The organism is Saccharibacillus sacchari DSM 19268, from assembly GCF_000585395.1.
GTDB classification, from domain to species: Bacteria; Bacillota; Bacilli; order Paenibacillales; family Paenibacillaceae; genus Saccharibacillus; species Saccharibacillus sacchari.
On the sequence record NZ_KK073875.1, the window covers coordinates 836,654 to 893,725 of the forward strand.

56 protein-coding genes and 1 riboswitch (2 of these 57 only partly in view) are annotated in these 57,072 nt (G+C 52.5%); of the genes, 17 read left to right on the plus strand and 39 right to left on the minus strand.

All coding sequences use genetic code 11. The features are described from left to right. The 5 genes from SACSAC_RS03710 to SACSAC_RS03730 all read right to left on the minus strand — a co-directional run. Positions 1-1,353: the 5' portion of a YhgE/Pip domain-containing protein gene (locus tag SACSAC_RS03710; protein ID WP_037283626.1), read on the minus strand. It extends 1,095 nt beyond the left edge of the window; 1,353 of the gene's 2,448 nt are visible here — the first part of the coding sequence; its start codon is at positions 1,351-1,353; its stop codon lies off the left edge, out of view. A gap of 133 nt (positions 1,354-1,486) precedes the next feature. After that, positions 1,487-2,068, minus strand: a complete 582-nt coding sequence (locus SACSAC_RS03715) for a TetR/AcrR family transcriptional regulator (protein WP_037283627.1) — start codon at positions 2,066-2,068, stop codon at positions 1,487-1,489. A 221-nt stretch (positions 2,069-2,289) separates the two neighbouring features. Beyond that, on the minus strand, positions 2,290-2,973 hold the full coding sequence (locus SACSAC_RS03720; RefSeq protein WP_037283629.1) for a metal-dependent hydrolase: 684 nt from the start codon (positions 2,971-2,973) through the stop codon (positions 2,290-2,292). 164 nt (positions 2,974-3,137) lie between these two features. Continuing rightward, entirely contained in the window at positions 3,138-4,139 is a 1,002-nt protein-coding gene (locus SACSAC_RS27465; RefSeq protein WP_037283630.1) for a cell wall hydrolase, read from the minus strand. A gap of 257 nt (positions 4,140-4,396) precedes the next feature. After that, positions 4,397-6,016, minus strand: a complete 1,620-nt coding sequence (locus tag SACSAC_RS03730) for a copper amine oxidase N-terminal domain-containing protein (RefSeq protein WP_051506836.1) — start codon at positions 6,014-6,016, stop codon at positions 4,397-4,399. Between the two features lie 192 nt (positions 6,017-6,208). Here SACSAC_RS03730 and SACSAC_RS03735 point away from each other — a divergent pair, with 192 nt between their 5' ends. Beyond that, entirely contained in the window at positions 6,209-6,787 is a 579-nt protein-coding gene (locus tag SACSAC_RS03735; RefSeq protein WP_037283632.1) for an RNA polymerase sigma factor, read from the plus strand. Next, a complete protein-coding gene (locus tag SACSAC_RS26750) occupies positions 6,784-7,812 on the plus strand; it encodes an anti-sigma factor (RefSeq protein WP_051506837.1) in 1,029 nt (342 codons plus the stop codon). The genes SACSAC_RS03735 and SACSAC_RS26750 overlap by 4 nt, the downstream gene beginning before the upstream one ends. Before the next feature lie 243 nt (positions 7,813-8,055). On the opposite strand, the gene thpR is transcribed toward SACSAC_RS26750, so the two are convergent. Both thpR and SACSAC_RS03750 read right to left on the minus strand, forming a co-directional pair. Further along, the gene (thpR, locus tag SACSAC_RS03745; protein WP_051506838.1) at positions 8,056-8,685 is read right to left on the minus strand and encodes an RNA 2',3'-cyclic phosphodiesterase; all 630 of its coding nucleotides are present in this window, start codon (positions 8,683-8,685) and stop codon (positions 8,056-8,058) included. A 2-nt stretch (positions 8,686-8,687) separates the two neighbouring features. Next, the gene (locus tag SACSAC_RS03750) at positions 8,688-9,554 is read right to left on the minus strand and encodes a YihY/virulence factor BrkB family protein (protein ID WP_051506839.1); all 867 of its coding nucleotides are present in this window, start codon (positions 9,552-9,554) and stop codon (positions 8,688-8,690) included. Between the two features lie 214 nt (positions 9,555-9,768). On the opposite strand from SACSAC_RS03750, the gene SACSAC_RS03755 reads away from it, so the two are divergent. Then, the gene (locus tag SACSAC_RS03755; RefSeq protein WP_037283635.1) at positions 9,769-10,719 is read left to right on the plus strand and encodes a D-2-hydroxyacid dehydrogenase; all 951 of its coding nucleotides are present in this window, start codon (positions 9,769-9,771) and stop codon (positions 10,717-10,719) included. 94 nt (positions 10,720-10,813) lie between these two features. Here the strand turns inward: SACSAC_RS03755 and SACSAC_RS03760 are convergent, their stop codons facing one another. Continuing rightward, positions 10,814-11,752 (minus strand): DMT family transporter, encoded by a 939-nt coding sequence (locus SACSAC_RS03760; RefSeq protein WP_037283642.1) that lies wholly within the window; start codon positions 11,750-11,752, stop codon positions 10,814-10,816. A 171-nt stretch (positions 11,753-11,923) separates the two neighbouring features. On the opposite strand from SACSAC_RS03760, the gene SACSAC_RS03765 reads away from it, so the two are divergent. After that, on the plus strand, positions 11,924-13,495 hold the full coding sequence (locus SACSAC_RS03765) for an aminotransferase-like domain-containing protein (RefSeq protein ID WP_037283644.1): 1,572 nt from the start codon (positions 11,924-11,926) through the stop codon (positions 13,493-13,495). Between the two features lie 484 nt (positions 13,496-13,979). Here the strand turns inward: SACSAC_RS03765 and SACSAC_RS03770 are convergent, their stop codons facing one another. The 6 genes from SACSAC_RS03770 to SACSAC_RS03795 form a co-directional block, all read right to left on the minus strand. Continuing rightward, positions 13,980-15,809, minus strand: a complete 1,830-nt coding sequence (locus tag SACSAC_RS03770) for an ABC transporter ATP-binding protein (protein WP_051506840.1) — start codon at positions 15,807-15,809, stop codon at positions 13,980-13,982. Between the two features lie 253 nt (positions 15,810-16,062). Then, positions 16,063-17,013, minus strand: coding sequence for an MsnO8 family LLM class oxidoreductase (locus SACSAC_RS03775; RefSeq protein ID WP_342666442.1), 951 nt, complete (start codon positions 17,011-17,013; stop codon positions 16,063-16,065). Positions 17,014-17,128: 115 nt separating this feature from the next. Further along, entirely contained in the window at positions 17,129-18,535 is a 1,407-nt protein-coding gene (locus SACSAC_RS03780; RefSeq protein WP_037283653.1) for a deoxyguanosinetriphosphate triphosphohydrolase family protein, read from the minus strand. A gap of 114 nt (positions 18,536-18,649) precedes the next feature. After that, on the minus strand, positions 18,650-19,201 hold the full coding sequence (locus tag SACSAC_RS03785) for a hypothetical protein (protein WP_245608573.1): 552 nt from the start codon (positions 19,199-19,201) through the stop codon (positions 18,650-18,652). A 430-nt stretch (positions 19,202-19,631) separates the two neighbouring features. After that, positions 19,632-20,627 carry a peptidoglycan recognition protein family protein gene (locus SACSAC_RS03790; RefSeq protein WP_037283656.1) on the minus strand — a complete coding sequence of 332 codons (996 nt, stop codon included), beginning with the start codon at positions 20,625-20,627 and terminating at the stop codon, positions 19,632-19,634. A 74-nt stretch (positions 20,628-20,701) separates the two neighbouring features. After that, positions 20,702-21,208 (minus strand): phage holin family protein, encoded by a 507-nt coding sequence (locus tag SACSAC_RS03795; RefSeq protein ID WP_245608721.1) that lies wholly within the window; start codon positions 21,206-21,208, stop codon positions 20,702-20,704. Between the two features lie 106 nt (positions 21,209-21,314). On the opposite strand from SACSAC_RS03795, the gene SACSAC_RS27870 reads away from it, so the two are divergent. After that, entirely contained in the window at positions 21,315-21,488 is a 174-nt protein-coding gene (locus SACSAC_RS27870; RefSeq protein ID WP_156950938.1) for a hypothetical protein, read from the plus strand. Between the two features lie 246 nt (positions 21,489-21,734). On the opposite strand, the gene SACSAC_RS27875 is transcribed toward SACSAC_RS27870, so the two are convergent. After that, positions 21,735-22,043 (minus strand): hypothetical protein, encoded by a 309-nt coding sequence (locus SACSAC_RS27875; protein WP_156950939.1) that lies wholly within the window; start codon positions 22,041-22,043, stop codon positions 21,735-21,737. A gap of 574 nt (positions 22,044-22,617) precedes the next feature. Between SACSAC_RS27875 and SACSAC_RS03805 the strand changes: the two genes are divergently transcribed. After that, positions 22,618-22,860, plus strand: a complete 243-nt coding sequence (locus SACSAC_RS03805; RefSeq protein ID WP_037283662.1) for a type B 50S ribosomal protein L31 — start codon at positions 22,618-22,620, stop codon at positions 22,858-22,860. Between the two features lie 169 nt (positions 22,861-23,029). Here the strand turns inward: SACSAC_RS03805 and SACSAC_RS03810 are convergent, their stop codons facing one another. The 3 genes from SACSAC_RS03810 to SACSAC_RS03820 all read right to left on the minus strand — a co-directional run bounded on the left by SACSAC_RS03810 (position 23,030) and on the right by SACSAC_RS03820 (position 25,081). Beyond that, positions 23,030-23,929, minus strand: coding sequence for a hypothetical protein (locus SACSAC_RS03810; RefSeq protein ID WP_037283665.1), 900 nt, complete (start codon positions 23,927-23,929; stop codon positions 23,030-23,032). Further along, the gene (locus SACSAC_RS03815; protein ID WP_051506841.1) at positions 23,926-24,462 is read right to left on the minus strand and encodes an RNA polymerase sigma factor; all 537 of its coding nucleotides are present in this window, start codon (positions 24,460-24,462) and stop codon (positions 23,926-23,928) included. The genes SACSAC_RS03810 and SACSAC_RS03815 overlap by 4 nt, the downstream gene beginning before the upstream one ends. Positions 24,463-24,574: 112 nt before the next feature. Next, positions 24,575-25,081 (minus strand): ArpU family phage packaging/lysis transcriptional regulator, encoded by a 507-nt coding sequence (locus SACSAC_RS03820; RefSeq protein WP_211251328.1) that lies wholly within the window; start codon positions 25,079-25,081, stop codon positions 24,575-24,577. Positions 25,082-25,420: 339 nt separating this feature from the next. On the opposite strand from SACSAC_RS03820, the gene SACSAC_RS03825 reads away from it, so the two are divergent. The 6 genes from SACSAC_RS03825 (at position 25,421) to SACSAC_RS03850 (ending at position 32,726) form a co-directional block, all read left to right on the plus strand. Then, positions 25,421-25,828, plus strand: coding sequence for a helix-turn-helix domain-containing protein (locus SACSAC_RS03825; protein ID WP_037283668.1), 408 nt, complete (start codon positions 25,421-25,423; stop codon positions 25,826-25,828). A gap of 60 nt (positions 25,829-25,888) precedes the next feature. Then, positions 25,889-26,302, plus strand: a complete 414-nt coding sequence (locus SACSAC_RS03830) for an ImmA/IrrE family metallo-endopeptidase (RefSeq protein ID WP_037291951.1) — start codon at positions 25,889-25,891, stop codon at positions 26,300-26,302. 163 nt (positions 26,303-26,465) lie between these two features. After that, positions 26,466-28,688 (plus strand): Ig-like domain-containing protein, encoded by a 2,223-nt coding sequence (locus SACSAC_RS03835; RefSeq protein WP_037283674.1) that lies wholly within the window; start codon positions 26,466-26,468, stop codon positions 28,686-28,688. A gap of 569 nt (positions 28,689-29,257) precedes the next feature. Next, positions 29,258-30,952: a methyl-accepting chemotaxis protein gene (locus tag SACSAC_RS03840; protein ID WP_037283677.1), complete on the plus strand. Its 1,695-nt coding sequence runs from the start codon at positions 29,258-29,260 to the stop codon at positions 30,950-30,952. A 585-nt stretch (positions 30,953-31,537) separates the two neighbouring features. After that, positions 31,538-32,005 carry a hypothetical protein gene (locus SACSAC_RS03845; protein WP_037283680.1) on the plus strand — a complete coding sequence of 156 codons (468 nt, stop codon included), beginning with the start codon at positions 31,538-31,540 and terminating at the stop codon, positions 32,003-32,005. 13 nt (positions 32,006-32,018) lie between these two features. Next, positions 32,019-32,726, plus strand: coding sequence for an AIM24 family protein (locus SACSAC_RS03850; protein ID WP_037283683.1), 708 nt, complete (start codon positions 32,019-32,021; stop codon positions 32,724-32,726). Between the two features lie 49 nt (positions 32,727-32,775). Here SACSAC_RS03850 and SACSAC_RS03855 read toward each other — a convergent pair whose 3' ends face one another. From SACSAC_RS03855 to SACSAC_RS03935, 17 genes are all read right to left on the minus strand, one after another. Further along, positions 32,776-33,054, minus strand: a complete 279-nt coding sequence (locus SACSAC_RS03855) for a hypothetical protein (protein ID WP_037283686.1) — start codon at positions 33,052-33,054, stop codon at positions 32,776-32,778. Positions 33,055-33,111: 57 nt separating this feature from the next. After that, the gene (locus SACSAC_RS03860) at positions 33,112-34,239 is read right to left on the minus strand and encodes a toxic anion resistance protein (protein ID WP_037283689.1); all 1,128 of its coding nucleotides are present in this window, start codon (positions 34,237-34,239) and stop codon (positions 33,112-33,114) included. Positions 34,240-34,340: 101 nt separating this feature from the next. Beyond that, on the minus strand, positions 34,341-35,111 hold the full coding sequence (locus SACSAC_RS03865) for a hypothetical protein (RefSeq protein ID WP_051506842.1): 771 nt from the start codon (positions 35,109-35,111) through the stop codon (positions 34,341-34,343). A gap of 75 nt (positions 35,112-35,186) precedes the next feature. Beyond that, the gene (locus SACSAC_RS03870) at positions 35,187-36,245 is read right to left on the minus strand and encodes an ATP-grasp domain-containing protein (RefSeq protein WP_037283692.1); all 1,059 of its coding nucleotides are present in this window, start codon (positions 36,243-36,245) and stop codon (positions 35,187-35,189) included. 47 nt (positions 36,246-36,292) lie between these two features. Then, positions 36,293-37,126 (minus strand): HAD family hydrolase, encoded by an 834-nt coding sequence (locus tag SACSAC_RS03875; RefSeq protein WP_037283695.1) that lies wholly within the window; start codon positions 37,124-37,126, stop codon positions 36,293-36,295. Continuing rightward, a complete protein-coding gene (locus SACSAC_RS03880; protein WP_037283698.1) occupies positions 37,123-38,265 on the minus strand; it encodes a cysteine protease StiP family protein in 1,143 nt (380 codons plus the stop codon). The genes SACSAC_RS03875 and SACSAC_RS03880 overlap by 4 nt, the downstream gene beginning before the upstream one ends. A 1-nt stretch (position 38,266) precedes the next feature. Next, complete coding sequence (locus tag SACSAC_RS03885) at positions 38,267-39,670, minus strand: phosphoribosyltransferase family protein (RefSeq protein WP_245608574.1); 1,404 nt, start codon at positions 39,668-39,670, stop codon at positions 38,267-38,269. An 85-nt stretch (positions 39,671-39,755) separates the two neighbouring features. Beyond that, positions 39,756-40,940 carry an HpcH/HpaI aldolase/citrate lyase family protein gene (locus SACSAC_RS03890; protein ID WP_037283702.1) on the minus strand — a complete coding sequence of 395 codons (1,185 nt, stop codon included), beginning with the start codon at positions 40,938-40,940 and terminating at the stop codon, positions 39,756-39,758. Between the two features lie 258 nt (positions 40,941-41,198). Then, positions 41,199-42,020, minus strand: coding sequence for a TerC family protein (locus tag SACSAC_RS03895; protein WP_211251354.1), 822 nt, complete (start codon positions 42,018-42,020; stop codon positions 41,199-41,201). A gap of 138 nt (positions 42,021-42,158) precedes the next feature. After that, positions 42,159-43,661 carry a TerD family protein gene (locus SACSAC_RS03900; protein WP_037283708.1) on the minus strand — a complete coding sequence of 501 codons (1,503 nt, stop codon included), beginning with the start codon at positions 43,659-43,661 and terminating at the stop codon, positions 42,159-42,161. Between the two features lie 41 nt (positions 43,662-43,702). Then, the gene (locus tag SACSAC_RS03905; protein WP_037283710.1) at positions 43,703-44,284 is read right to left on the minus strand and encodes a TerD family protein; all 582 of its coding nucleotides are present in this window, start codon (positions 44,282-44,284) and stop codon (positions 43,703-43,705) included. A gap of 177 nt (positions 44,285-44,461) precedes the next feature. Continuing rightward, positions 44,462-45,043, minus strand: a complete 582-nt coding sequence (locus SACSAC_RS03910; RefSeq protein ID WP_037283712.1) for a TerD family protein — start codon at positions 45,041-45,043, stop codon at positions 44,462-44,464. Between the two features lie 51 nt (positions 45,044-45,094). Beyond that, the gene (locus SACSAC_RS03915; RefSeq protein WP_037283714.1) at positions 45,095-45,694 is read right to left on the minus strand and encodes a TerD family protein; all 600 of its coding nucleotides are present in this window, start codon (positions 45,692-45,694) and stop codon (positions 45,095-45,097) included. Between the two features lie 322 nt (positions 45,695-46,016). Further along, on the minus strand, positions 46,017-46,463 hold the full coding sequence (locus tag SACSAC_RS03920) for a tellurite resistance TerB family protein (RefSeq protein WP_037283716.1): 447 nt from the start codon (positions 46,461-46,463) through the stop codon (positions 46,017-46,019). Positions 46,464-46,550: 87 nt separating this feature from the next. Beyond that, positions 46,551-47,309: a VWA domain-containing protein gene (locus SACSAC_RS03925; protein ID WP_037283717.1), complete on the minus strand. Its 759-nt coding sequence runs from the start codon at positions 47,307-47,309 to the stop codon at positions 46,551-46,553. Between the two features lie 64 nt (positions 47,310-47,373). After that, positions 47,374-48,657 (minus strand): MFS transporter, encoded by a 1,284-nt coding sequence (locus tag SACSAC_RS03930; RefSeq protein ID WP_037283719.1) that lies wholly within the window; start codon positions 48,655-48,657, stop codon positions 47,374-47,376. Positions 48,658-48,722: 65 nt separating this feature from the next. Next, positions 48,723-49,469 carry a metal-dependent hydrolase gene (locus tag SACSAC_RS03935; protein WP_051506844.1) on the minus strand — a complete coding sequence of 249 codons (747 nt, stop codon included), beginning with the start codon at positions 49,467-49,469 and terminating at the stop codon, positions 48,723-48,725. 442 nt (positions 49,470-49,911) lie between these two features. Continuing rightward, positions 49,912-49,955: riboswitch (PreQ1 riboswitch) on the plus strand. Between the two features lie 154 nt (positions 49,956-50,109). On the opposite strand from SACSAC_RS03935, the gene queC reads away from it, so the two are divergent. The 5 genes from queC (at position 50,110) to SACSAC_RS03960 (ending at position 53,158) form a co-directional block, all read left to right on the plus strand. Beyond that, the gene (gene queC, locus SACSAC_RS03940; RefSeq protein ID WP_037283721.1) at positions 50,110-50,772 is read left to right on the plus strand and encodes a 7-cyano-7-deazaguanine synthase QueC; all 663 of its coding nucleotides are present in this window, start codon (positions 50,110-50,112) and stop codon (positions 50,770-50,772) included. After that, positions 50,769-51,272: a 6-carboxytetrahydropterin synthase QueD gene (gene queD / locus SACSAC_RS03945; protein WP_037283723.1), complete on the plus strand. Its 504-nt coding sequence runs from the start codon at positions 50,769-50,771 to the stop codon at positions 51,270-51,272. The genes queC and queD overlap by 4 nt, the downstream gene beginning before the upstream one ends. Beyond that, entirely contained in the window at positions 51,269-52,021 is a 753-nt protein-coding gene (gene queE, locus SACSAC_RS03950; protein ID WP_051506845.1) for a 7-carboxy-7-deazaguanine synthase QueE, read from the plus strand. The genes queD and queE overlap by 4 nt, the downstream gene beginning before the upstream one ends. Before the next feature lie 43 nt (positions 52,022-52,064). Then, positions 52,065-52,562 (plus strand): preQ(1) synthase, encoded by a 498-nt coding sequence (gene queF / locus SACSAC_RS03955; RefSeq protein WP_037283726.1) that lies wholly within the window; start codon positions 52,065-52,067, stop codon positions 52,560-52,562. A gap of 200 nt (positions 52,563-52,762) precedes the next feature. Beyond that, complete coding sequence (locus tag SACSAC_RS03960) at positions 52,763-53,158, plus strand: rhodanese-like domain-containing protein (RefSeq protein WP_037283728.1); 396 nt, start codon at positions 52,763-52,765, stop codon at positions 53,156-53,158. Between the two features lie 209 nt (positions 53,159-53,367). On the opposite strand, the gene SACSAC_RS03965 is transcribed toward SACSAC_RS03960, so the two are convergent. The 4 genes from SACSAC_RS03965 to SACSAC_RS03980 all read right to left on the minus strand — a co-directional run. After that, positions 53,368-54,039 (minus strand): RloB family protein, encoded by a 672-nt coding sequence (locus tag SACSAC_RS03965; RefSeq protein ID WP_037283730.1) that lies wholly within the window; start codon positions 54,037-54,039, stop codon positions 53,368-53,370. Further along, on the minus strand, positions 54,029-55,318 hold the full coding sequence (locus SACSAC_RS03970) for an AAA family ATPase (RefSeq protein ID WP_037283732.1): 1,290 nt from the start codon (positions 55,316-55,318) through the stop codon (positions 54,029-54,031). The genes SACSAC_RS03965 and SACSAC_RS03970 overlap by 11 nt, the downstream gene beginning before the upstream one ends. A gap of 170 nt (positions 55,319-55,488) precedes the next feature. Then, positions 55,489-56,952: a glycoside hydrolase family 1 protein gene (locus tag SACSAC_RS03975; RefSeq protein ID WP_037283734.1), complete on the minus strand. Its 1,464-nt coding sequence runs from the start codon at positions 56,950-56,952 to the stop codon at positions 55,489-55,491. Positions 56,953-57,062: 110 nt separating this feature from the next. Beyond that, on the minus strand, positions 57,063-57,072 hold the 3' end of the coding sequence (locus SACSAC_RS03980; RefSeq protein ID WP_037283736.1) for a beta-glucoside-specific PTS transporter subunit IIABC. Its footprint extends 1,916 nt past the window's final position; the window shows 10 of its 1,926 coding nt (coding positions 1,917-1,926); its start codon lies beyond the right edge, outside the window; its stop codon occupies positions 57,063-57,065.

Genomic DNA, 57,072 nt, shown 5'->3' on the forward strand with positions numbered 1-57,072 from the left:
TTGCTGTCCGGCGACCAGGCTGGCTGCACCGCTCTGAAGCTGCGTGCCTCCAGCGGCGAGCTGTTCCGCTCCGCTCAGCATTTGCTGCTGCGCGCTGTCAAGCTGCTGTGCTCCTGCACTTAGCTTCGCTTGGCCCGCGCTCAATTCGCTGCTGCCCGCAGCCACAGCCTTCGCCGCAGCCAACAACTTCTGCGCATCCGGGCTTTGTGCCAATTGCGGCGATGCTTGAAGCAGCTGCTCCAGTCCGTCCGCCACTCCTTGCGCGCCTGCATTCAATTGCGCGCTCGCTGCGCCGGAAGCGACAAGACCTTCTTTTAACTGCGTACTGCCGGCGGCACTTTGCTTCAAAGCATCCCGAAGGTTGCCTGCTCCTTCAGTCGCCTGACCAATTCCGGCTTGAAGCTGCGTCGCCCCTTGTGCTAGTTGCGTCGAACCACTCTCAATCGTACCATGTGCATCCGACAACTGGCCTAGACCGTCTGCCAACTGGCTAGCGCCTGCTTGCAGCGAGTCTGAACCGGTTTTCAATTGGGCAGCACCTTTTTCAAGCTTAACTTGTCCGTTTTGTAAAGTAGTCGCCCCGGCCGCAAGCTTATCCAGGTTTTCTTGAATCGTTACGGCCCCGCTCTGAAGCTTGAGGGTTCCTTCTTCCAAACGGCCTGCGCCGTCTTTCAATCGAACAGCCCCGTCGCCCGCTTGCGCCAGGCCGTCTTTCAATTGCGCAGCACCGTCTCTGAGTGCGCCGGCTCCATCGCCAAGCTCTCCGGCTCCGTCCTTCAGCTTGCCGGCGCCTTCGCCCGCATCGCCGAATCCTTCGGAGATCGTATCCAGCTTGACGAACAGCTTCTCGGTATATGTCTTCGTGACTTTTTCCGATACTTTTGTTTTAATTTCCTTCATCGCCGTCTCGCCGATCTGGCCTGCGAGGAAATTGTAGCCTTTATTCGGCGAAAATTCGATCTGGGCGGTCTGCGGTTGTTCGTCGAGTACAGTCGTCGCTTTTTGCGAGAAGTCCTCAGGGATCGTGATTCGCATGTAATACGTCTCGTCTTCCATGCCTTGGGCAGCCGTATCCGCATTAACGAACTGCCAATCGAACGACCCGTCCTTCTTTAGCTCATCGACCAAATCCTGCCCGGCTTGCAAAGTCGTCCCGTCATATTGCGCACCTTGATCAAGATTGACCACGGCAACCGGGATTTCGTCCATTTTGCCGTAAGGGTCCCAAAAAGCTTTAAGGAACAATCCGCTGTACAACACCGGAATAAACAAGACGACGATAATCGGAATCAGGATCTTCGGATTTTTCAAGTGCGTCTTCAAATCGTTGAAAAATACGGCTAAAGATTTCACTTCGTTTCTCTCCTCGGTTTCAAACTTTTCTATTTTTTAAACAGAACCGAATGACCATATTAATCATTTGGTCATTTTAGAGCAAAAAAACGGCCCGCTTCTTCAGCAGGCCCGTCGTTCCCGAGATAAACCCTCAAGGTGCGGCGGTAAATCCTTGCGTCAAAAAAGTAAACATATGACGCTTCAACTCTTCTTTCGACATCGGCGGGTGGTGCATCTCCCATTCGCCGGTTAACGCAACGAACAGCTTCAGCATGCCAAAAGCGATCACCTCGGCATTGCCTTCGCGGATCGAACCTTTTTCCATCGATTCGCGGATCACGCGTTCGAGGAATTCCAGAACGACGCTCTCCACCTTGAACAGCGCGGCCTTCGCCTGCGGCGTTCCGATATCCCGCAGTTCCTGCGACAGCTTCAGGAACAGCTCATGCTCCTCGCGGAATTCCAGAATCGCATCCAGCGCTTGATACACATTTTCGAAAAAAGGTCGTTCGGCGTGGATCTCGGCTTCGGCCCGGCGACGCAGCTCACGAATCGCATCCAGCAAAATTTCGTCGAACAACTCTTCTTTGTTTTCGAAAAAGGTATAGATGGTTCCTTTGCCCACATTGGCGATCTTCGCAACCTGGTCCATCGTGGTCGCTTTGTAGCCAAACAGCGAGAACGACTGGGCAGCCGCATGCAGTACCTGCTCGCGGCGGTCGACGACAGCCATATTCCCCCTCCTCTTTCTTTTTTAATAATATGACTAAAAAAACGAAACGGTCATTCGGTCAAATCTAATTTATCATAGCCTTTTCTGAATGGCAAGCTATTTCTCTTATTCGCTTCTTTACGATTTGAAAAAAGCCCTCTCCGTCAAGACGGAAAGGACCTGTCAGAAGAATGCTGTCTCACGCTTCTTAACTTCGAAGCTCCAGTGATTGCAACCTTCCGTTATACGTCGACGCTTTCGCGATTTTTAAGAGGAACACCTTCAATGCCGTCTTCCTTCAAGCCTGCGCAGAAAGCCTCGACATCCTGCTCGATCGCCGGGAACGTATTGTAGTGCAACGGAAGAACCTTCGGCGCTCCGATCCACTTGGCTGCAATGCGAGCATCTTCAGGACCCATCGTAAAGAAATCTCCGATCGGAAGTGCCGCAATATCGATGTCGTTCAATTCGCCGATGATCTTCATGTCGCCGAACAACGCGGTATCGCCTGCATGGTACAGCGTTTTGCCGCCCAGCGTCAGCAGAATTCCTGCCGGTTCGCCGCCATAAATGACACGGTCGCCCACGGTCAGCGAAGAGCTGTGGAAGGCCAGCGTATACTTGACTTTAAAACCATCGAATTGATGCGAACCGCCGATGTTCATCCCTACGGCTTTTACGCCTTGTTCCAGACAATAATTGGCCAGTTCAACAGGGGCAACAATCGGGCAATCGTTAGCTTTGGCAATGCCGATCGAATCGCCGAAATGATCGCCGTGCGCGTGGGTCAACAATACGGCATCCACTTTGATATCGGCAGGCTTGACTCCCGAATTCGGATTGCCGGTCAGGAACGGATCGATGATGACGGATTTACCCCCGCCCTCCACCAATAATGCAGAGTGCCCGAGAAACGTGATTTTCATAAACGACATGCTCCTTTCGCGTTCGAATGGACGTGTTTGAATAACGTGCGGTCACGTGTTCAAAAAACGGTTTTGCGTATACGACTTTCGCTTTATTATAACGCGCAAAGGTATGTATACCAAATTCGCAAACGATTTGCTTAAAGACTTGTCTTATCCATGAATTACTTGAAAAAGGTGTGGTGCCCGATCTTTTTGACCGGCGTGCGCGTGTTGGGAATGGTCATGTCTGTCGCTAACGAAATGGACACGAAATAATACGTATCGTCCGGCACTTCCTTGCGACCGTTCAAAGCTTCGGCAACAGCCTTAACGGAATCCTCGGATGGCGTGACACGATCAAAACGTCCATTTTGAACAGGCGAAAACTGATATCTCTGGTAGATCACTTTTCTTACGGTATCGGGAAAATTGGCAGACCGAAGACGGTTCAAGACAACGTTGGCGACAGCCACTTTGCCTGCGTACGGTTCACCTTCCGCTTCTGCCATGACGATTCGTTCAAGCAAAAGCAGGTCTTCATTAGACAGATCGTAGGTCCAGGTTGCCTGGGAAGCCTGATCTTGACTGAGCAGAGCAGTCCTAGTGAAAAACAGTTGGGTTGGGGGAGTGAGAGATGTTGCCGATTCTTTGACCGCAGCGGTTTGGGCCTTTGCCGCGCTTTCCTTTTTCGAATCGACTTGTGCCGCGGATGCGGGCTTCTGAGCGGAAACCGGCGTGGACGTAGCCTTTTCCTGTGAGCTCTTTTTTTCGTTAGAGACGTTCGAAGGAGTCTCTTTTTGAGTAGCTTTCGAAGTAGCGGTTGTCGAGTTTTCGGACTTTTGTTTAGAAACGGACTTTTGTTCAGAAGCCGTTTTTTGTCCGGAAACAGACTTTTGTTTGGCAACGGACTTCGCATCACTTTGCTGCTTGTCCGCCGAAGAACCTGCTTTCCGGCCTTCATGTTGCGTCCAAGCGGCGGTCCTTGCCTTAAATTCGGGATGCAACACGTTATCGATTACCACGTCAGTCAGTTCGCAAGCCCCCATGCCTGCGCTTGTTGCCTCTGCAGCTTCTGCATAAGACGGACGGACGCCGTTCACTGCCCATACAGTCCCTGCACAAACGAATATTAAGATCACGCCTACCAGTAGCACGACCCAACGATTATTTTTAAGTTGTTCCATAATGTCCTCCTTGCCTCCTTGCTCTCGGCATACTCCCTTCCTATGTAACCGTTCGAATCGCATTTGAATCCGAATTTTGCCGAAAGTACGTTCGCCTTTTTTGGTGTTTTTACGGTTAGAAAGGGAAAATCAAAAAAACGCACAAAGCCTATTATAGCTCACATGTGCGTTTTTTTCATCTTTTTTTCATTTCTCAATGTTTTCCAGTACGTTCAAAGTAGCGCGTAGCGTCACTTTTTCCGCTTTAAAAAAATTTTTTATGGAGTTTTTGTAAGCGTAATCTCACCGTTTGAAGCACTCCATCCGACCGTCCATCCAAGAGCTTGCGTTACCGCTCGAACAGGGATTTGCGTCCGTCCGTTTTCGGCAATCGCAACCGCGCCCAAACTTTGTTTAGCTCCGTTCACCCAAAAAGCATCTTGACCGATTTGGAACGTTACGGCAGCTCCGCCTTGCTTAAGCTGCACAGTCTTGGAAGATTTGGTGTATTTCACTTCAGCGCCTACGCTCTCTGCCAAATAACGCAGCGGAATGTAGGTCGTATTGTTGCGAATCAGAGGAGATACGTCCATCGTCATCGCCATGCCGTCTACGGTTACTGTACGGCTGCCGACTTTAAGTTTGATGACTTCTGGAGTCATATCCATATCCGGCATAGTCGGCGTTCCCGGATCGGTCGGTGTCGTTGGAGGCGTCGTCGTTGCGGGTTCGAACTTGGCCGGGAATTGCTTGACGATCGCTTCGCCGAGCGCGCCGGAGAACATGAACATATGATGGTAAGCTTCGCGCGCGGTCGGATAGACATTGGTGTAATTGCCTGCCGCATAGCCGTCAAAAGCGCTGATCAATTGGTCGATGTGTTCGCGCAAACCGGCTTCAAGCGTGGCCTGCGGCAGATTCGGATTGGCTCCCGCAAAGAAGGTTGCTTGTTTGACGATATAATCGGCCAGATTGGCTTTGGCGAGCTGTTGATTGGCTGTGTTTTTGGCTCCTGTCGCGGTTACGTAATCGACAAGGAATCCGATATGCGAAGCCCAGATCGGCTTAAACGCCGCTCCTGCTTCATTTCCATATACGGAAGAAACTGCTGCTGTCAGTTCATCCGTATTTTTCGAAAGAAGAGCCGCTGCATTTTGGAAATCCGGCGCGCCGTCAATCCCTTTTTGCATCGTCCATACCGCCAAAATGGCGTGTTCGCCAAGAATCTGATCCAGTCCGGAACGAAGATTGGAAGACGGGCTGGTCAGATTCCCAGGGAATTGGGCCGGAAATTGTTTGACGATGGCTCCGGCGATCGCATCGCCTGTCATGTACATATGTTTATAGGCCATGTCTGCTTGCGAATAGGCTTGGGTATAATTTTTGGCTACGTAACTATCAAAAGCTGAGAGCAAATGATCAATATGCATTTTTAAACCGGCCTCGATAGTCGCTTGATTCAAGTTCGGGTTGGCGTCGGCAAAAAACTTCGCTTGCTGCACGCGGTAGGCATCCAGATTGTCCAAAGCTTTTTGCTTGCCTGCCGTATCCCCCGATTTGACTGCCGTGACATAGTCGACGAAGAATCCGATATGCGAAGCCCAGATCGGTTTAAAAGCGGCTCCTGCCTCTGCACCGTATACGGACGCGATCGCGGCGGTCAAATCGTCGGTGTTCGCACCGAGCGCGGCAGCGGACTGAGCAAAATCGCCTTTTCCGTCATAACCCTTCTGCATCGCGATAACGGCGAGCAGTGCATGTTCGCCGAGAACGCTTCCTAATGCGCTGCGCAAATCTTCCGCTTTCCCCTGCGTGGTCGGTGCAGCGGATGCAAGCGTCGGAACAAGCAGCAGGATCACCAACAAAACCGAAATCGACTTCGCCAATCTTTTTCCCATTCTCTGACAACTCCTTTTTGTGGACTAGGCAGGCTGCTATACAAGCTTGCCATTTCCTATTATAACCATTTATATCCTTTTAAACCATTAAAAAGTTGGGGACCGGAAATTTTATTTGAAAATAGAGTCATCCATAGTAAAAGATTTTGCGAACGTTATAATAGAAGGGAGAATACTGAGAGGAGCTCCTGGATGAACGAAAAAACGGAAGACCTCCAACTGATCCAGCGAATCGCTGATCGGGACGCGGGGGCGCTCGAACACTTATACGACACCTACGAACGACCCGTTTACGCATTTGCCTATCGGTTGTTGAACGACTCGATGGCGGCAGAGGAAGCGGTACAAGAGCTATTCATGCGCATCTGGAACAACGCAGGACGTTACGACTCCTCATATGGCAAGCTTTCGACTTGGATGTTTGCGCTCACGCGCAACATTTCAATCGACATGCTTAGAAGGCGCAGCGCAAGAGCAGCAGCCATTCCGGTCGAGGACGAACATTTGAATGCCGTACTCGACGAAACATCGGACACCGAGCTGACTGTAGAGCGAACGCTCGAAGGCGAACGCGTCTTGGCCGCGCTGCAAGAACTTGGCGACGAACAACAACAGGTCATCGACCTGATCTACTACAAGGGATTGACGCAGCAGGAAGTATCCGACCGCTACGCAATCCCGCTCGGAACGGTCAAGAGCCGGGTCAGACTGGCCTTGAAACAGTTGCATAAGCGACTGGCGGGAATGGAAAGGGGGGAATCGCAAGCATGAGCGAACGCAAAGAATCAATGATGGAACTCGCCGAAGCCTATGTGCTTGGCGAACTGGACGCAACGGAACAGGCAGAATACGAAGCTTTTCTACATGACGATGCCGAAGAAAGACAGCGCGTAACCGAATTGCGCGACACGACCGGCATGTTGGCGCTCGCCGTAAGACCAGCGGCTCCCCCAACAGGAATGAAAGCGCGGATTTTGGCGAATGTGTTGGGCAGTTCAGGCGCGGTTGACACGCAACAAGGACATGAGCCGGAAGCTTTGCTCGAGCAAGCCAGACAGGGAATTGAAGCCGAAGCAATCCGCCGGGCAGCCGAAGAACGCAGCAATATCATTCAAGCAACCGATACCGTACAAGGATCTGCCGGGGCAAACGCAAGTCAGGGAGCCCATGTCGTTAGCTTGTCTGATCATGCTCAAGATCAGACGACCGCTAGCGACTCGAAGAAACAACTTTCTTCCGCGACACGGACGGATAGCGAGCCGCGAAATGCACAAACAAGAATCAGCCGCAGCCTATGGGCCGGCGCAGCTGCCCTTATGGCCGCAGCAGCCGTTATTTTAGCCATCTATTCCGGACAGCTTCGCAGCGAGATGAACGAGATGCGCTCTAATCTGACGGCTATGGAGCAACGCACATCGGATATGGAGCAGCAGTTGGCGGCCGCGAACGAGCCTGCCGTGGGTGCCCAAGTAGACCGCACGGTCGCGCTCGTCGGAAGCGAAGACGATCCGAACGCCTCCGGGATGGCCGCAATGGTCCAAGACGACACCGGTACCCGTCTGGTGGTTCAAGCCAGCGATTTGCCTGCATTAAGCGGCAATGAAGCTTATCAGGTCTGGTTGATCAAAGACGGACAGCCGATCAATGCAGGTACTTTCTTGTCAGGCGACGGCAAAGGAGCCTTGACCTACACGATGGAGCCGGGCGATTACGACATGGTCGCGATTACGCTGGAACCGGATGCGGAAGGCGATCAACCCCGCGGACGCATGGTTCTGACCGGAGCTTTGACTTAAGTTTTCTTCCATCGAGATAGATGTCGAAATAAAAGAACCCCTGAGGTTTCCGCGATTCTCCGCGGAAACCTCAGGGGTTCTTTGCATGCTTGTGCCGTGTTCCGTATTACCCACACTGCCGAGGGCCTACAGGCTGCCTGGGCCGATGCTTTTCCGACATTGCAAAAAGCCGGCTATCGTCTGAATGACAAACCGGCTATTGAACGCTATTCAGGATTCTTGCTGCAACATGAGATATGCGAATTATGCGTGCCGATCATTCGATCCTAACGGAAACTCCGCAATACGCTCGTACATCGGACGCTGATGCATATGCGTCCGGTACAACACCGCCCGGTCCACCGTCCCGACGGACAAGGCCGGAGCCGTCGCAAGCTTCGACGGCTCAAAAGCTTTCTCGCCTGCCGCGTATTTGCGGGCCAGCGTCAAATGCGCGCGGAAGCTTCGCTTCTCCCGCGCAAAACCCAACGGCGCAAGCGCCGCTTCCGTCGCCTCGGCCAGGCGACCCAACCCTTCCGAGCCTTCATTCGGCTCGGCGAACAACACGCGCGGCGCTTCGGCCAAGCCGAAAGTTCCCGCGCCTCCTACCCCCAGCGCGAACGGCGTCTCGCGCGCAAAAGCTTTCTTCAATGCGGCCTCGATCGCCGCAATCTTCCCCTGCTCCACATCGCCGAGGAACTTCAGCGTAAAATGCGCATCCCGCACATCCGTCCAGCGGCGAAACGTATCCGCGCCGAAAGCAAGCTCTGCCCATGACGCCAAAATATTCGCGATTTCTTCGCCGACCGGCACCGCGACGAAAATTCGCGGCCGGTCTTTTTCGATCGAAAGTTCGTTTTCGCGGCCCTGAACGTTATCCCCCTGTTCGTTCATGCTTATCCGCTCCTTTTCGTCGCGTGCCGTACCGGTACGCGCTCGCTTTTGCCCGCTTTCAGCGTAGCATTGACCTCTCCGCCGACCATAATGATGATCGAGCTGAGGTACAACCAGGTCAGCAGAATGATGATCCCCCCGAGACTGCCGTACGTTTTCGTGAAATTGCCGAAGTTGTTGACGTAAAACGAAAACGCTAGCGAAGTGACCACCCAACCCAACGTCGCGAATACCGCCCCGGGAATCGCTTCGCGCAGTTTGATCTGCCGGTTCGGCGCGATCCAATACAAAGCGGTGAATACCGCGATCAGCACCACAAGCGGGATGCTGTACTGCAGAAGCCCCCAGACGCGTTCGAATCCCGGCGGGTTGTTCAGCAGTTGATTCAACTGTGCGCCGATCCATCGTCCGAATACGAGCAGCAGGACGCTGACGAGCAGCACGACGCCCAGTACGAGCGTGGACAACAGCGACACGAGACGGATCTGCCAGAACTTCCGGTTCTCTTCGACGTCGTAGGCTTTATTCAATCCTTTGATCACGGCGTTGATGCCTCTGGAAGCCGTCCACAGCGTCGCGATCATGCCGATCGACAGCAGCGCGCCGCTGCCTTGGGTCACTTCGCTCAAAATCCCTTCCACCGTGTCCATGGCCGCTCCCGGAACCATCTCCCGCGCCAATCGCATCATTTCCTCGATCGACAGATCGACATAGCCGACCAGCGTCACGATGAAAATCAGAAACGGGAAAAAAGACAAAAGCAAATAATAAGCAAGCTGGGCACCGATCCCGCTCACCTCGTCGTCGCGAATGCGCACGAACAGCCGGTAACCGAAATCGAAAGCGTACATGGCGTATTTTCCGATCATAAATCGCTCCTTATAAGCGCTTTTCACGCGTTATTGGGCCGGATTCGCAGCGAAACCCGTTCTGTTTCGGGCAGATATCGCTTCCTTGCCTACTCGTAGTATACCCGTTTTTCCCTCCCCTCTCGCGTCAAGATGGCGGCAGGAAGATTTATGAAGCAAACTTTGCTAAGATAAACAGGTAGATTTTTTCGAAGCCGAAGGAGGAATACCCGAAATGCCGACGATTTTGACATTGTATGAATTTTCCGATGAACACGCGAAGCAGATCCGGGACATTGCGCCGGACTACGAGCTGAAGACCGTTCCGATCAAAGAGGTTACCCCCGAACAAATCCGCGAGGCGGACATTTTGGTCGGCTGGAACCGTAAAATGGAGCAAGACGCCGTAGAAAGCGACAAGCTCAAGTGGGTGCAATCCTGGTCTGCGGGCGTCGATTATTTCCCCATGGATCGTTTTGCCGAGAAAAACGTGCTGCTCACCAACTCCGGCGGCGTGCATGCGATTCCGATCTCCGAGCACATCTTCGCGGTACTGCTCTCCATGACCCGCAGCGTTCACCTCAACATCCGCAGCCAAGTCCGCGGTAAATGGGATAAAAGCGGCACATACGGCGAAGCTGCCGGACGCACGATGGTCATTGTCGGCACGGGTCATATCGGACGCGCCACCGCCAAGCTTGCCAAAGCGTTCGGCATGCACACGATCGGCGTTCGCCATTCCGGCCGTCCCGAAGAGTATATCGACGAGATGTACAAAACCGACGGAATCGAAGAAGCGTTCGGCAAAGGTGACGTGATCGTGAACATTTTGCCGCTGACCGACGATACCCGCCACTTTTTCAACGCAGACAGCTTCGGTTATATGAAAAAAGGATCGTTGTTTATCAACGTAGGCCGCGGGCCGAGCGTCGATACGGATGCGCTCGTGGCGGCACTGGATTCAGGCACATTGTCCGGCGCCGCGCTTGACGTGTTCGAGCAGGAACCGCTGCCGGAAGACCATCCGCTGTGGAAACGCGAAGATGTCATCATCACGCCGCATGTCGCGGGAAACACGGACCATTACGATGTCCGCGCCACGGAGATCTTTATCGACAATTTGAAAGCCTTCGTCAAAGGCGAGACGCTGCCGCGCAACCTTGTGGATTACTCGCGTAAATACTGAGGGATAGCAACCCTTATTATAGAAGGAAAAAGCACGGACATCCGCATGCAAGCGTCGGATGCCGTGCTTTTTTTGCGGTGCGGGACTGCCTCGCCTATGCCGAATCTCGGGATTCGCTGCGTACTGCTACCGAAGCTTTGCGTGCGCGCAGCAGCGAACGGATCGATTCCGCGTTCGTCAGCAGCACCCCGATCAAGACGACCAACGAGCCTAACGCCGCATTCCAATGCAGCGGTTCGCCGTACAGGCGGGCACCGAGCGCCAGCGCGATAAAAGGCGAAATGTACAGCCACGTCGTCGGGAACACCGGATGCGTGCGGGATACCAGCCAATAGAACAGCGTATGTCCGGCCATCGAACCGATCAACGTTAGGTAAAGCAGTGAAATCATTGCCTGCGAGAAGTTGCCGATACCGGGAGCTGCTCCCTCGGTCATCACCGACAAAAGCAGCAGCATCCAGCCTCCATGCATCATCTGCGCGGCGTTAAGCGAGATCGGCGAAGCTTCGGGCATCTTCTTGCTGGCATGCTTGGCAAGCAAAGCGCCGCCTGCATAACCGATTTCTCCCGCCACGATGACCAGACCGGCGATCAGCCACATTTGCCCGTGCTGTCCTTCCGTACCCGGCAGCAACAGCAAAGCAACGCCGGCCGTGCCGATCAGCGTTCCCGTCAACGCGAGCCGGGGAATGCGAATCCGAGACACTCCGGCTTGCAGCAGCAAGATAAAAGCAGGGCCTGTCGCCGACAACACGGAGGCCAGGCCGGAAGAGATATACTGTTCTGCCCAATATAATGCCGCAAACGTAACGAAGGTAAGGCCGAAGCCGGTAAATAGCGTTTCTTTGCGCAGCAGCAGCGAAAAACTAATCTTGCGCCGAGCCGCCATCCACAGCATCATCAGCAAGCCTGCCGCGAAAAATCGGATTCCTGCGCCCAAAAACGGTGGTAAGCCGGCTTCGACGCCAAGCTTGATCGCCAAAAAAGTCGTCCCGAAAATCAGGCACATCGTGACATAGCCGAGAATAATCATCTGTTCTTCCTCCTTCGTTTGCTTTATTGTAAAGGGGAGTCTATAGAACAGATTGACGAACGCAGAACAGATCAAATTCGCAGCGTCGCAAAATCGGCTATGATGAGTATACTTTTTTAAAAGGAAACCCAAACTTCGATCCGGCAGATCCGGAAGCAGGGAGAAACGCTCATGGAACATAACTCTTCCGTTCATTCAAATAGACGCGATCGCGCGGCGGGCAGCACTTCCGCTCGCGCGAATTCAAGATCGGGACGCTCTGCGGAAGTTCCCGACGGCTTTATGCTGCCGCTCGCCAATTCGTCCGAACTTGCGGTCGAGCTGCGTATTCGCATTGCGCGCGGCGACTGGATCGAAGGCGAGAAGCTGCCTTCCGTCCGCCGCATGTCGGAAGAAACCGGGCTGCACCGCTTGACCGTGTATAAAGCATATAACCGTCTCAAGGACGAAGGATTGATCGAATCGCGCGAAAAGTCGGGGTATTATCTGACCGTGCCCCGTCGCCCTGCGGAAACGGGGTTCGGCAGCGTGCAGCGTTTTCGTTCGCCCGAGCAGTCAGATCCCGAGTCTTCCGGCACGGAAAGCTTAGAAGTTCCGCAGCCGGCGCTGCTCGGCGAACTGCACAGCGTAGAATGCCGGTATCAGTTCTCGCAAGCGTTGATCGATCCGCTGCTTCTGCCCAACTCGTACTTGTCCGAGGAAGCCAAGCACGTATTCGATCTGTATCCGCGAGTGCTCGGGACGTATGCGCCTTTGCAGGGCGACGAAGAACTGCTGAACGTGCTGCGCCGCTATATGTCGGAGACCTGCGGATTCGTGCCGGAAGGACAGGAACTGCTCGTGACGAGCGGCGGACAGGAAGCGATCCATTTGACCTGCGAAGCGCTGGTTCGGCCCGGCGACGCCGTGCTGATCGAGCAGCCGAGTTACAGCATCGCCATCGAGATGTTCAAGCACCGCAATGCTCGCCTCGTTCCGGTCGATATTCATCCGGACGGCTATCGGATGGACGAGATCGAAGCGCTGATGCGCCGCCATCGTCCCGTTCTGTTCTACTTGAATCCGACGTTCCATAATCCGACCGGATGGTGCGTGCCCGCCGAACAGCGCAAACGGCTTGCCGATCTGGCCGAAACGTACAATTGCATTCTGGTCGAGGACGATGCGTTCCGCGACGTGTATTTTGATGCACCGCCGCCTCCCCCTGTGTATAGCTACGATACGGCGGGCAATACCATTTATATCCGCAGCTTCAGCAAATATGTATTTCCGGGCCTGCGCATCGGCTGTCTCGCTGCACGCGCCGATCTGATGCGTCGTCTGCTCACAGCCAAAGCACGCAGTACAGGCGGAACGCCGCTGCTGAATCAAAAGGTATTCGCGCATCAGTTCCAATCGGAACGCTCGCGCCGCCATCTGCATAAATTGCGCACGGCTTTGCAACTGCGCAAGGAAGCGATGGAAAAAGCTTTGGAAGGCTCGGGCTGGACCTGGCATTCGCCGCAGGGCGGGTTGAATTTGTGGATCAAGTTGCCTGAGGGGATCAGTCCGCAGCGATTGCTGGCCGACGCACTGGGAAGCGGATCGGGCGAGGAAACGATATCGTTCGTGCCGGGGTCGTTTTTCGATCCGGAGGGCCGGCCCGACCCGCATATTCGGCTGAGCTTCTCGATGTTGAACGAGCGTCGGATCGCGGAAGGTGTGGCGCTACTGCGAGCGCACGCGGAAAAGCAGGGTTTTTAGTTGGAGGAAGCTCTGGGCGGCTGCGGGAGAAATTCGTTCAAGGCGCTGTCTCACTCGGAAAAGTTGAATTGGATTTAATAATGGATTTTCCGAGTTCAAAGGCGTCTTGACCTGAATTTCTCCCTCCGCCTCTCGCTTCGTCTACAACTAAAATCCTGCTTCGGTTTGCTCGTACATGTTTGGGATATAGAAATGAAGAGAGCGTCCGGGCCTGAGGCCGGACGCTCAACGTGTTGAGAACGTTTAATGTAACTGGAAGCGAGAAGACGGAGAGAGAAATTCAGTGAAGGAACGATAGTGATCGCCTTTGAAATCGAGAAAATTCCACTACAAATTCAATCCTTTTCTCGATTTCAACACGCGACCGGAACGAATTTCTCTCGGAGTCTTCTCGCTTCCCCCCGCCCAACATAACTTTCGAGGGCAACCTGAGCGGCTGGAGCTGAGGCGGACTCTTTTGTTACATCCACGATTAGGCTTCATTTTACGAAGCAGGGACAGCCTCCTGTTGCTCGGCTTCGGTTTCTCGGAGTTGGGCTTGGTAGAGGGCGAAGTAGCGGCCTCGGAGGGTCATGAGTTCGTCGTGGGTTCCGGTCTCGGCGGCGCGGCCTTTTTCCATGACGACGATGCGGTCTGCGCCCTGAATGGTGGAGAGGCGGTGGGCGATGACGAAGGTAGTGCGGCCTTTTTTCAACTGTTCGAGCGCTTGTTGGACTTTGCGTTCCGATTCGTTGTCGAGGGCGGAGGTCGCTTCATCCAGTAGAAGAACCGGCGCGTTTCGAAGCAGGGCACGGGCGATGGCGATGCGTTGGCGTTGGCCGCCTGATAGGCGAGCGCCGCGTTCGCCGATCTTGGTATTGAAGCCTTCCGGGAATTCGCGGATAAAGTCATGGGCTTCGGCCATTTTGGCTGCCCATTCGATCTCCTGCTCGCTGGCTTCCGGCTTTCCGTCGGCGATATTTTCGCGGATCGTGCCGGAGAATAGATGCGCCTCTTGCGGCACCCAGGCGAAGTGGCTGCGCTGCTGTCCGAGATCCATTTCCCGGGCATCTTGGCCGTTTAGCAGCATGCGTCCGGCCTGGGGTGGGTACATACCGAGCAGAATCTTGAACAGGGTCGTTTTGCCGCCGCCGCTCTCTCCGACCAACGCGACGGTCTCGCCTGCTTTTGCCGCGATAGTCACATCCTTCAGTCCTTTGCCTTCGCCGGTTTCTTCGTTTTCCGCGCTATTCTCGTTATCCGTGTCATAGGAGAAACTCAAGTTTTCCAGACGAAGCTCCTGCAAAGAATCGGCCGGCTGGTTGTCTTCTCGAAGGTTTTTGCTTTCCGCAGGGGCGTCGATGACTTTAAAGATGCGGTCGGCTGCGCCCAAGCCCTGCTGCATGCCCGCCCACATGCTCGGCAGCACGGTAAACGGCATCACCAAGTAGTTCATAAGCTGAATAAACGCCAACATCGAACCTACCGTAATATTGCCGATATGAACCAGATAAGCGCCCGCCACGATCGCGCCGACGAACATCAGGTTGCCTGCAAAAGCACTCGCCGACGCGCTGCCGCCTTGAATCCGCGCGCTTTTCATTTCCCATCCGAAAATTTCGCGGCTGCGTTGAAGAAAAGTAGCGAACGTGCGGCGTTCCATGCCATAAGCTTTAACGACGGACGGAGCGCCGAAAACATCCTGCAAATACACGGTAGCTTCCCCGATGGCTTCCTGCTGGCCTGCCGCGCTGCGGCGTATCGCTTTGCCCGTAATGCCGCCGATCAGGATCATGACGGGTCCCATCGCGAAGCAAAGCAGCGCCATCGGCCAGCTGATCGTTAGCAGATAGATGAATGCGCCGAGCGCAAGCAAAGGATTGCTGATCAAGCCGAACAGCGTCGTGCCCATCGCTTCGCCGACCGCCTGATTGTCGCTGGTCATCCGTGATAAAAATTCGCCGGAGTGATGCTTGTCCGTGTACTTGGCCGGAAGACGAAGGATATGATTCAGCGTATCTTCCCGAAGGTCTTTTCGAATCGAGGCCGAAGCTTTGGTCCGCAAAACCTGATCCGCATAATGCACGACCACTTCGCCGACCAAGATCCCGCCGCCGATCATGAGCAGCGTCGGCCAGGATTGTTCGGAACCGTAGACGGCCGCATTCGTGACCAGTGCCAAAAACCAAGCAATGCTTAAGCTAAGACCTATTTTGACCAGCGTAATGACACTAAGCCCTGCATAAAGGCTTTTGTAATGCCGTATGTATGTCGCTAACCGTTTAAACGTCCCCTTCGATACACCGTCCGCCACTTTGTGAGTCCCTTTTTTCATTGCGCTCCCCCGCTCTCCTGTTTTGTTGCTGCTATATCCAGTATAAGGAAAGAAGAAGGATCAGGAATTGGACGCCGGACCGGAATTCTTCTACGTCTCCAGACTGAGCGGGCAAGCACCGGAAGACGTACTCAGGATAAGACATGCTAAATCCGACTTCCCTTTATCCGCGAAAAAAAGCGAAAGACTAAGAGCTATGCTCTGTCTTCCGCTTATCTTTTATATGCCATCCATTCGGGTCCATATTTGATTCTTATTCATTCAAGCCTGCCGCCTTCGCAATCAAGCGGTACGATTCCAGTCGGTCTTCATAATTCGTAACGGGACAGACGACCATGATTTCATCCGCTTCATAATCGTCACGAATCTCCAGCAGCCGCTCGCGCACGCGCTGCACATCGCCCACGATCATCGTCATCCGATCATCCTTGCCTTTCAGATCGGGCCGACCGACAGACGATTCCGGGAACTGGGCGCGAAAACGCTCGGCCAATGTCAACGCCGCGCTGTCGCTCTCTGCGCAAATAGCATGGACGGCCACGATCACATGAGGTTTCTCGCGCACAGCCGAAGGCTGGAACGCCTCCCGATACGTTCGCACGATCTCCGGCCCGTCGCTGCTACTCATAAACTGGCCGAACGCATAATAAGAGCCGCATGCCGCCGCCATACTTGCACTCTTCGTGTTTGTGCCCAGCATCCATAACTCCGGGGGTTGCTTGGGCGTTGGACGCGCTCGCACCGACTCGCCGTCGTACCGATAGCTGCCGTCCATCAACTCGCAAAGCTGGTGCACTTTATCCGGCATCTCCCCTACATGCGCCAGGAAATTGCCGCTGAGCGCCATCGTCGTATGCGCATCGCCGCCGGGCGCCCGACCGATGCCGAGATCGATCCGCCCCGGATACAAGGCAGCCAGCAAATTGAAGCACTCGGCCACTTTGAGCGGGCTGTAATGCGGCAGCAGCACGGCACCGGCTCCGATCCGAATCCGGCTCGTGCGCGCTCCGATATGCGCCAACATTACTTCGGGTGCGGTACAAGCGAGCGAATCCATCCCATGATGCTCGGACAACCAATACCGGCCGTATCCCCACTCTTCCGCGCTGCTCGCCAGCCTTGCCGATTGGCTCAACGCTTCTTCGTCCGAGACTTGATCGAACCTTGGCGACATATCCAGGATTCCCAATGCCAATTTCGTCATGATGACTTACCCCTTCCCTGGCGCCCGGGTTTCCCCGATTCGCCGCGGTGCTTCCATCATTTTAATGCCTGTTTCTTTTGACGTAAAATTCTTGTTTTTGTTGCGCGAAGCAAGCTTAATCAATATCGTAAATGGAACCGACTTTCAGTCCGTATAGTTCATTGTAGATTTTTTCCGCGAACATATCCGTCATGCCCGCGATATAGTCGATCACCATGCGCTCCCACGTCCATACCGGCGTTTCTTGCTTCTGATCCCGTTCGAAACGGTGAATCCAGTCGCTCGGGATGATCGAAGTCGCCGTTTTCGGATCGACGAACGCGTCCCACAGCCTGCGGATGATCCACTCGCTGCGCTTTTGCAGACGCTGCACGCGCAAATCGCGGATCATGGTTACCCAGGCAAAACTTTTGAGCACGCTCACCGTCCGCAGCATATCGTCGTTTTCCGCGCCGTCTTTCACGAACGTGATTTTTTTCCAATTCCCGTCGTCGATCACGCCCAGATTGCTGACGAAATGATTCACCCAATAAGCTTTAACCTCGCGCCGCGTCCGTGAAAAGTCCCGATCGCACACCGGCCATTTGGAATTCCACGCTTGCAGGTAATCGTCGAGCACCGCGCTGACCTTCATGCTGATTGCTTCGCGGTCGACGCCCTGCCATACCCGGTCTTCGAGCGTTTGGATCTTTTCCAGAATCAAGCGGTGCGTGCCTTCGTCGTGCATAAAATGTTCATGGACTTCGATCTTGCCTGCCTTAATCCCGTCTTCCAGATCGTGCGCCGAATACGCGATATCGTCGCACAGATCCATCAGTTGCGCTTCCAGCGTCGTTTTGCGTTCCGGGATCTGCCATTCTTTGCGAATGCCCGAAATGTAGTTCCATTCGTTGCGATACATGCCTTTTTTATTTTCAAGTCCGGAGAACGGGTATTTGTTGATGCCGAGCAGCACCGCGTCCGATAGGTTCAGCCCGTCAAGATTTTCCCGCTTCTCCAAAAACATCATTAACCTAAAATTGTGCGCGTTGCCCTCGAAATGTTCGTAGCGGTAGCGCATTTCGTTGTGTTTTTCCCGTTTTTTGTCCGCATTTTCCTTTTTTCCACGGAGTTCTTTGCGCGTGCGTTCTTCGATCAGCTTCTCCAAAATGTCGGCCAGCACTTCTTCGCCTTTGTGTCCGAACGGAGGATGGCCGAAGTCGTGAGCGATTGATGCGCATTCCACGACTTCCGGATCGAGTACCAGTCCCGGGCTGTCCGCTCTCGAAAGCGTAATCTCCGGGTATTGGAACACGAGGTTTTTCGCCGCTTGACGCGCGATCTGCGCCACTTCGAGCGAATGCGTAAGCCGCGTGCGATAGTAATCTCCGGTGCCCGCGCCGAATACTTGCGACTTGCCCTGCAAGCGTCGGAACGTCGGGGAATGGATCAGCCTCGAATAGTCGCGCTCGAACGAAGAACGCGAAGCTTCGTGCTTGTCTTCGGCATGCTGCCGGTGTTCTCTTTTTTCCGTCAAACTCATATCGGTCCAGCCGCCCTCTCTGTCTGTTGAATCAGGTTGAATCAGTTGGAGTCGATTATACCTGTTTTCGCTATTCTGTAAAAGAGGGTAGGGGGAAAAGCAGGATGCGGGAGACTACTCCTTTTTCAGCAAATAGGTTCGTACGGAAGGCAGTAAGGTGACGATCAGGATGAGGAGGCCTAGAGCGGTATAGCCGAGATGTACAATATGTACGGCGTTCATCATGTAGGTCTGCACGGCGATCCAGATGATTTGTCCGAAACCGACGTATAGGGATAAGGCCCAGGCGGGATGCAGGTCGTTTCGGTAGGGGTTGAAGATTTCGGCGATTTTCCAGTTGGGGCGGCGCCAGATGGCGTAGGCGACGAGCAGCGGGAGTAGGCCGAAGATGACTAGCAGTAAGATGCCGGGGATCAGGAAGCTTGGGAAAAAGGTGCGTTCCAGCATGGAGACAGGCATGCCCATGGCTTCTCCGGTTGGATCGAAGATGAGCATAGCTCCGCCGCCTAAGGCACCGAAGCCGAGGATCGCGTGTAAGAGGATGAGGAAGATGGCTGCGGCGGGTATGGGCTTTTGCTTGGACGGTGATTGAGGAATTGGACTAGGATTGGCTGTATGTATGGCGGGTTGGGTTTTGCGGGGGCGTGGTTGAATTGAATTGGTCATTATGGAAGCCACCTCTCTTGTTTGTTTTCCTTCGCGTAATGCGATCTCGGTGAGAGTATGTAGGGTTAGCGTACGCCGTTTGCTGTTGAGAATCGCCTATTGGCAAAGGGATTTTCATTTCTACGTTTAGTTTAAAATATTCGACGCCCCCGCTGCACGGACAAGCGTCACACTGTAGTAGCTTGACCCATTTGGATGTAAGGTTACGTTAGTAGGTACTCAGCATCTAAATAGGTGTACACTTTGACTTTAGTATAGTGAAAAAATGCACGTAGCGTATCCGTCTCGCGATGGAACATAGGCTGCTGCCGAAGTCGGATAAAGACACGGCCTGAGTATCGAACTTTAGACAAAACAAAAAACCTCAATATCCCTTCCCGTCTGGATTGGAAGGGATATCGAGGTTTGAAGTCGTGCTTTTGAATGATCATTACTGTTCAGGCAATCCGGCTGCACGTCGAAGGCTATTAGCGCGATTGTGGGCAATATCCGCTGCTTCGGTATCGCCTTTGCTTTTCGCTTGATACCAAGCCGGAGACAGCCAGCGAAAGACCAGTTCCTGCACATTCGACTTATGCAGCTTGACTGCGCTTGCGAGCTTCCGGCCTGCGTCGTCGATTCCGGCTGCGGATCGCAGATTGACCGCCAGACGATGGAAATGGTCCGCTTCCGGCTGCTTGTCGGCTGCTCGCGCAGATGCCCAAGCGGGGCGGACATATTCGGCGATCAGCGCTAGAGCGATCTCAGTGGGAAGCGGAACAAAATCGGCAGGTGTGTTGGGCACGGGGACGGAAGGCTTGGCGGGCTTCGGTGAAGTTGACGTGCCGTTCCCTGACGTCGGAGAGCCGTTTGTTTTTTCATCGTTGAGAACCTTTAATTCGGCTGTCACGTCTCCGATCAGGTCTTTGAGCGTGCGACCCCCTGATTTGAGCGCGTTATCGCAGTCGATTTTTCGCGCCGGGTCGAGTTGTTTGTGACTGGGAATGAAGAGACGCGGGTCTTTGTTCCACCTTTGGCAGCAGAAGGCTAAGTACCAGACGAAGCGCTTGTACGCCTCTTCGAAGTCAATACTACCTCCGTAACACAGCTCCACGCCGAGCGCGGCATCATTGGCATCGTAGCCGAATCGCTCGTTATCCGTCGTGACATTGTACAGCACGTGCCAAGCTTTTTCGGCCGGGTCGGAAGCTGTGCCTGCCGGGATGATTTCGAGGATTTGCTTGTCGTCGATGAAAGTGTGCGCCGAAGCGGAACGATCCGTGAGCGCGTTGAAGTATCGGTAGTGGTTATCTGCGCTTGCTCCGGGATTACCGGTATCGTGTGCGACAAAAAAAGCCGGCACTCCGGTTGTGAGCCGGAGGCCTGGCCTGGTGTTAGAGCGCTTGGCGATGTAGCGGTGCTGGATGGGGTATTTGGGTGCGTTCAATAAAAAGACTCCTTTCTTTTTCGTTGTGTTATTGCATCGAAAAGTAGTCGCAGCACTGCTTGGTGCTATGCAGTTCAGTCACTTTCCGGTGTCTCTGGCGATTCATCTGATTCGGGATGCTCGCTTTCTTTTTCTAATTTGATTGGCTCAGGTTGTGCGTCCAGGGTCGATTGCGAATTTTCTGTCGGTTTCGACTTCGATTCAAAAATCTGGACGGCATTGCGCAAGAAGTCCGGCATTGGAACTCCGATTTTGCCCATATTTTCGATGACTGACAGAAGTTCATTCGCCAGGTAGAAAAAAACGACGGCGTCTCGGAAGATGTGTAACTCTCCCAATACGCCGTCGATCAGGTGCGCGATGGCGACGACAGCGAAGATCGCCACCTTGCGCAAGATCCCAACAAAGCCTATCCAACTCCTCAACTCTCCCCGCACCCATGCCGCCGCCCATCCCGTTGCCCAATCGATGCTGACCAGTACGAGAAGCAGCACAATTAACATGTTCATCCCTCCTGTCAAAAAGCCAACCGCCGCTCCGAGGAGCAAAGCAGCGTATCTCAACAATCGCTGGGCAAGGATCGACAGATCATTTGCTCATTTATAGCTTTTATGATAAAATTTTTAAAATTCATGATTGACTTTCCTCCTCTCCAAATAAAATTTTTAAATAAGGAGCCGTGATTCTATGTTCCCTAATAATCTTAATGGCAATGACGAAGAAATTGCCAGACAAAGAGCTGAAAACTCTCATAGAGAAGTCTCCACCTCATCAATAAAAGGAACAATCATTACAGTGCTAATCATCGCAGTCGTTTTATTTTTGATTTTTTATGGAATTGCTTATTTTAGAACTAATTAAAGGAACTTTCTTACTATTTAGCTCTTCACCACAACGTCCTCTTGAAGGATAGAGAAGTGCATGTTGCTTTAATTCCAAACTTGAAACTGCAGGGAAATCCCTGCGAGTTCTGAAAAATTTCTTCACCTTCAGATCCAGTTCTTTTTGTATAGGACGTCTTGAAGTGAAGAATCTACGATTTGTAAAAATAGCGACCGGGTCTCATAGAAAAGATGAGTGCCGGTCGCTTTGTTACTTTTAGGAAAGTTAAAGGAACATATAACCTGGAAGAGTGTTCGACTCAGTAAAGCGAACGAGACTCCGTTTTACCGTAAATGCTCCAATTCCTGTACTTGCACCATTAGACCCAACAATAGCTCCTTCAGTAGCATAATAAACAATCGGCAGTCGGGATTGCGGGCTTCCCCAGCTAATAAATCGTTCCCCACAACCACATTTAAACCATCCACCACCATCAAGTTGATTAATTTTTGCACCACTTTCATCTTTTACAGAAGCAAAGCCTTGGGATCTCATCTGATGCTGTGCGTAAATCGGACATGGGTTTTCTGCCATTTCAATTCCTCCTAAATTAGACTTATGTTTTCGGGAGTCTTGCCAGATCCTGTTCGCGCCGCCTGTTGCATGACAAAAACGGCTGCATCGCCCGCAAGGGCCGCACCCGTCTTGTCAGCGGATATGAGCTTCTCTGAGCTTTCGGCGCCCGGCCTCTCGCTCAACTTCCCGATGATATAATCTTACCGCCTTTTTCGCCAAACGAAGACGGTGAAGCGTCCGACTTTTGTCCGATAAACGGAGGAAAAAAGACGAGCCTTGGGCGGAAAAAGAGCGAATCCCTTCTACAAACCTTATAACCGCGGGATTTCTGCTGTTTTTTAGCCGCTTAAACTTCTCTAATCCGCGATATCCAGACTGGCTTCTCAACCTACTGACTTGACCATCCTTACTTTAAATGGGGTCAAGCTGCTTCGTCTTTCTTCTATATAAGATGTACGATTTGTCGCCCTGTTACCTCCCTCCCAAACAAATTCAACAGCTTCTCCATATTTCAATATTGTCAAGATGCTTGCCCTATGCTACTATATAGTGTATGTGATTATTGATTATTTTAAGAAGGAGTTGAAAATAGATGAAACAAGGAATTCACCCTAACTACCAACCGGTAGTATTCATGGACACGAGCACAGGACACCAGTTCTTGAGCGCTTCGACTCGTAAATCCAATGAAACTGTAGCTTGGGAAGACGGCAACACTTACCCGCTGATCAAAGTGGAAATCACTTCCGATTCGCACCCGTTCTTCACTGGCAAACAGAAGATTCTTGACGCCGGCGGCCAAGTCGAGCGTTTCAAAAAGAAATACAACCTGTAAGATCAAGCTCGCGCAAGCGAACTTCTACGACCAGGCAGCGGAATCTTCCGACGCCTGTTTTTTTTGCCCTTTTTCGCAAGGTTTCTCTGTGCAGAACGCAAAAGCCGCGACACCCGAAACGGGAATCGCGGCTTTTCTTTATTCAGATAGAATCCGATCTGCTTGAATTTTATTCGTTGCCTGCCATCTCCGGCCAAGCGATCTTATAAAATTCCAGATAGCTTGCTTTTTGCGGCGTATCCTTTAGCACTTTCCATCCGTTTTCTCCTTTTTGCATGCGGATCGAACCTTTCATGGGAAGCGGATCATGATCGCCGGAGAACACGATATCCAGCGTATAATCGAACACGGCCTGCTCCTTCTCCAAGTCCACGCTTCTCGTCTTCATTTCAATATTTTCGACTGCCAGCTCCGATTCCGTGCTTATGGCTACATGATACGGCATATTGCCTGCTTGGTTGTTAAAATAAATCGTCAAGAATTCGCTCTCCGCGTACGGAGACAACTCTGCATGACGTCTTCCGATCCAAGCGAGCATGCCTTCTCCGTCTTCGTCTCCCGATTGAAATTCGCTTTTGAACACATCCAGTTGAGCTTGCGTTACCGTTAAATCTTCCCGCTTGAACGTCTCCGCCGCTTTCCGGGCTTCCTCCTCGGCCGCCGCCTCTGCGGACATCTGCGTGTTTTGCTCCTCCGTCTGCCCGCCGCCTACCGCGCCCCCGGCATTGCTTCCGCCCGATCCCGGACCGTTCTGTGCCTGCCCGGCAACCTGCGTCGGCGCGGCGTTCGGCATTCCTCCGTCCAGCCACCCCGCAGAATTCGCTCCCCACACGCCTCCGAAAATCACCCCGGCTGCTACTATCGCTCCAAGAGCCGTTTTCCCTTTATTCCGTGTCGGTGCATATGTCTTTGCCATCGTCGATTCCTCCTTGATCTTGCGCATTTGCGCGAGCGTGGGCTCTTTGCTCATGCGCCCCGGCTCGCGGCTTAGCGTATCGTACCAATTCGGCCGCCCGTCCCGATCTTGTCCCTTTTCCCGACCGTCATCCGGTTCATTGAATCGGTTCATGCCTGCTCCTCCTCATTCATCATGCGCTCCATCCGGCTTCGCGCCCGCGACAATCTGGATTTGTACGTGCCTTCCGGGATGCCCAGCATTTCCGCGCCTTCGCGTGCCGTCATGCCGTAATGCGCTTCGAGCAGCAGCGTCTCGCGCAATTTATCCGGAAGCCGGAACACGAACTCCCATATACGCCGCTCGCCCGCCTCGGCCAGATAGGCTTTTTCCGCCGATGCTTCCGTGCCGCCCTGCTCTACTTTTGAAAAAGGCAGTACCCGGCGCACGAACGCGGAACGTTTGTGGTTGATGTACGTGTGCCGCGCGATCGTCATCAGCCACGTTTTGACGGAAGACTCTCCTCGAAAAGATTTCCATCCGCGGAGCGCCCGCACAAAGGTATCCTGGGTCAAATCATCGGCCGTAGAGCGGCTCCCCGTCATGAAGAAGAGATATTTCCACACCTCGCTCCAATGAGCGCGTATGACGGTATCCGGATCGGCAGCCTGCATATTCGCGTCCGGACGCTCTCTCATCTTATCCATCTGCTCACCTCTTCTACCCTTTTAGACAAAACAGAGCGAAGATCGTTCCCTTTTTCCCGAAAAAATTCTCAATTTTTAAAACGCGACGGTATTTTCTTAGGCATTCAGTCGATCAAGTCCGTCTCTTTTCCCCTTTGCCGCGACCACTCTCCGACGTCTTTGCCAATAATTCATCCAGCTCGATCAATCCCATTGCCGACAGCGTCAGAGCCATTTTGTAAAAAGCACTCGTGCGTACTTTAACATAGGTATCTTTGCTGATCGGCGGGTCGAACACGTGATTGTACACCTTATAGTCGAATACGTCGTCCTGCTTCATATAACGTTCGCGCAGCAGCAACCGCTCCCGGTCATTCAACCGCTCCACGATCCGCTCGATCCGTTCGCAGTAAGCGACGCGGGCAGCCGGCATATCGACGTTATAAATGGCGGTTCGAGCCGTGGAGTCGCTGGTTGTCCCCGTGTAACCCGAAGGGGTCTCGTTATAAGAAGAGGTGACGCGGGCTTCTCGCTCCTCGAACGTGATCGTTTTGTAAATTCGGTATTTTTCCATGGCGGCCTCGACGGCAGCCTGCGTTGTTCGGCGATCGAGCTTGGGCAAATTCAATGTGGCATCCATGTTCATCTCTCCCCTTATTGTCTTTTGGCAATATTTAAAGCAAAAAACTCTGTTTATTTAAGGTTATGTTCGCATCTTGTTCGTATTCATATTTTAACCTTACCACATCTTTTCCAAACTCGTAAAGAACCATTTTGACGTTTTCTTCCACATCGTTGCCGGACATGAATTTTTTCGCATTTTCCGCCTTTTGGCAATATTTTTGGTTCACGCATTTACCCGGCACCGGATATTGGGTATATTAAACAGAGAGGGAACGCCGGGCGAAAAGACGGTAAAGGATATGTTGCCGAGTTTCGAAACATGCCCTAAATTGACGAAGCGAGGAAGGATGCGCACATGGAAAAGCGATTCGGTAGTTATTTGAGACAGGTTCGCGAACGCAAAGGCTGGAGCATTAACCGTCTGGCCGGAGCTGCGGGTGTCAGCACGTCGCAGATCTCCCGTATCGAGCATGGCCTCCGGGGCGTGCCCAAACCGCAGACGATCACCAAGATCGCGCAAGCGCTCGGCGTTCCGTACGAAGAAATGATGAACGAAGCCGGTTATTTGCCCGATGCCAATGAAGGGTCAACGCCGGAATGGGCCAGTTCGCGCGACAAGCGGGATTTCAAAAAGATGCTTGAAGAAGACGGCGAGCTGATGTTCGACGGCATCCCGTTGGACCGGGAAGACAAGCAGCGCATCAAGGACGTGCTGACCGGCCTTTTCTGGGAAGCCAAGCAAATGAACAAACGCAAAAGCTGATCGTCTGATTACTTCCAATTCCGAATATTCCGCCAAAGGAGGGCACGGACGGTGGATTCAATGAACGAACTCGTCAACCGACTTATCCGCATGACGCGCACGACCGATCCGTTCGCCATGGCTGAATCGCTCGGTATACATATCCGCTACATGGACCTCGGCAAATCGACCAAAGGGCTTTATTACCGGAAGCTCCGCAGGCGTTTTATCGTGATCAACGAACAGCTTCCCGAGGAGTGGCGGAACTTTGTTTGCGCGCACGAGCTCGGGCATGACCGCCTGCATAAAGGAGTGAATCGATTTTTTATCGAGGAGCATTCTTTTTTCAGCGCGGGCAAGCTTGAACGTCAAGCCAATCGCTTCGCCATGCTGCTGCTTACGAGCAAGACCGAACCGATTCCCGGCGAATCGTTCGAACGTTTTCTGCTGCGCAGCGGAATTCCGGCGGAATGCGTTTATTTTTTTGTCCAATGATCGAACATACGTTCCGGAAGCAATTAGGACATATTGCCCATTTCCATTTTTTTATATTCAAAACGTAACGTTCCGGGGTTTTTCTCCGATAATAAAGAAGACGGAACGGCTGAACCCGCCCTCCACTTTGATTTAAAAAACTTATTTATTGAAGGAGAAGATCATGATCCGACAAAAAAGAGTGATGAGAACCCTGGCTCTGCTGCTTATGATTGCCGCGATTGCGTTCCCAGCGAATGCTTTTGCCGCCACGGGAGACGTCACCTCGATTTCGTTCGACGACGCGACGAAAAAAGAATTGGTGATCGGCCAATCGGCTAAACAGTTGAAGGTTTATGCAACCATCGAAGGCTCGACTTCCAAAAAGGATATTACGGCAACCGCAGCATGGACCTCTTCCGACGAAGACGTAGCGCAAGTCGTGAAAGGTCTGGTTACGCCGAAAGATACAGGCACGGCAATGATTACGGCCACTTACGAAGGCGCGGTCGCAACGGTAGAAATCGCAGCTTCGTATCCGTATACCAAGCTCGCCCTTGAACCGGTCAAAAGCGGTACATATCAACTGGGCGATTCCGAAAACGATTTGAAAATCAAAGCCTCGCTGACAGGCGGCGAAGCCAAAGACAAAGTAACGGATGTCACTTCGCTCGCGACATGGACCAGCTCCAACTCTTCCGTATTGACGGTCGAAGCGGGACAAATCACGCTGGTCGGCAAAGGCACGGCAACGATCACGGCCAAGTACCAAGGTCAAACAGGCACGTTTAAAGCCACGGTCGCCCTGCCTTATTCTTCTCTTGAAATCCGCGACGACAAAGGAAAAGCAACGGATCTTGAATTGATCGTCGGCGATGAAATCAAGTTGAAATCCATTGCTCCGGCTGCCGGCGGCAGCGGAGAGCATGATGTTACGGCCGATGCTACATGGGCAACTTCCAATGAATCCGTCGTGGCCGTCGAAAAAGGCGCTCTTACCGTAAAAGCTGCGGGCAAAGCTACGATTACGGTTCAATATTTGGGCGTAACAGGCACGCTGGACGTTTATGTGCGCTCGCCTTACGAAGCCCTGCTGTTGGTTCCTTCCGAAGCGACAACGATCTTCCTGGGCGAAACGCTTGATCTGAAAGCGGAAGTTCGCGACCGCGCCAACTCTTCGCTCGACGTATCCGCTTCTTCCAAGTGGACGTCCAGCAGCTTGTTGGCCGCTACCGTCGACGGCGGCAAAGTTACGGCTAAAGCTGTAGGCAGCACCACGATCAAAGCAGACTACGGCGGGATTTCCAAAGAAATCAAAGTGACGGTTTATCCGACGCTGAAGTCGCTTGAAGCGACAAAGACCGAAACCGAACTGTACAAGGGCGAGTCGGAGACTCTTCCAAAGGTCAATGCGCTAAAGCTCGACAATTCGAAGCTGGATCTGAGCAACGACGTGAAATGGACCTCGGGCGATGAAGAGATTGCCTACATTGAAAATGGCAAAGTGATCGCGAAGTCGGCAGGTACCGTTACGCTGACCGCTTCTCTGCCTGACGTCACTTCCGTAAACACGCCCTCGGGCGACGTTTCCGTACGAGGCAAAAAAGTTGAATTCAAAATTACTGTCAATGAAAAAATCTTGGTTCTGATCGGACCGGACGAAGCACTGAACCTAATCATCGGCGATTCCTCCGAGCTGCCGACCGTGAATGCAGTTTGGGAAGACGGCCAAGAGAAAGACGTTTCTTCGCTGATTACCTGGACCGTCAGCGGCACGAATGCCGTGATCAAGACAACCGATCAAGGTCAAGAAATCAAAGGCCTGCTCAAAGGTTCGGCAACGTTGAAAGGCACTTACCTGAACAAGTCGCTCACCGTTCCGGTGAAGATCGAACAAAAGATTACCAAGATCGTGGTTGAACCGACTTCGATCGAACTCAATATCAAATCCAGCAAATCGATCAAGGTTACCGGCTTCTTCGCTGACGGCTCCAAAATCTCGTTGGGCAGCAAAGTAGGCTGGGAATCTTCCAACCCTCAAGTTGCTTCAATCGCAACAACTTCCGTAAAAGGAGTATCCGAAGGCAAAGCAACCTTGAGCGGTTCGTATCAAGGCATCCCTGTCTCGGTTGACGTGACGGTCGTACCTAAACTCAAAAAAGTCACAGTCGACGAAAAAACACTGAAACTTGCTCCAGGTGCGGGTAAGACCGTTATCGTTACCGCCGAGTATGATACTGGCGCCACCGCCAATGTAGCGGCGCAAACGACGTGGACAAGCTCCAAGCCGTCCGTAGCCACGATCTCGGCTACGGGTCAAATCTCGGCCGTGGCCGAAGGCAAAACAACGATCAAAGGCAAGTTCGGCAACAAGACCGTGACGATCTCGGTAACGGTGAAGAAATAACAACTTTCACGGCTTCCTGTCAGGGAGCAGATTCATAAAAGAAATGCCGTTCCTTCTTCGGAAGGAGCGGCATTTTTGCATAGAGATTCCCTACTTCCAAACATTCGAAAAAAGAAACGTTTAGATTGCAATTTTTCGATTTTTAGCCGCAATTCCCTCCCAGACAGTCTAGTCGAACTCGCTATAATGGGAAGTAAGATAAACAGCAATTTAATAACATCGCCTCAATTTCAACTTCGATATCAGCCTCAGTGCTCCAACATTCGAATCGGATTCGCCTTTCACCTCTCAATCTTTTTCACCTTCTTCCTGTATCATTGCAAACTCTCCAGTCCCGTCAATATACAAATAAAATATGGTTTTTATGGTTTCGGATACTGATTTAAATCATAAGATTGAGCCTTTTTGAGATTTTTGTCACAGCAACTGTTTGTTCAATCTTGCAGGATATGAACGTGCGACAACTCGACTCCAATCCCCTCGCCCTCTCCGATTTATCCCTTTTCAATGACGGCAGCGGTAAGCACGACGTTGTTCAACGTACTATTTAGAGGGGGATTACATCGATTATGAAACTCGCTGGAAAAATCACGACGGCTATCGTATCCTTATTTCTCGTGATCGGATTAGCTGTTGGCTTGCTGGCTTACCAAGCTGCTTACGGACAAGTGGACGAAGCCGTCGGGATCGAGCTCGTCGGTTGTGCAAATATTACGACTGGGCTGGTCGCTCCTGCCGATGTCGAAGCACTGGCCGCAGGCGATACCTCCAAACTGGAAGAAATCCAAAACAAAATCGACTGGATTCATGAACACAAACCGATCTTCAAAGAAGCCTTTATTCTCTCTGTGGACGGAAAAATCCTCGCTGCCGACTCCAATCTCAGAGAACGAGGCTACAAGGCAGGAGACAACTTCCATTTCACCGATGAAGATCGGGAAATGGCAACGACCATGTCGCACGGCGTCTACTCAAAAGTCTACGCTTATGATGGAGTCGGACTCAAAACCGGCTACGGCCCTATTTATTCCGGTGAAGGCGAAAATCAAAAGGTAATCGCTTTAATGGCAATCAACTTCGATTCCTCGATTATTCAGGAACGCACGCTCTCCGTCTTTGAACTCCCGCTGCTGATCGGAGCGATCTTGCTCGCCATCGCCTTGATTGCGGTTTATTTCATCGTCCGTCGAATGATTTCTCCTGTTGTTCATTTGTCCGAACAGACGCGTTTGCTGGCACAGGGCAATCTCAGCATAAAAGCGATCCCGGTGCGAGGGCGTGACGAGGCAGCGATGCTCGCTTCCGACTTTAACGCGATGGCCGGAAGCTTCCGCAACATTTTGACGGAGGTTCGGGACAGTTCGCATCAAGTCGCCTCCGCTTCGGAGCAGCTTACGGCAAGTGCCGGACAGACAGGTTCCGCCGGGGAACGGATTCACGATGTTGCGATGGGTCTGGAAGAAGAAGCCTCGCTGCAACGCAGCTCATTGGCCGAAAGCTCGGACCTATTGAATCAAATCACGATCTTTGCTGAACAGGTACTGGGACGCGTGGAAGATCTGGCACATAGCGCCTCGGAATCGGAACGCCACTCGCGTACGGCCGGAGGCGATCTGGATCAAGCTGCTCACCAATTGAACCTGACAGGGGCCGCATTAAGCGAATTAAAGATTGCGATCGAAGACATGCGCTCACATTCGCAGGAGATTCGCCAAATTCTGGGCGTGATTACGGAAATCTCGGAAGAGACGCAGCTGCTTGCCTTGAATGCAGCCATTGAAGCCGCTCGCGCAGGCGAGCACGGACGTGGCTTCGCCGTCGTCTCGGACAATATTCGCAAGCTGTCGGACCGCTCCGGATCGGCGGTTCGACAAATCCATGGCATCATCGAATCCACGCTGAGTCAAATTGAATCCGCTGCGGGTGCGATGGTCTCCGTATCCTCTGCTGCCGACCGCGGCACTCAGAAGTTCGCCTCGGCTTCGGTATCGTTCAGCGCCATTCAAAGTGCCTGGTCGATCTCCAAAGAAAATGCCGGTGCCGCAAGGATCGACGTCAAGCGTCTCGCGGAAGACGCCAACTCCGTCTCGGAGCGAATCCGGCTTAGCGCCTCGATTGCCGACGATACGCATGAACGTGCGCGATTGTTGGCGGCTTCTTCGGGCGATCAACATGCTTCCATGCAGGAAATTCAGGCTTCGTCCACGATGCTCTCGCATCTATCCGAAGACCTGTTCACGCTGGTAGGTCGATTCAAGATCTGATCGGGCTTCGAGCGGCATCCTACATAACCCCCTTAAATTTTTCATAAAAAAACGCTGCTTCTCCTCGCATCCGATTGTGCACCGGATACGGGAAGAGCAGCGTTTTTACGATCATAACGCAGCGGATATTAGGATTTGGAAGATGTTTCATGCTCAGTCTCGCTATTTGCAGCCTCGGCGTTCACCGGGCGAAAGGTCACGCTATCCAGAAGAAGGCCGTTTCCTACCGGCTCTCCGTTTAAAGTAACTGTGATCTTTTTGAAAGTTGAGTTTGTTGTATACATATCGGTTCGCTCCAGTTCGATGATTATAATAGGTATATTTATAGAGATCCGGGATGGCTGGGACGCAAGCGGGATTTTATCCGAAATTGGTGTTTAATCGGAAACTTCGGTACACTTAATGACGTACAAACTTAGGGCGAATCTCCTCACGAAATGGGTACGCCGACTTAAATCGCCGCCCGCTCGTTTTTTATTTATACCCGATTGACCTACTTATCAAACATCTTCTGCATAAAGCGGTCGCTTGTCATCACGCAGACCGCACACGAACCGACTTCTTAAATTGAGGTGATTGTTCTTAATGAAGCATAAATTTGCCCCTGTTTGGCGTAAATGCGTTCCTGTCGCTTTGCTAGTCGGAATGCTGCTTCTCCCTGCCGGACGTCAAGCGCATGCTTGGGAGCCGTTCGACAACTTCGTCAACGGGCTGGAAATGTTCGGACAGCTTCCGGGCGAAGTCAATCAACTCCGGCAAAGTTACCAGGAAACCGTAAATCAGCTTGAAGACGCTAAATCCGATATCCAGAGCTATCGGGAAGACATGGAAGGTTATCGGGATCAGGTTACCCAGTTGAATGAACAAAATCAACGGCTCGACCAGCAAAACCAACAGCTTCAGCAGACCGTCGCGGCCTTGAATGCGGCACAGGAAGAACGCGACCGCAGCGCACGAACCATGAAAATCATCATTTTCGTTCTGATCGGCCTGTTCGTCGGTTATTTCCTGTTTATTCGCGTGCTTCGTCTCGGCCTGCGCGGCAGACGATGAACGGAGGACTTGCATGAATATCATCCATGAACAATCCGGCGACTCCTTCGGTGCGCAAGCCTACACGTTCGAGCTTGAACACGACGACGGCGTCCATATCCTGCATCCCCAGCAGGTCATGTCTTACCGCGGAGATCCCCGGGGGCGGAGCGACCGTCTGCTGGAAATCAGCCGCATGATGCGTAAACGCAAGCTGATCCGCGCTGATTTCAAAGGACGCTGCACCTTCACCGCCGTACTGCCTGCCGGCTTCGGCCTGCAAATGCTCGATCTATCCGGAGGCAGCGATATGCTGTACGATTTCCGCCAATTATTTTTTTATACGGACGGCATTGAGATGAAGAGTCGCATATTAAAGCTGAAAAATATGCTCATCACCCAGGACGCGATTAAAATGAAGTTTTCCGGTAACGGACAGATTGGCATCATGACCCAAGGCACCGTATTCCAAGCCGAATTGCACGAGAAAGAACCCCTGTTCGTCAACGCCGGAAGCATCTTGGCCTATCCCGAGAACGCCAAGCTGGACCTCGCCGTCTACGGCAACCACCTCGCCAGCCAGCATATGAACTATCATTGGAAAATGACCGGGCGCGGTCATGTGCTGCTTCAGGCGGGCGGCACGCGCAGCCAAGAGCTTCGCGAGCATATGGAAGACGACGGTCTGGTCAAGCGCATTCTGCGCGAAGCGATTCCTTTCGGTAATATTTTTATTAAATAGAACAAAAAGAGCCACTCCGCCGCATACGCGGTCAAGGTGGCTCTTTTTCTTAAGCTTCTTCTTCCGGCTCCATCGAATCCCAAGCCGCATCAACCATGACGTCAAAGGCTTCGTCATCGTTTTCGATATGTTCCTCGAACGCCAGAATTTCTTCCTCCGGCCCCGGTTGTTGCAAGAAATGCAGGCTGTACTCCCACGCATCCCCTTTCTTGCTGTAGATCGTCAGCTCGTAAGGCTCTTTGTGGCCCACGACTTCCGCTTCGACCTTCCCCATGTAGCTCTGGTCTTCCCTGCGCTCCATACGTGCATTAAGGATCTTGATGTTCATCCCACGCAGTCCTCCCTCTCTCGTCTTCATGCCTGCCAAACAGGCCTTATAATCTTTTTAATCCAGCAAATTAGAAATGGACTGCAACCGCTGTGCTTCACCCTGTTGTCCGGCTGTGACGCGCTCAGGCTCTGCTGAACCCCCGCTTTGCATCAGACCCAGACGGTCGTTCATCTTTTTGTTGATCTCCGTCATGCGACCGGTTTGCTCCGTTGCCGACTTGATGATCGTACGGTTGGATTGTTCGTACAGATCCATAGCCGTGAACAGATCGCCCATCGCACGTTCCACCGCTTCAAGCTGCATGGCCGGTTTTCCGAGCAGTTCGTTTGTTTTTTGCGTTGTTTCCTTCAGCATGCGCGAGTTTTCCTCGAACATGTTCTGAAGGGTCTGATTTGCCGTGTTGACTGCTTCGATCGTCTCCATCTGATCTTGAAGAGCCATCGCGATCATCGCCGACACCGTAATCAAATGCTGCGTCTTATCGATTGTCGCATCGACGGAGTCGATCAGCTTGTCGTTATTGTCGTTAATGATATCGGTGCCGGCAATCGCTTGCTGATACAACATGATCATTTCCGTGAATGACTGGATACGCGTTACGACTTTGCGCAGGCCGCGCTCCAATGTCGTTTTGCGACCGGCGTTCTCCGGCTTGGCGATTTCTTCTTCGAATAACGTCTTCAGACGGTTGCCCATCGCGATCCGCATTTGCAGATTGTATACTTCCTCGATGGAAGTCCGCTTCAGGTTCCGCATATACGCCATGTTTTCTTCAAGCGTGTCTTTGCCGTTGCGCAGCGATACGACGATGGCATCGACGTTTGTTTTGACCGATTGATACTTGTAAATGTAGTTCTTGAGCGGCGTCTTGCGCATGATCTTATCGAAAAAGCCCAACTGCTTGCTCTTGCTCAGCGAATCGATCTCGGTGCGCAGGCGCAAAATGTTGCCGCCGACTTCGGAACGCTTGCCGGACACCATATCGTTGACCGGACGCTGAAGCATTTCGAGCGACTGGCCTGCCTTTTCCATCGTGCGTTGACCCATTCGGCCGATCTGATCCATCAGCTCGTCGAGCTGGAGATTATCCGTATTCGCGACTTTTTGAATAACCTGCTTCGCTTCTTGCTCAACTTTGGCTACATCGTCTTTTTTCAAATCTACCGCAAGATTCATCGACATAAAAGTTCCTCCTTTTGTTCCGGTATGCGTAGACAAATACTGTCGCTTATCGCGGGCCTGTCTCATCTTCTTGCCCGGAGGGGTCGAAGATGAAACGAACCTTAATCAGAAGTCCGGTAGCGCTGCTGGATTAAGTCGATCCGGCTTTGCAACTCGATCAAGTCGCGATGCTCGATCGTCTCTACATACAACGATAGCCGGGAATTGATGTCTTTGATTCCGTCCAGCAACAGTCGGCGGTTTTTGCGCTTGGCTTCGCCGCTTAGCTTCAGAAAGGGATTGATCGCGCCGTTCAGGTCTTTGAAGACTAGACGCTGAATATTATGATTGACTTTGCTGTCGTTCAACTCCTTGAGTTGAGGAATCAGACGGGAGATTCGGGCCAAGAGCGACATCGTCTTTTCGACAATTTCATCATCGAGCGCGTTTTTTTGTCCTTCCGAAATAATAAGCTCTTCGATCACCGAGATGTACTCGTGAACCGGGTCCCACATCTCGTCAGGTTCCGCGGCGGGCTTGGGAGGTGCCGGAGGATTCGCGGCAGCAGCCGCTGCCTTCCGACTCTCTTCTTCACGCTGAGCAGCCTGTTCCTCGCGCAGACGGCGCTCTACCGCCTCATCGACTGCCGGAATGCCCGTGCGTCTTCCGCTCGGCGGAAGCACTTCAGGCTGCGGCTGAGATTGCGGAGACACGTCGATCGGGGTTGGCTTGGGCTTTCGACGTTTGAACGCGCCGATGCTCAGCAATACCGCGCCGCCGGGAATCAATGCCGAAATCCAAACAGGCAAAAAATCGTTCCCGACAATCGTAAGCGCATAACCCGCGATAAAGGCCGTAATAGCCAGACCGTAACGTTTGATATAATCAATCATGCCTTAACACCTCCAGCTTGATGGCCGAGCCTAAGCCGTCCATGTCCGCTTTGGTCGCTTGTCTATCCAGACAAGTTACTTGAGGCCGGGCGTTCCCGCCTCGCCGCGAACAGGGTCCAGCCTTACGGCTTGCTCTACGTAACTCGCTTTGATTCCGAACTGAGGCTGCGGCATCGGGAATGTCTCGCCAAATGCCGATTTGACGGCAAGGTAAGGGAAATTCACGCCGGACAGGCAGGTGATGTACAAGCCTCCGGACATGCGCGGGTTGATTTCCAGCAGTTTGGGAATACCTTTATTGTACTTCACCTGCACGTTAAAAGCATAGGGAATGCGGCAATTTTCCGCAATCCGGCGCGAGATCGCCAGGAGTTCTTCCGAATACTCCAGATGGTACACGCGACCTTCCGATTTGCGCCGGGGAACGGCCGTCAACAGGTTCCCCGCCGCGTCCGCCAGGCAATCGATGCTGTATTCCTCGCCTTCGAGCAGCTCCATAACCATCAGATCTTGAAAGCTTTCGACAGAGGAAAGCGTTCGGTACGCCTCTTCATAGGTCGTCTCCAGCGTCACGTAACCGTACAGTTCCTCCAGCGGATCGCCGGCTTTATCCTTCACGATCCGGAAGCCCATGCCTCCTTCAGCTTCCGTCGGTTTGAAGCAGACGTGTTCCCCCGCTTCCGTCAATTCCCGGTAAGCCTGCGCAAACTGCTCCGCTGTCCGCACGACCCGATAGTCCGGAATTTCCACGACGCCTTTTCCTTCCAGCGAGCGATAGAACTTTTCCTTATTCATCATATTTTGCAGCAATTCCAGATCGCCGCAGACCATGACTTTCGTGCCGATTTCCTCAAACCGTTCGATATGTTGCGCAATCAATTCCATATGCAAACGCGGAATGAACAAGTCTATGCCGTGCCGTTTGCAAAAATCGAGGCAGAACGCGATATATTCTTCGCCTTCGACTTCCGGCTCGACTTCTTTGACGTCGCTTGCTCCCAATGAGACATGGTCAATGTTGGGATGCGTCCCGTAAAACTCGAAAAGCTCTCCATCTTCGTTCTCGCGAATCAAATTCACATAATGATAAGCGACGGAAAACCAGCGATTCATCCATATTTTTCTCATTGTCATCTTCCTTTTTCGGTGTATTACGCTCCAAAAGGCCGCCGGGTTTCGCTTCAGCGCAGTTTTGACGCTTCTGAAGCCTGTTCCTCGACAGGCAAAGCAAACCAGTCAGCAATCTTTGCGATCAGATCCTCGGCAGCGCCCATTCCGTCGCGATCCGTGAATGTGTACACGCCTGCCTCCATATACGCCGCATAAATTTCTCCGTGTCTCGGCACGATCGCATAATCCGCAGCCTTAAGCAGACTTTCGTCCAGCAGCGAATCGCCGGAAGCCGCAATACGGGAAGCGCCTGCCAGAGCTTTCACATGCAGCAGTCCGTCCCCTTTGCTCACGCCGTCCGGAACCAGATACATCTTGCGCCCTTGCACGGACAGATTCCAGCGCATGCCCGCCAGCTCTTTTCGAAAATCCTCGACGACGTCCAGAGGCATGTTCTCCCGTTCCAAAATGATGGAATAGAACAGATTATCCGAGTGACGATAGGATTTCACCCAATCCGGCGAGGAAATGCGATCGAAGGCTTCTATGACCTTTTCCGCATTTTCGCTGCGAGTTAACGCCTCTCCCACATGACGCTGCCAATCCGGATCAGATGCGCCGTCGATCAGCACATTGCCTCCATTGCTGGTCACGGCGTACTTGGGCTTAAACGTTTCCCTTATGTAAAAAATACGCTCATACTGCTCGATCGTCCTCGTCGTCACGGGCACGAACAGCGCCGTTTTGGACAACTCGATCAGCAATCTTGCCGTCTCCGGCGACATGAACGAAATATGCTCGCCTTGATACAACTCGACCGGAATGACTTCCGTCGAACCGAAAGCTTCGCCCATCGCCTTTTTCGAATAAATCAGCGTGCGGTCTAGATCGCTTGCGAAGATCATGATTGTCCTCCGTTCAACGGCTTGATGATCCCGCAGCAGGAGTAAGTCAATTCCGGATACACTTCGACCGGCACGCCGCGATCTTCGGCCAGCAGCAAAATATGGCGGAGGTTCGGATTGTCCAGACGGTCCACGAGAATCTTCCACGGCACGCGGCGCAGCAGCACGCGCGTCGTCTCGCCCACGCCCGGCTTGACCAAGTTGACGTCCGCGATCCCGTAATCCTGCTGGATGCGCGCGATATCTTTCATCCCCTGCCAGCTCGATACATTCGCTTCCGGCAGATTTTCCAGCCGCTCCGCTTCCGCTTTCGCTTCTTCGCGAATCTCGTCGAAGTAGCCGCATACCACGTCCACGAACAGATTGGATACGTCGTCTTCCAGCCATTCTTCGTAATATTTCGCGCCGTGAAAATCATCCGGTCCGATCAAATCGTCGCGCAGCACGGTACGGCTCATTAGCCCGGATACCGTAGAGTTCAGGCAAGCGCTCGGGATAAGGAAATCTTCGCGAGTGCCGAACGTTTCCGAGCAGCGCCCCGGATCGGCCAGAACCGCCAAATCGTCATCGAGTTCGATGCCGTATTTGCTTTGCATCGTTTCTTTCGCTTCGGCCAATACGTTACGAATCGCGCCTTTGCCGGTCCAGCCGTCCACGAATTGAATGCGGCGTCCCGGATGCTCGCGCAGCATGTACAGTACCGCGTTCTCGTCGATTCCTTTGCCGCGAATGATCGAGATGCTGTAGTGAGGCAGTTCCGCTCCGTACACGGCCCGGAAATAACGCTTGATGAGAATCCCGATCGGCGTCCCTGCACGAGCCAGCGAAGCCAACACAAAGTCCGTACCGTGCCGGGCCGCTAAACGTTCCGAGACAATGCCTGCGTCCCTGGCCACTTTTCGCGCCGTTGCTTCCAAGGTTTCGTGGAACAACTTCAAATAATCCTCAGTCGGCTTGTATTCCACCGGCAGCATCTCCGAATAATGCGTGCCGCCTTGAATTGCTTCTTCGCGATCTTCGGTTCCGCGCTCCAGATTCACGTCGCTTAAGTTTTTCAGCAAAAAGACAACATCGTCAGGGCTGTAGCTCCCCAATCGTTCAGGCACGGGCAGCAGTTTGGACGATACGTGGTTCGACATATTATTTTTCCCCTTCCGATGCGTTAAGCTCGTTTGATCCTGTTCCGGTAACGACGAGGTGCACAACCGGCACTCCGCTCTTTTCCAAAGCATTCAGCAGCGGCTTTACGCGATCTCCGATCGGCGCACGCTCCAGAAAAACAAAAATTTCATCATATTGGCCTGCCGGTACATTATAGAAAAAGTTGGCTACGCCCGGGTCGTCGGGAGAAGTGTGCGGGAATCCGCTGCGCACCGCGTAGCCATCCTGATCCAGTACGTGAATCGGGCTGCGGGTGCTGGATTGATACAAAACGCCGTCACCCATTCCGGCTGCGATTCGCATCGGCACGTACATGAATTCCCCCGTGCCCATGCATAGCGTTCTTTTACCGAGACGTTGATTCGCCAGATACGCCGAAGCCTTCGCCACCTGCTCGCTCAACGACGCGTTATCCGCCTCGTACATCCCGAACCGTCCCGTCCATTCCAAATAAGGGCAGTCGGAGACCGTACCCGAAGAATCGGAAGAACTAACATCCAGATGCGTGAAAAAGTCCGACGCATCATGCGTAAGCAGCTTCATCCCGTCGTGGTTGCGTCGATCCGGCGCAGGCTGCGGCAGACGCTCGACCGGACCGCCTTCGACCTCGATCTCGCCTTCGATCAACGCGATCGTATCGATCGTAATATCCAGTTCCTTTTCCAATCGGGCAAAACGTTCGCGGTCTTCCGCACCTCTCCAGTCCAGCAGACTCGCTACGACATAATGGCGGCGCGGATGCTTGCTCTGCAAATCGCGAATGATGTTAAGCGCCGTATTGCCGGTCGTGACTTCGTCATCCACGAGCACAACTGATTCTTCTCCCGCAAAAAACGACTTCTCTCGCGCATAGCAACGGTGTGCCGTCGCATGCGAATGTTCTTCTTCGAAGCTCAGCACCGGCTCTTGTCCCACCAGTTCCTCGCGCGTCGTGTGCAGGAATCGCGTATCTCCCGCAAAACAGTCGTACATCGCATGTCCGAGCGCCGTCGCCGTCTCCGCGAAAGCAATAAACAAAGCAGGCTCCTCTACATGCAGTTTATCCGCTTGCAATCGAGCATAAAGCTGACTTGCCGCGATACCGTCATTATGGATCGCTTCGCATACTTCTTCCAGACTGTATGCACTCGCTTCTCTCGCTGCAATCTCCGCTCCGTCATTCGACGAGGACTCCGCTCTTCGGCGCTGCCATAGCAATGCAAGCGCCGCGCCTCCCAATAACGATTTGTGCGGATCGACGGGAATATGCTTGCCGAGAATTCGACTAACGAACAAGAAGCTGCGCTTTTTGTTAATCCGGGCCGCCATTTGAAAAAGATCGTCGGGGTGAAGATTGAACGGGTTGGCATTCAAACGAACGCGTACCGTTAATCCTTCCGGCATTTCGTATACATATTCCCCCTGCCGGGAGTTTGCTTCTTGAACAACAGATTCTCCATTTGTTGAAGAAGGGGTTTCCGAATCGTTCTTAGCGAACGAGTAATGCAGTGAAGTTTTGGTTTTCATTCAGCACCCCGTAAATTTCCGAACGAATCATGATCCGCCGCGCCCAATTCAGATGGGGCTTGATCTCGTTCATTTTATTGTCATAGCCGCTTTTGACGACGCCGACCTCGCCGCCGCTGCTGGATAGAATATGCGAAGCATCCATGTACTCTTCGTGGGTGACCGTATACATCGCCTGGACCGGACAGATATGCGTAGGATGGATAATCGTTTTGCCTATGATGCCGTTCTCTTTATCCAACTCGACCTCGCGAATCAGGCCGTCCACGTACTTGTTGATATACTGCATGCGCAAGCGAAGCCCTGCCGGGCCTGCCGTTTCCTGAAAGGGAGTCTCTCTAAGCTGAGGCTTCAGCACGCGGTCGCTTTTGAAATATTCCCAGACCGGTCCCGAGATCACGTAACCGCTGCCTGCCCTGCCGAACAAATTGACGATATCCGCCACGCAATCCCGAATGACTCCAATATCGTAGATGGTCATGTCCGGCTTGCGCCGCAGACCGAAAAGGCTGGAAAAGTCGGTGGCTCCGATGCGAACGTTCAATATGTATTCGCGATACTGGTCAAGCAGCGCTTTGATTCCGAGCAACGTCTCTCTTCGCGTCTCCGCGTAAATCACTTCGGCGCTTTCGAGAATCGGCATACCGTACAACACAGGACTGTCAGATGGTCTCGACTCATTGTAATCGCGCAGGATTTTCAGATAACGTTCGCCCGTAGAGACATCGAACTTCGGAAACACAAGTCCGGTTAACCGGGTAACCGCGCTGCCGATCTGCTCCAAGATCCGCTTGGCCTGTTCCGGCGTGCGAATCCGGATAAAAATCAGGGGAAGCGATTCCGAATCGATCACGCTTTCATTCGCATGCGTGTCCAGACTGCGAATCTGCGAAACCAGAGAGGCTTCGGCCTCTTCCACCTTCAAATCTCCTACGGCATCCTCCAAATCGATTACGACGGATGTTAAACCTTTATGCTTGCCTGTACTGAGATCCTGTGCAATGGTCGGCCGAGTGGCCGGCATGTACAGGGCCGCTCCGATCGCATGAGAAAGCAATTCTTTCTCCGAACGGTTGCAGAACGGTGCGGGAGCCAAATGGAACAAGTTTTCGGTTTCTTCCACCGACAAATAATCAAAATAATGCATAAATGAGTTCCCCTCCCACAAGCGGCATATTTGAAAAAACTCCGCCGAACGGAGAAAATCTTTCTGCTTTAGGGCGTGTACACCCTAGCAAAAGCCCGAATTTAAGATAATAAGGACTTTTGGCTAAAACAGGAAGCCTTTCTCCGTGTGCGGAGGAATACAATTAATAAACCCGGATATTCGCCATGAAACCACCGTGCGCCAATTCTCTGACGCACGGCGGGGGCAATTCATCGCTTTAGTTGTTCTCTACTCTTTTTAATTCGCGGATCGGCCTTCATTATCCTCCCGATTTTGCCGCCGCTGGCGAACCAAACTGAGCAAAATCGTACCGACGAAGACCGCGATTAGCATAGGGAAGAATATCGCTTGAGGCAGCTCATAATCGAATACGGCAGCCACGATCATTTTCAACCCGATAATCGTGATCAAAATAAAAGCCGCACGTTCCAATTCCGGGAACTTCTCAAGCAGTTTGAGAAATAATTGGGCGACGCCGCGCATCATCAATACGCCGATCATCCCGCCGAGCAGCAGCACCCACACTTCCTGACTGACGCCGAAAGCGGCCAGCACGCTGTCGATGCTGAATGCGATATCCATCATCTCGACGGCAAGCACCGTGCGCCAGAAACCGTAATTTTTCTCTTCGCCTTCGGAATCGTCAGCCGACTCGTCCTTGCGCCCGATCTTCGGAATAAGCGGAACCCCTCCGATTCGGCCCCATCGCAATTCGAGGCCGAACAGATTGCTCATCGCAATCCACAGGAGGTATACTCCGCCGATGACTTTGACCCAGGTGATCTTGACTAAGAACGTTCCGACACCGATCGCGACGAAGCGGAAGATGTACGCGCCGATGATTCCGTAGAATAAGGCTTTCTTGCGCTGATTAGGCGGCAAATGTCGAACCATGACAGCCAGTACCAATGCGTTATCGGCCGACAAGAGCCCTTCAAGAATGACCAGCGTGCCGATCACGCCCCAGGTTGCCGGTTGACTTAAGACTGCGCCGACATGCTCCCATTGAAAATAGTTGGCAAAATTGCCGAAGAAACTCTGAAAAAAGTCCGCCATGATGTCTATCTCCTTCAAGGCGGTTCAGAGGCGGCCTGCTATGGAGACTGCGGGCATGGTCATGCGGGCAGAGACCTGTGTACAGGACGGATCGAACCGTCGTGCTTTTTCTAAGACGTATTATCGCTCATGCCAAAAAACTTATTTGCTGCCTGTCGTCCAGCGAAGTCCCCAGCCGTAAGCCTGATCCAGCTCTCGGTGGCCGGAGAAGTATTCGACGAGACGTTCGATGCTGAAAGTCTGGTCGCCGACATTGGTAATCATCGCTACGGCGCACATGCCTTTACGGCTTCCGTGCTCGTCCATTCGAACGACGATGTCCGGGCCGCCGCCCTTGATCGTAACGACGCCGTCCGCTTGCGCCCAATTCGCCGCGCCTTCATAAATGAAAGCATAGACGACGATACGCTTGATATCGCGTAAATGCGCGCCGTTGATACGCATGTTTTCGCCGCCGCTTTTGGTTCCCGTCCGATCGTCGCCGTCGAGCATGACGTACGGTTCGTTGTCCAGCGATCCGAAAGCGCGTCCGAGCGCCTGAACCGTTCCTTTATAGCCGTCCTTCAACTCGAACAAGCAGCCCAGATCCAGATCGACCCCGGAGGTCTTGCCGAAGAACCCCGTGCCTTGGCGCTGATTCCAGTTCAGGTTGATCAGAATCTCCCCGATGGAATTCGTGCCTGCTTTCTTTTCCAAACTGATCTTGTCTCCGCGCTTGGTCAACTCGATCTTTTGAAGACTCGGCGACGCAGGTTGCGGAGCCGGAGTGGGCGCTAGGGCCGGAACCGGACTTCCGCTCTGAGAGCCCGGAGCTGGACTACTGCCCGGAGGCGGAGGAATCACACGAGGTGCAGAACCGTTTTGCCCGCTGCCTGAGGAGGCAGGAGGATTCCCTCCGCCTTGTTGCGAAGGACGTCCGAGATTCAGCGGTGACGGATTGCCGCCTTGAGGCTGCGGCGGCTGCGAAGGAACCGGATTGAATGGTTGTGCCGACGGAGTCGGTGCAGGCGTCGGATTGGACGGCCGAGCCGGTGTCGGCGCCGGAGGAACTGGCGTCGGTGCCGGCTCCGGCTCTGACTGCACGTCGATGCCGAAACTGCCGCATAACGCTTCAAGTCCACCCGTGTAGCCGCTGCCTACAGCGCTGAATTTCCATTCTCCGTTATAGCGATACAATTCGCCAACGACAATAGCAGTCTCTACGCCGGATGTCTTATCTAATGTAAAACGTACCAATTCAGAACCGCTTCGAGCATCAACGATACGCAGGTATACGCCATTCACGCCAGCAAAATTCTGCCGACGCTTCTCGCCTTCGTACAAGGTCAGCGAAAAAGCGATGCGTTCATACGCAGCCGGAACAGCGCTTAATGAGATTGCGACTTGTTCATTATCCGTAACACCCGCATAAGCATTTCGGCTTTCCGTCTGAAGCTGAACGGCGCCTTTTGCTCCGGCAGGATTGCCGTAGAAGATCAAATCTTCATCGGCCGTCGCTTTGGAACCCGGACCAAGCAGAAACGCCGAGAAGTCGATATCGACTCCCGGCGATCCCTGCCAGCCCATTCCGACGACGATCCGGTCAAGACCGGGATTGGTTTTGGTCAGGTCGGCTTTTTGCCCCCTGATAATCGTAGTCGTCACTGGGAATTCCGCCTTTCGCTCTCGTTAAGATACGATCCGAATTATTGGGCGTCGAGGCCGTAGTTTTTGCACAAAGCGGCAAGACCGCCCGCAAATCCGGAACCGATCGCCTGAAACTTCCAATCGTTGCCTTGACGGTATAGTTCGCAGATGACAACGGCCGTCTCGACCGAAAATTCTTCGCCCAAGTCGTAACGCAGCACTTCGCGGTTGTCGCTGGAGTCTACCACGCGAACGAAAGCGTTGGAGACTTGTCCGAAGTTCTGCGCGCGAGCTTCGGCATCGTGAATCGTAACCGTAATGCCCAGACGCGTGATGTTCGGAGGAACCAGGGAGAAGTCTACGATAATTTGCTCGTCGTCGCCTTCGCCTTCGCCCGTGCGGTTATCGCCGGTGTGCTCCACTGCGCCGTTAGGCGTTTTCGGGTTGTTATAGAAGACGAAGTCTTCAATCCCCTTCGCGCGACCGTCTTCATGAAGCAAGAACACCGAAGCATCCAGGTCGTAATCGGCGCCGCTGCTGTATTTGTTCGTATCCCAGCCAAGGCCGATTACAACTTTTTGCAGGCCCGGGTTTGTTTTGGTGAGGTCGATCCGTTGTCCTTTGGATAAGCTGATTGTCATGATAATTTCCTCCGTTTCCATTGTTGAAAAGTTAAATGGCATCCATAATGACGACCGAAGGCCGTCTATGTAAAAGACGGCCTTCGAGTTTGAATCTTGAAGCCCTGTTTAGCTTGTCTCCGACTCATGTATGGTTACGTTTCGCTGAGACAAGTTCATATTTTGGACTGTTTTAAATTAATTGACTGCCAGTCCGAAGTCGCGTACAAGACCTTCCAGACCGTTTTGGTAACCGCTGCCTACAGCGCTGAATTTCCACTCGCCGCTGTGACGGTACAGTTCAGCAACCACGATTGCCGTTTCGACCGAGAAGTCTTCGCCCAGATCGTAGCGGATCAGCTCTTCGTTCGTTTCTTCGTTCACGATACGCACGAATGCGTTCGAGACTTGACCGAAGTTTTGCGAACGGCCGGCGCCGTCGTGAATCGTGATGCAGAACGATACTTTTTCGACTTCGGCAGGCACGCTAGCCAGTTCGACAGTCAATTGCTCATCGTCGCCTTCGCCTTCGCCCGTGCGGTTGTCACCCGTATGTACAACCGAACCGTTGCCGTTTTTCGGGTTGTTATAGAAAATGAAATCCGTGTCGGCCGTTACTTTGCCGTTAGCGCCGAGCAGGAATGCGGAAGCGTCAAGGTCGAAGTCGGCGCCGCCGTCGTATTTATTCGTATCCCAACCCAGACCGATCAGAACTTTTTTCAGACCGGGGTTTGTTTTTGTCAGATCGACTTTTTGACCTTTGGATAAGCTGATTGCCATGTTAAATTCCTTCTTTCGTTTGGTTTTGGGTGAAGCTTGAATACAGACGGATTAGCTGTAACGACGTGCAAGCAGATCGATATGGGGAGCTTGCGCGCCTTCGCCGATCGCGCTGAACTTCCATTCTCCGTTATGGCGATAAATCTCGCCGACCAGCAGCGCCGTCATACCCGAGTAGTCATCAGTCAGATTGAAACGAATCAATTCGCGACCGCTGCCCGATTCAAATACCCGAATGAAGGCCGAACGGATCATGCCGAAGTGCTGTTTGCGCGCTTCGCAGTCGTAGATGTTCACGACGGCAAGCAGGCGATGCACATCAGCCGGCACGGCGGACAGATCGATATGAATCTGCTCGTCGTCTCCGTCTCCCGCTCCCGTCAGGTTATCTCCGCCGTGCACGACGGAACCGTTCGGGCTTTGCAGGTTATGGAAGCAGACGACATGTTTGCCGTTCGTCAGCTTGCCCTGTTCACTCAGCAGCAGCACCGACGCATCGCAGTCGATGTTCGCTGCCTTCTTCTTCATGCCGAACAGACCGCGGCTTTCCGACTCGGCTGGGTCCCAGCCCAATCCGACCGTAATCTTCGACAGGCCGGCATTCCCTTTCGTCAGATCGACTTTCTGACCTTTTACCAAAGAAATTGTCATTGCTGTCTATTGCCCTCCCAATTGGAATGGTGTGATAGAAGCCTGCTTGAATTGCATCGCCTGGTTCAAACTGGACGTAATTCAAGATACCTTGAATTATACCCGCTCTCCGGGTTACAAAACAACTTTGCTTCGTGCGGACGAACCGCTTTCGATTGTCCTTGCCTGGCCGCATGGTATAGGTATACGCCGCAAGATTCGGCAGGTTTCGTATTTACGCTGTCCTTTGAAAAAAACCTCCGGCTCCGACCGCAAAACGGACAAGCCGGAGGTTCTTCCTCCATTTTAACTCGCAATGAATAACGCTGTGTCAAATGCGGTCTTACAGACCGAATTCGCCCGGTTGCAGATTCAGTACGTTGCAGATATCGCGTACCGCCGCTTTTTCCAGATCGTCGAAGTCGCCGTCGGCCGCGCCGATCGCGCAGCATACGCCTACGATGACGCGGCCTACTTCCGGCTTCGATTTGAATTTGGCAATCGTGCGGAGCGCTTCCTGCTTGCCGACCATTACGTCAAATTCCATGTTTCCCGCGAAATGGTTGAAGCGGTCGATGACTTCGCTCATGTTGAACACTTTAAGCTGTTCGTTGCGGCCGATATAACCCGCCATTTTTTGCTTTTCCGTTGCGTCGATCGTGCCGTCGGCTACCGATACGATTGCGCAGCCTGCCACGATCGCGTCCATCAGATCCTTATTTTTGAACCGACCTACCTGATCCTGCAAACCTGTCTTCGTCTTGTTCAACCAGCTTTGAAACGAACTCATCGCATGCGCCTCCGTTTTATATAAAATGGTTGGAACTTCGCTTTTATTCTAAGATGCCGCTTGCTTCTGTTGTAACCTCAGTATAACTCATTTAATCAGCGATTTCTCCTTCGCCGCTTTCAGCCAGTCCGGGAACTCGCCGAGCAGCCGGTCGTACAACTCCTCGTCGGAGATTTTCTTGAGGTCATTGACCTGGAAAAAGTTCGCGTTATCGATCAGGCGGCCGTCCAGATCATCCAACTGCTTGAGGAACTGGAAGTTCTCGCGGCCTACGCCGACAAACTGCCAAAAGATTCCGAGTCTCGACGTTTGGCGGACGATTTCGGCGGCGCGGTCCGCATCGAAGCAATTGCCGTCGGTCACGAAAATGACGTAAACCGGTTCTTCCTCGACCCGTTTCGCATTGACCGTTACCTTGCCTTTTCCGAGTCCGAACAGCCCTTTTTTCACGCTGGTCGCGCCGGGAAAATAAAAGTCGGCGATCCGCTGCATGACGCCCGCGTAATTCGTTCCGTTTTCCAACGGATAATTGGGACGAATCTGGCGGCTGACGAACTCGTAGAAGTTGTCTTTCTGAATTTCGCCGACTTCGTAATCTTTGACGCCGAACAGGAAGACGTCAGCCGCTCCGTTGTCGTCGAAGTTCATCCCCAGCCCCAATGTACGTTCGCAGACCGCTTGCACGATGCCGTTCGAGAACAGGCCTGTCATCGAACCGGAAATGTCGAGCGCCAATGCAACTTTTGCACGCTGATTCCCCAGCCCTCTTTTATCCAGCGAGATCGTCGCCGTCTTGGAGAGACTGATCAGATTTTCTTCTGCCTTTTTACGCAAATCGATACTCATGTGTACATCCCCTTTTCGCCTTTGCCTCTCACTCTAACATTGCAGGGGTTTTTCTAAAAGGAATTTATTGGACGCTGTCTTCTGTATGGTTGCGAACTGCAAAGTGGCGCCGCACCGCAATTCCGATGACAAAAGCCAGTAACGACATGCCGCCCGCATACACATACAAGTTGACGATTCCGATCATTTCCGCCAACTTTGCCATGCCCAAAAGCGATGCGCAGAATATAAGATTAAGCACCGTCGCCTGCGCGGACAGCACTTTGGGCAGTTCTTCCTCGCTTGCGCTTTGCTGAATCAATGTGCGGCGCGAGATCATAGACAACTCCGCGAACGGCCCCATGATCAGAACTAACAATAGGGCAATAGAAGGTGAAGCGGTCTGGGCATAAACGAGCGTGATCGCCGCGTAACCGAAAATTCCGGCCAGCATGGAGTCGAATAGACGCCGTTGGAACTTTTTGACCAAAGCGACGACGAGGATTCCGCCCAGCACGGCACCCGCAAAATACGAAGCATTGATGAATCCCCACCATTCTTCGCCCTGTCCCAATGCTTCTTGAACAAATAGTAGCGTAAACGCGCCGACCCAGACCGAACCGCCCAACATATCGATCGAGTCGATCAGCGTCAGGGCACGCAGCTTCCGGCTGCGACCGATCAACTTCCACCCTTCAAGCAAAGCTTCGCGACGTGTTCCGGTTGTGCGGGCATCGGCAGACTGATCGCTTTCAATGCCGTCAGCTGCTGCCGACGTCCGGCCTTCGAGCCGCTCGCGCCGCGAAGGCTGCCGAATCAGCGCTGTGAATACGAAGGCTGCGGCATACAGCACAAAAGCAATCCCCATCACCCGAGGGGCACCGGCGAACGCCACAAGAACCCCGCTAATTCCCCAGCCTGCAAACTGAACCGTCTGGTCGCTGACCGAAATCAGTCCGTTAGCCCGCATCAGCCAATCCTTTTCGACGAGACGCGGAACTAAAGCATTACGCACGGGCGTCGTCCATCCATCGAGAAAAGACATGAGGAACACCAATGTAAACACGACAAATAGTGAAGGCAGACCTTCAGCAGACTGCAAATACCAAGCCAACGCGGCAAAAAAGAGCAATTGGCCGCCCTGCGATAACAGCATCAGGCGCGGCAGGCGAAACTTGCGCAGCATAAGCGGTGCCAAAAAGCCGCTGATGATCTGCGAAAAAATACGGAAAAAGGGCACCAGAATGGTTGAAACAACCGATTCCGTGCCTTGGAGAACGAGTACGGTCAACGCCGTCACGTATAAAATATCGGCCGCATTGGACATCGTTTGCGACGACCACAGCCAATAGAAAGAATGTTTTTTCATGAATGGATTCTCCTGTCGAAACTTCAATATGAAAATGTCAAAGAACAATTAACCTCTTTGCCGATTCAAGCTGTCCATTGGAGGTACAAGCGTGCGCCATACTCGATCAGTCGGATGCCGAACACGGCGGCAAACAGAATGATCGTGATCCAGATTCCGATTCGTTCAATCCGCTTTCCGGACTTCTTGCCTGTTGTCATAATCGCAAAACGAATCTTCCATTTTAATGGAGGAAGAGGTCGAATGCCGTTCTTGCTCAGCGAATCGCAAATCAGATGCAACGCGTAACCCATACCTCCGGCAAGCCAAATTGAAGGGCCGTGCGAGGCGGTCAAGCCGTATAAAAGCAGCGTCCAGGCCGCTGTTGCGTAAAAGGTATGCGTAATGCCCCGATGCGGAGCCAGAGAAAAGACGATCAATAAAATGCCGCCCATGCGATTCCAGGGAGCGTAATTTTCTCCCAGCACGATGACGGCTAACCCGATCAGTACGAACGCGCCTTTGCGCAGTGCCTGCTCGGGCAGAAACATGGCGACGACCGCGATCGCGGCCAACACGCTGTTCCAGGGCTGTTCGATCGGCGCGTAAAACAATAACGCTGCGGCAATCAGCAGCATCGCCGACTGCAAAATACGCAGCAACCGATCCGGCAAAGCGCGAGTCACCAAGATCGAGTTGGGATGATCGATATCCGGCAGCAGCGAGCTGATGCCTGCGATCGCGACTGCCCCGAACGTCACGGGCGCGCCGGTCAATGCCAATAGGGATAGCGAGACGCCGGTCCCTATGATGAAGTGAGCCTTTCCCATCATAGTCTTGGTTGTCCTTTCTTCTTGTCGCCAGCTACAGCTTCAATCAGCTTCCCCATATGGAAACATTCATGAAGCTATATAGGGTTGGGATGCTCACAGGGAATTTGTTATTCTCCGAAAAATTCAAGAATACGTTTACTCTTACAACGGAAACACGCTCCTTGGAACCTTTGATTTATTTAAAACCTTTTGGCAAAGTTTATGTATATTTTGCTGCTCCAATCATATCACAGCGGTGTTCGCATCTCAATACGAACACCGCATTTTCGCGAACGAATATTCGGGGATTTTTTACGGGTTGATCCGGGCAAAAAATCGCGATGCAGCACATTCTTATTTGTATCGCGCGCAACAAATTTGTGCTATACTATAGCACGCCGCGGAGTAATTTTGCTTCACGGCGCACAGTTGCATAGACGAAGAGACTCCGTACTTTTCCAGTACGGGAGAGGTTCGAGAACTCCCTCTATAAAAAACTAATCGCTGCCCCGCCGATATCGAGGCTTTTTCGGCGTATTCAAAGCGCGATCCTGCGACCTGAGTGACAAGTACGCCCAAAATCGGTCGTCAGCTGTTTTTTACCGGCAAGTTCCTGGACCTCTTTCCTTCCCATTTCATGAAGAAGAAAGAGGTTTTTTGCATGCTTAAAAACGAAAAAGCGGTCGTCGTATTCAGCGGCGGTCAAGACAGCACCACCTGCCTGTTCTGGGCGAAGCAAACGTTCGCTGAAGTTCAGGCGGTCACGTTCGATTACGGACAACGCCACAAATTGGAGATACAATGCGCGCGAGCCATCGCCGAGGAGCTGGACGTCAAGCATACGGTGCTCGACATGAGCCTGCTTAATCAATTGGCTCCCAATGCGCTGACCCGGGACGATATCGAAATCACGCAAGAAGAAGGCGAGCTGCCGAGCACGTTCGTGGAAGGCCGCAATTTGCTTTTCCTGAGCTTTGCCGCCATTCTCGCCAAAACGTCAGGCGCGCGCCATATCGTTACCGGCGTCTGCGAAACGGATTTCAGCGGTTATCCGGACTGCCGGGACACGTTCGTCAAGTCGCTCGACGTCACCTTGAACCTCGCCATGGATTATCCTTTCGTGATCCATACCCCGCTCATGTGGCTCGACAAAGCGGAAACTTGGGGATTGGCCGACGAACTGGGCGCTTTCGACTTCGTGCGCGAGCGCACGCTGACCTGCTACAACGGCGTGATCGGCGACGGCTGCGGACAATGCCCGGCCTGCCAGCTGCGACGCGCCGGCCTGGAAAAATATCTTACGGAACGGAAGGCAAGCGTATGAGCGGACACAATCGCGAAACACGCCAACCGGGACCTTTTCATATCGTGCAGCAGCTTCAAGTCTTCGGACAAGACATCACGGGCGAGCAGCTTCGCTACCATCGCAAACGCGTGTTGGTGAGCAAGTCGTTCACGTTCGATGCCGCCCATCACCTGCACGACTACGAGGGCAAATGCAAAAACCTGCACGGACATACGTATGAAGTCGTGTTCGGCATCTCGGGATTTCCTTCGTCCAACGGGATCGCTGTGGATTTCGGCGAGATCAAAAGCATTTGGAAAGAACGCATCGAAACCTATCTGGATCACCGTTACCTGAACGAGACGCTTCCGCTGATGAATACGACAGCGGAAAACATGGTGGTCTGGATTTACGAACAGATGGAACAAGCGCTGACGTCGGATGCTTATGCGGCACTCGGCGCGCGTACGGAGTTTGTCCGGCTGTTCGAAACGCCGACGTCGTACGCGGAAGCCAGACGGGAGTGGATGGAAGAATGAGCGAGTCCTCCAACCATCCGTCCGTCCGCCCGATCCCCGTGCTCGAAGTGTTCGGCCCGACGATCCAAGGCGAAGGCATGGCGATCGGACGTAAAACGATGTTCGTCCGCACCGCAGGCTGCGATTACCGCTGCTCGTGGTGCGACTCCAAGTTCACCTGGGACGGCAGCGCCAAAGACGAGATCCGCATGCTTTCCGCCGACGAGATCGTTACGGAGCTTTTCGCGATCGGCGGAGACACGTTCGATCACGTCACCATTTCCGGCGGCAATCCCCTTCTGCTTCCGCAGATCGCGCTGCTCACGCAGCGATTGCACGAGAAAAACATCCGCATCGCCGTCGAAACGCAAGGATCCCGCTGGCAGGATTGGCTGGTTCGCATCGACGAGGTGACGCTGTCGCCCAAGCCCCCGAGCTCCGGCATGGAAACGGACTTCGAAGCGCTGGACGACATCGTTTCCCGTCTGCGCGAGGCTTCCGGCCGACGCGACCTGTGCATCAAGATCGTCATCTTCGACGAAGACGATCTGACGTACGCGCGCGGCGTGCATAAGCGCTACCCGGGTATTCCGTTCATTTTGCAAACCGGAAATCCTCAAGTATCGCATGAATCCGACGACCACGTCGCTTCCCTGCTGAACCGTTACGAATGGTTGATCGGGCGATTGTCCGAGCTTGCCGACCTCAAAAACGCCCGCGCGCTTCCGCAGCTGCATACGCTCGTATGGGGCAATAAGCGCGGCGTATAGATTCGTTCGACCTTACTTTTTTCATATAAAAGGAGACTGACACATGAGCCACTCCCGCCAAGACGGACTTGAAGATTTGACGCTGCTGGGCAACCAGGGCACGAAATATACGTTCGAATACGACCCGGGCATTCTGGAATCGTTCGACAACAAACATGCGTACCGCGATTACTTCGTGAAATTCAACTGCCCGGAATTCACCAGCCTGTGCCCGATCACGGGTCAACCGGACTTTGCCACGATCTACATCAGCTATATTCCGGACGTGAAAATGGTGGAAAGCAAATCGCTTAAACTGTACCTGTTCAGTTTCCGCAATCACGGCGATTTCCACGAGGATTGCATGAACATCATCATGAACGACCTGATCGAGCTGATGGACCCGCGCTATATCGAGGTCTGGGGCAAGTTTACGCCGCGCGGCGGCATCTCGATCGACCCGTACACCAACTACGGCAAACCGGGCACCAAGTACGAAGAGATGGCGTTCAACCGACTGACGAACCACGATCTGTATCCGGAAAAGGTGGATAACCGCTAAAGCGGGAATCCGGTTACTCCTGCTCTTTTTATTCAAGCGAAACCCATGAATGTCTTGCGTGCCTGAATTCGTTCTGGCATGCAGGGCATTTTTTGTGTAAAATAAGATTTGGCAAAACTTGATCCAAGCTGCTTTGGAAGAAGCTGACTTTGGGTAAAAGAGTAACGGATCTCAACCTATTTCGAGGAGGATGAATGACAATGGCTTTGACATTTACGGATATGGTGACCCAAGCGAGAAATAACGTGCCTGCGGTTTCTTCGCAAGAAGCGCGCGAGAAAATCAACGCGAATCCGGATACGTTCATCATCGACGTACAGGACGCGACAGACGCCGGCGCCTGCGGACTGATCCCGAGCAGCGCGAACATTTCGCTCGGCATGCTGCCGATCCGCGCGGACCTCGGCGTGCCTGCGGAACTGCGCGACGAGCGGTTGAGCGATCGTAATCGTCCGATTTTGGTTACTTGCGGCGCGGGCGGTCAAGCGGCGCTGGGTGCTTATGCGCTGAAGCTGATGGGCTTTACGGATGTGGCGTTTATTGACGGCGGGACTGCGGCTTGGAAGCAGGCCGGGTTTGAAGTGGAGGAAGCGTAAGAGGGAGTGCTGCGGGGGAAATTCGCTCAAGACGCTGTCTCACTCGGAAAATTCGATTAAAGTTTTTGGTGGAAGTTTTCCGAGTTCAAAGGCGTCTTTCGCTGAATTTCCCCCTCCGCATCGGTACGCTTCCGGTTGGAGATAAGGGATAAAGATTGAAAAGATTAAGGCTCCGGCGTAATTGCCGGAGCCTTTTTGACGAGTTTTGTTTATGATTCGGTTTCGTCTGGGCGGTTGAGAATTTCGATAAGTTGGCAGACCAAGTCATCGACTGTCGTGCAAGGGTTTTGTTTGGAAGGTGGTAAGTTGGGATTTGCGTTTTGTCTAAGCTTTTTTGCGTTGGCAATCGCTTTGGATTGATAAGGCTTTAAAAGCTCATAGAGGATAGGATCGGATTTTTCATAGTTGTCCGGACCTCCTCGTTTCTTGAGTTCGGCACTTAGCTTTGTATAATATGCTTCTCTTGAAATAGCTGTGTTGAGATAAGAGAAATGTAGCAGGAACCATAATTCGATGCACTCATTTGACCAAGCGACTTTGATTCCTTTGGCCGCTGCCATGTTTATTGCGTTATCAAAATGGTCAGCGGGAAAATCGTCTTTGTCGAATACGGCCCAGAGATGCTCATATATGTTGGGCGAGCGACGTCGGATTTCTTCAATTTCTTCAACGATGCGGATGGTTTCTTTCCCTGCTCCATGGATGTCGATCGTGTAAGAAGCAACGGTGCCTTCAAACTTTCGATTGATCTCTTCTTTGAAGCCGTTGAAGTAGTTCACTTCCGTTTTGACGCCTTCCGATACGATCAGATGGCCGGAAGGTTTGGCGTTACGTTTGTTTTCTTTACGCGGCTTTTTACCTGGCTGTCTTCTATTCGCCATCTTGTACGCTCTCCTCCGTTAATCTTTTCAGATTGGGGATCGCGTTGTATTTGCCTAAGATGTAGTCTTTACCATAGCTTGCGTCGTTGCGGGTTTTCATGCCGTTTTCTTGTTTGTATTCGGCGAGCGAATACAGTTCGGATACGCCGCGGTCATCTTTGTCTACAAACCAGATTTCGTCTCGACGGAAGTTGTCTTTGTCCAACGTGAATACGTCGTGCGTTGTAAAGATGAGTTGAGCGTTTTTCGGATTGGTTGCCGGATCGTGAAACATATTGATTAGATAGCGTAAAAGCAACGGATGAAGCTTGGCGTCGAGTTCGTCGGCGAAAAGAACACCGCCGGATTCGAGGACTTGTTCGAGGTGAACGTAAAGAGCGATAAGTTTACGGGTACCGCTGGATTCATGTGAAATAAGCATAGGAGAAAGCTCATTATCGTCTACATTTTTGTGAAATGTTAATATGAAATTTTTTTCTTTCTTCGTAGAGTTCCCTAATTCTGAATCCGAACTTCCGTTACGAACATCCATCGTTCCAAATTCTTCTATTCCAGCATCAATCGCTCGTACAAATTTTTCTAAAGCCTGTTTTCTATATGGTGTTTTCAAGATGTTAACAAGAGGATTTTTGGAGTCTATAACAAATGGGATATGTTCTTCATCACTTAAACCTTCACCATAATCCATTAAAGATACGCCTTCGAACCAAGTATATATTTCTTGTATCGTTCCAAACTTAAAGTTTTTTAATATAGATAAAAATAGAACTTTGTTATCTGCCAACTCAAGTAATGCTTGGGCAGGTTCTAATTCTTTTACTAGGTTTTCTATTTCATCTGGTCTACGATAAAAAAGAAGCGAATACTTTTCTTTCTTTGTATCTTGTTCTCTTTCATACAAATACTCTTCTATAACTTCATGATTTTTCAAACGGAAACCGTATTGAAATACTTTGGAATTTACACTAAATAAAACTTCGAAAGAAGAAACGAAATCTTCCAAATCAGCTACGAAAGCAAAAGGTGTTGCTATCAAAGATTGTTCCCCGTTTTTCTCTAATGACTTCTTCACATAATTGATCATGAATTTAAAAGCCTTGAAAATATTACTCTTTCCGCTCGCATTTGCTCCAAAAATCGCCGCAACTTTAAGTACTCGCTCCCCAAAAGCATCTACAGCCACATCGGATTCATGTTCCTTAATCGAAGAAGCAATCATATCGAGCGTCGCCTCGTCTTTAAACGATTTATAATTTTCAAACGTGAATTGCAATAACATTGTCCTCACCTCAATCGAATCATAGCACCCCTTTGAACTCCGAATCAATTTTTTGAGAATTTTTCTCATTTTTTTCACGCACAAAAAAGCCTACTCTCGAAATTCATCGAAAGTAGGCTTCTTAAATATTCATTTCGATTTCAACAATTCTATTAATTATCGAAATTTTCTCAGTTCAACTCCGCCCCGTTCGTCGCGATCACGTTTTTGTACCAATCGAAGCTCTTCTTCTTCGAACGGTTCAGCGTACCGTTGCCTTCGTCGTCCTGATCGACGTAGATCACGCCGTAGCGTTTGGACATTTCGGAGGTCGAGGCGCTGACGATGTCGATGACGCCCCAGACGGTGTAGCCCATGACGTCGACGCCGTCGAGGATGGCTTCGCCGATTTGGGCGATGTGTTGGCGCATGTAGTCGATCCGGTAATCGTCGTTGATAAAGCCGTCGGCTTCCAGGGTGTCTTTGGCGCCGAGGCCGTTTTCGACGATGAACAGCGGCAGTTCGTAGCGGTCGTACATGTCTTTGAGCGTGGTGCGCAGACCGACCGGGTCGAGGTGCCAGCCCCATTGGGTGACGGGCAGGTTCGGGTTTTTGATCGTGCTGTACAGGTTGCCGCCGGTTACGCCGTATTTGCTTGGGTCAGCTGCGGCTACCAGAGAGGTGTAGTAGCTGAACGAGATGAAGTCGACGGTGTGCTGGCGCAGGATTTCTTCGTCGCCCTGCTCCATAACCAGATTGATATTGTTTTCCGCAAAGTAACGCTTGGCGATCGGCGGGTAAGCGCCGCGCACTTGGACGTCCGTGTGCAGCAGGTTCAGTTGGTTTTCGAACTGCGCCGCCAAGACATCATCCGGACTGCTTGTCGCCGGATAGTGGATCATGCGGGCCAACATGCAGCCGACTTGAACGTTCGGATCGATGGCTCGTGCGGCCTTCGTTGCCAAAGCGCTCGCAATAAATTGGTGATGCACTGCTTGATACGAAGCTTCGCGCGGGTTGCTTTCGCGGTCCATGATCAATCCGCCGCCCGTGTAAGGCTCGATGATCGTCGTGTTGATTTCGTTGAACGTCAGCCAATATTTCACTTTGCCTTTGTAGCGCGTTAACAGCGTCTCGGCGTAGCGGACGAACAAGTCGATCACTTTACGATTTTTCCAACCGCAGTATTCAAGCGACAGATGGATCGGCATGTCGTAGTGCGACATCGTGACCAGCGGTTCGATGCCGTGCTTGTTCAGCTCGTCGAAGACCGAATCGTAGTAACGCAGTCCTTCTTCGTTCGGCTCGGTCTCGGTTCCGTTCGGGAAGATCCGGCTCCATGAGATCGACATGCGGAACGTTTTGAAGCCGAGTTCGGCGAACAATGCGATATCTTCTTTGTAGCGGCTATAAAAGTCGATGCCGTAGCGCTTCGGATAGCCTTTGGCGCTTTTATGAGCGATAGCTTCGGCGATCGAATCGCTGGAGCGGCTCATTTGGGAACTGAGATCCGTGTAGTTCTTTTTATCCACATGAGGGACCATATCCGAAGTGGACAGGCCTCTTCCGCCTTGGTCGAAGCCGCCTTCTGCTTGGCTGGCCGCGATCGCGCCGCCCCAGAGGAAATCGGCGGGGAACATTGTTGGTTTTGTCATGGGTTCGCGCTCCTTTTGGGTTTCGAATTTCGGGATGATTCAGGTCGGTCTTGAAGTTTTAAAGTGAAGCTGCCGCGCCTGCGACAGCTTCGTCCTTTGCATACTTCGCTTTACACTTCA

Bases quoted from the DNA above. Each gene is read 5' to 3' on its own strand.
- SACSAC_RS03715 (WP_037283627.1), bottom strand. From the start codon at position 2,068: ATGGCTGTCGTCGACCGCCGCGAGCAGGTACTGCATGCGGCTGCCCAG.
- SACSAC_RS03720 (WP_037283629.1), bottom strand. From the start codon at position 2,973: ATGAAAATCACGTTTCTCGGGCACTCTGCATTATTGGTGGAGGGCGGG.
- SACSAC_RS27465 (WP_037283630.1), bottom strand. From the start codon at position 4,139: ATGGAACAACTTAAAAATAATCGTTGGGTCGTGCTACTGGTAGGCGTG.
- SACSAC_RS03730 (WP_051506836.1), bottom strand. From the start codon at position 6,016: ATGGGAAAAAGATTGGCGAAGTCGATTTCGGTTTTGTTGGTGATCCTG.
- SACSAC_RS03735 (WP_037283632.1), top strand. From the start codon at position 6,209: ATGAACGAAAAAACGGAAGACCTCCAACTGATCCAGCGAATCGCTGAT.
- SACSAC_RS26750 (WP_051506837.1), top strand. From the start codon at position 6,784: ATGAGCGAACGCAAAGAATCAATGATGGAACTCGCCGAAGCCTATGTG.
- thpR (WP_051506838.1), bottom strand. From the start codon at position 8,685: ATGAACGAACAGGGGGATAACGTTCAGGGCCGCGAAAACGAACTTTCG.
- SACSAC_RS03750 (WP_051506839.1), bottom strand. From the start codon at position 9,554: ATGATCGGAAAATACGCCATGTACGCTTTCGATTTCGGTTACCGGCTG.
- SACSAC_RS03755 (WP_037283635.1), top strand. From the start codon at position 9,769: ATGCCGACGATTTTGACATTGTATGAATTTTCCGATGAACACGCGAAG.
- SACSAC_RS03760 (WP_037283642.1), bottom strand. From the start codon at position 11,752: ATGATTATTCTCGGCTATGTCACGATGTGCCTGATTTTCGGGACGACT.
- SACSAC_RS03765 (WP_037283644.1), top strand. From the start codon at position 11,924: ATGGAACATAACTCTTCCGTTCATTCAAATAGACGCGATCGCGCGGCG.
- SACSAC_RS03770 (WP_051506840.1), bottom strand. From the start codon at position 15,809: ATGAAAAAAGGGACTCACAAAGTGGCGGACGGTGTATCGAAGGGGACG.
- SACSAC_RS03775 (WP_342666442.1), bottom strand. From the start codon at position 17,013: ATGACGAAATTGGCATTGGGAATCCTGGATATGTCGCCAAGGTTCGAT.
- SACSAC_RS03780 (WP_037283653.1), bottom strand. From the start codon at position 18,535: ATGAGTTTGACGGAAAAAAGAGAACACCGGCAGCATGCCGAAGACAAG.
- SACSAC_RS03785 (WP_245608573.1), bottom strand. From the start codon at position 19,201: ATGACCAATTCAATTCAACCACGCCCCCGCAAAACCCAACCCGCCATA.
- SACSAC_RS27870 (WP_156950938.1), top strand. From the start codon at position 21,315: ATGTTCCCTAATAATCTTAATGGCAATGACGAAGAAATTGCCAGACAA.
- SACSAC_RS27875 (WP_156950939.1), bottom strand. From the start codon at position 22,043: ATGGCAGAAAACCCATGTCCGATTTACGCACAGCATCAGATGAGATCC.
- SACSAC_RS03805 (WP_037283662.1), top strand. From the start codon at position 22,618: ATGAAACAAGGAATTCACCCTAACTACCAACCGGTAGTATTCATGGAC.
- SACSAC_RS03810 (WP_037283665.1), bottom strand. From the start codon at position 23,929: ATGAACCGATTCAATGAACCGGATGACGGTCGGGAAAAGGGACAAGAT.
- SACSAC_RS03815 (WP_051506841.1), bottom strand. From the start codon at position 24,462: ATGGATAAGATGAGAGAGCGTCCGGACGCGAATATGCAGGCTGCCGAT.
- SACSAC_RS03820 (WP_211251328.1), bottom strand. From the start codon at position 25,081: ATGGATGCCACATTGAATTTGCCCAAGCTCGATCGCCGAACAACGCAG.
- SACSAC_RS03825 (WP_037283668.1), top strand. From the start codon at position 25,421: ATGGAAAAGCGATTCGGTAGTTATTTGAGACAGGTTCGCGAACGCAAA.
- SACSAC_RS03830 (WP_037291951.1), top strand. From the start codon at position 25,889: ATGAACGAACTCGTCAACCGACTTATCCGCATGACGCGCACGACCGAT.
- SACSAC_RS03835 (WP_037283674.1), top strand. From the start codon at position 26,466: ATGATCCGACAAAAAAGAGTGATGAGAACCCTGGCTCTGCTGCTTATG.
- SACSAC_RS03840 (WP_037283677.1), top strand. From the start codon at position 29,258: ATGAAACTCGCTGGAAAAATCACGACGGCTATCGTATCCTTATTTCTC.
- SACSAC_RS03845 (WP_037283680.1), top strand. From the start codon at position 31,538: ATGAAGCATAAATTTGCCCCTGTTTGGCGTAAATGCGTTCCTGTCGCT.
- SACSAC_RS03850 (WP_037283683.1), top strand. From the start codon at position 32,019: ATGAATATCATCCATGAACAATCCGGCGACTCCTTCGGTGCGCAAGCC.
- SACSAC_RS03855 (WP_037283686.1), bottom strand. From the start codon at position 33,054: ATGAACATCAAGATCCTTAATGCACGTATGGAGCGCAGGGAAGACCAG.
- SACSAC_RS03860 (WP_037283689.1), bottom strand. From the start codon at position 34,239: ATGTCGATGAATCTTGCGGTAGATTTGAAAAAAGACGATGTAGCCAAA.
- SACSAC_RS03865 (WP_051506842.1), bottom strand. From the start codon at position 35,111: ATGATTGATTATATCAAACGTTACGGTCTGGCTATTACGGCCTTTATC.
- SACSAC_RS03870 (WP_037283692.1), bottom strand. From the start codon at position 36,245: ATGACAATGAGAAAAATATGGATGAATCGCTGGTTTTCCGTCGCTTAT.
- SACSAC_RS03875 (WP_037283695.1), bottom strand. From the start codon at position 37,126: ATGATCTTCGCAAGCGATCTAGACCGCACGCTGATTTATTCGAAAAAG.
- SACSAC_RS03880 (WP_037283698.1), bottom strand. From the start codon at position 38,265: ATGTCGAACCACGTATCGTCCAAACTGCTGCCCGTGCCTGAACGATTG.
- SACSAC_RS03885 (WP_245608574.1), bottom strand. From the start codon at position 39,670: ATGCCGGAAGGATTAACGGTACGCGTTCGTTTGAATGCCAACCCGTTC.
- SACSAC_RS03890 (WP_037283702.1), bottom strand. From the start codon at position 40,940: ATGCATTATTTTGATTATTTGTCGGTGGAAGAAACCGAAAACTTGTTC.
- SACSAC_RS03905 (WP_037283710.1), bottom strand. From the start codon at position 44,284: ATGACAATCAGCTTATCCAAAGGACAACGGATCGACCTCACCAAAACA.
- SACSAC_RS03910 (WP_037283712.1), bottom strand. From the start codon at position 45,043: ATGGCAATCAGCTTATCCAAAGGTCAAAAAGTCGATCTGACAAAAACA.
- SACSAC_RS03915 (WP_037283714.1), bottom strand. From the start codon at position 45,694: ATGACAATTTCTTTGGTAAAAGGTCAGAAAGTCGATCTGACGAAAGGG.
- SACSAC_RS03920 (WP_037283716.1), bottom strand. From the start codon at position 46,463: ATGAGTTCGTTTCAAAGCTGGTTGAACAAGACGAAGACAGGTTTGCAG.
- SACSAC_RS03925 (WP_037283717.1), bottom strand. From the start codon at position 47,309: ATGAGTATCGATTTGCGTAAAAAGGCAGAAGAAAATCTGATCAGTCTC.
- SACSAC_RS03930 (WP_037283719.1), bottom strand. From the start codon at position 48,657: ATGAAAAAACATTCTTTCTATTGGCTGTGGTCGTCGCAAACGATGTCC.
- SACSAC_RS03935 (WP_051506844.1), bottom strand. From the start codon at position 49,469: ATGATGGGAAAGGCTCACTTCATCATAGGGACCGGCGTCTCGCTATCC.
- queC (WP_037283721.1), top strand. From the start codon at position 50,110: ATGCTTAAAAACGAAAAAGCGGTCGTCGTATTCAGCGGCGGTCAAGAC.
- queD (WP_037283723.1), top strand. From the start codon at position 50,769: ATGAGCGGACACAATCGCGAAACACGCCAACCGGGACCTTTTCATATC.
- queE (WP_051506845.1), top strand. From the start codon at position 51,269: ATGAGCGAGTCCTCCAACCATCCGTCCGTCCGCCCGATCCCCGTGCTC.
- queF (WP_037283726.1), top strand. From the start codon at position 52,065: ATGAGCCACTCCCGCCAAGACGGACTTGAAGATTTGACGCTGCTGGGC.
- SACSAC_RS03960 (WP_037283728.1), top strand. From the start codon at position 52,763: ATGGCTTTGACATTTACGGATATGGTGACCCAAGCGAGAAATAACGTG.
- SACSAC_RS03965 (WP_037283730.1), bottom strand. From the start codon at position 54,039: ATGGCGAATAGAAGACAGCCAGGTAAAAAGCCGCGTAAAGAAAACAAA.
- SACSAC_RS03970 (WP_037283732.1), bottom strand. From the start codon at position 55,318: ATGTTATTGCAATTCACGTTTGAAAATTATAAATCGTTTAAAGACGAG.
- SACSAC_RS03975 (WP_037283734.1), bottom strand. From the start codon at position 56,952: ATGACAAAACCAACAATGTTCCCCGCCGATTTCCTCTGGGGCGGCGCG.